The sequence below is a fragment of the Mesorhizobium comanense genome (genome assembly GCF_005503535.1).
GTDB classification, from domain to species: domain Bacteria; phylum Pseudomonadota; class Alphaproteobacteria; order Rhizobiales; family Rhizobiaceae; genus Mesorhizobium; species Mesorhizobium comanense.
Map to the genome: position 1 here is coordinate 57672 of NZ_SCNN01000005.1, position 56520 is coordinate 114191.

Sequence of the window (56520 nt, forward strand, 5' to 3'; positions counted from 1 at the left end):
AGTGTCTAGGAGACTTGCGCCCATGGCGTCGCCGATCATCGACTTCCTGCTGACCCGAAATTCAGCACCCATTCCGGACCTCAAGGAGCCGGCACCGAGCGACGCCGATATCGCAACGATGATCGCGGCCGCAACAAGGGTGCCCGATCATGGCCGGCTCGAACCCTGGCGCTTCATCATCTATCGCGGCGATGTCCGCGTCGAGATCGGCAGGAAGCTGGCGGAACTCGCGGAACTGCGGGAAGGGCCGCTGCCCGACGGCCGCCGCAACCAGGAACTGGCCCGGTTCTCGCGCGCGCCGCTGGTCATCGGGGTCGTGTCGGTGCCGAAAGAGAGCCCGAAGATTCCGCAATGGGAGATGTTCCTGTCGGGCGGCATGGCGGCAATGAACCTGATCATCGCGGCCAACGCGCTGGGCTATGGCACCAACATGATCAGCAACTGGTACTCCGATGTTGCCGAGGGCAGGGCAATCCTGGGGCTGGCGCCGCAGGAACGTGTCGTCGGGTTCATTCACATCGGCTCCCACGCCGGGCCGGCGCCGGAGCGTCCGAGACCAGATCCGGCCAAGCTCTACGCGGACTATGCCGGGCCCTGGGCCGGCTGAATGTTCTACGAGCCATCCAAGGGGCATGGGCTGCCGCACGACCCGTCGAAAGCGATCGTCGCGCCGCGTCCGATCGGCTGGATATCGACGCTGAACAAGGCGGGTGAGATCAACATCGCGCCATACTCGTTCTTCAATGCCGTTTCGACGCGCCCCTTCATCGTCTGGTTCTCCTCGGAAGGCGAGAAGGACAGCGCGTCCTTCGCGCTGGAAACCGGCGAGTTCGTCGCCAATCTGGTCAGCCGCGATCTCGCGGAAAAGATGAACTACACCTCGGTCAACGCGCCGCGTGGCGTCAACGAGTTCACCTACGCCGATCTCGCCATGGCGCCTTCGCGCCTTGTCCGCCCGCCCCGCGTGGCGGCTGCGCCTGCGGCGCTGGAATGTCGGGTGACGGAAGTGTTCCGCCCGAAGGGGCTGGACGGAACACCGACGAGCGCCGTCGTCGTCGCCGGCGAGGTGGTCGGCGTGCATATTGACGATGCTTTCCTGAAAGACGGACTTTTCGACATCACCAAGGCCGGCAATGTCGCTCGTCTCGGCTACATGGATTATGCCAGCGTCGGCGAGGTCTTTTCGATGCGCCGGCCTCGCTGGGGCAAGGACTGAGGCCGGGCCTGGTCACGACGGTTTGCCAGCGCCCGATTTCCGGCGGGCCGTCATGACGGCCCTGATGTAGCCGGGTTCGCCGATCTGGATGCTGCCATCGGGTAGGCCCAGTATGCGGTCGAGGGCGATCTCGTAGAGCCTGACACGCCTTTCCAGCGCCTCGATTGCCATCTCCATGTCGGCATCGCCGCCGGCGATCGCCTTGGCCACGACATCGTGCGTGGCCATGCCGAACTGCATGACGATATCGGCGACGCCCTCCGGATCGAAGGTCCGGAAAGTGCCGTCTTCGACTCCTTGCTGGATGATCCTGACCAGCAAGGGCGAAAACGATGCGCTCGCCGCCAGGTTGATGCGGTGGAAAAGCACCAGATTCTCCGGCCGGAATATCGTCTCGAAAAGAGCCCAGGCCTCCGGCGCGGTGTCGATCTTGGCTCTCCGCGATTGTGCGAGCAGGCCGTTCAGACGGCCAAGCGGATCGAGGCCGGGGTCGTCCGATATGTGCTGGACGCCAGCCAGTGCCTGCTTCGCGAAACGGTCGGCCAGCGCCTCCAGCAGAGCCTCCTTGGAGGCAAAATAGTGATAAAAGGCGCCCTTGGAGATGCCCGCGGACGCAATGACATCATTCAGGCTCGCCCGGTCGTAGCCCTGCGTCAGGAACAGCGCCTGGGCATGGTCCAGAAGTTCTTCTCGCCGCAATTCCGGATGCTTGATCACACGAGGCATGACGAAACCTTCTGCACGCGATGGCGGCTTTCGTCCAGTCTGGCCGAGAGCTCGCTTGAGTTATAGACCGTTGGTCGGTATGATAGACCGGTGGTCTATTTCAGCCAATATCGGGAGCGGCATACCCATGGAAGGTCGATCATGATCGCGAAATTGATCCTTCAGACATTCATCTGGTTTGGCCTCATGGGCGTCCTGCTCTTTCTGCCGGCGGGGACGCTGCACTGGCCGGCCGCGTGGGCCTATCTGGTCCTGATGGTGGCGCTCAGCCTGAGCTTGGGCGTGGCGCTGTCGCGTCGCGATCCCGGTCTGATGCAGGAGCGATTGAGCCCTCCCATCCAGAAGAATCAGCCGGCGGCCGACAAAGTCCTGCTGTCGATACTGCTGCTCGCCATCCTCGGCTGGCAGGTCGTCATGGGGTTCGACTTCCGTTTCGGCTGGTCGGCGGTTCCCATCTGGGTGCAAGTCATTGGTGGGCTGGTGCTGCTGGTCGGAATCTGGATCTGCTATCTGACGATGCTGGAGAACAGTTTTGCCGCTCCGGTCGTGAAGATACAGGACGATCGCGGACAGCGCGTGATCACCAGCGGCCCTTATGGCTATGTCCGCCATCCCATGTATGCGGGCGCCATCCTCTTCTTCGTAGGCACGGCGCTCGTGCTTGGTTCCTGGTGGGGGCTGGTCCTGGTGGTTGTGTTCGTCGTTCTGTTGGCCATGCGCACATTCATCGAGGAAAAAGCGCTGCGCGCCGGTCTGCGGGGCTACGGTGACTATGCGGAGCGGGTGCGTTACCGCCTGATTCCGCTGGTCTGGTAGTTAGGCGGAAACTCCTGCCGCCCTTGCACGCGCGAGCAGCCGTTCGGCCAGCCGCAAATGCGGGCGGTCGTACATCTTGCCGTCGATGCCGACGACGCCGGGATTCCCCGCGGCCTGGAATGCCGAGACGATGGCCGCCGACTGGCTCACCGCATCGGGTGAGGGCGTGAAGGCCGCGTTGATGACGGGCACCTGGTCGGGATGGATCGCCATCTTGCCGGTGAATCCGTCCCGCTCGGCCTCGGCGCATTCGGTGGAAAAGGCCGCAATGTCGCGAAAATTCGGAAACACCGTATCGATCGCCGCGACCTCGGCGGCACCGGCCGCAAGTATGGTCGTCAGGCGGGCATGGCGGAACACGTCGGTGTAACGGCCTTGCCCGTCGCGGGCAGAGCGTGCGCCGATCGCCGCGGACAGGTCTTCCGCGCCCCAGGTAAGGCCGATGAGCCGTGCGCTCGCGCCTGCATAGGTCGCCGCGGCCAGCACTCCCGCCGGCGTTTCGGTGATGATCGGCAGGATTCTTATCGCGCCGTCGGTCAGGCCGTTCTCGGCCTCCCGGACCCTGAGCTTGGCCGCGAGCTGCTGCACGTCCTGTCCGCTGTTGGACTTCGGCAGCATGATGCCGTCTGGCCTCGCTGCAACAAGGGCCGCGAGATCATCGTCCGTCAGCCCGGTCGAAAGGTCGTTGACCCTGACATAGATCGACGAGCTGGTCTGGCCCCGGTGTTCAAGGATGAAACTCGCGGCGGTGTCGCGCGCCGTTGCCTTGTTCTGCGGGGCCACGGAATCCTCGAGATCGACGATCACCACGTCGGCACCGGCGGCAAAGCCTTTCTCCAGCTTGCGCTCGGAATCGCCGGGTACAAACAGCAGCGAACGCATCAGGCCGCCTTCTTCAGCATCATCGCCTGCCTCGTGCATTTGGCGACCAGGACGTCGTTCTGGTTATAGGCACGGTGCTCGAACTCGACGATGCCGCGATCCGGCTTCGATTTGGACTCACGCACCGAGACAACCGTTGTTTCGACCCGGACCGTGTCGCCGTGGAAGAGCGGGTGCGGGAATACGGTTTCCTTCATGCCGAGATTGGCCACCGTCGTGCCGACCGTGATGTCGTTGACCGAGATGCCGATCATCAGCCCGAGCGTGAAAAGCGAGTTGACCAGCGGCTTGCCCCACTCGCTCCTGGCGGCGAAGTCGAAGTCGATGTGCAACGGCTGCGGGTTCAGCGTCATCACCGAGAACAGCATGTTGTCGCTCTCGGTCACGGTCTTGCGCAGCGTGTGCTGGAAGACATGACCAACGACGAATTCCTCGAGATATAGGCCGGCCATTTCGTCTCTCCTCCACTGCTGGACAGGTTGATAGGCGGTACATCCGGCGCTCGCAAGCCAGTTAATAAACATGGTTGACTGTTCGTAAACCAATTGTGCCTACCGTCATCACCGGGGCCGGAAACCTTCCGGCAAGGGGCGTAAGCAGACGGGCATGGTTGTTGTTTCGCATTTTCTGAAATGGATCTACACGGCCAGGGTGTCGGAGCGCGCCGCCGCGGCCAATGCGCTGGCCCGGGCCTATGTCAATTCCGAATTGCCGTTCGAGGATCGCTGTGCCGCCGAAGCGGCGTTGACGCTGCTTCTCGACGACGCCTCTTCGAAAGTGCGCCTCGCGATGGCTGAGGCGCTCTCGATGAGCCACCACGCGCCATTGCAGATCATCAGTGCGCTTGCCGCCGATCAGCCTGAGGTCGCCGGTGTCGTGCTGGCGCGCTCGCCGCTGCTCACCGACGCCGACCTGATCAACCGCGTCGCGGCGAGCCAGAAGGCGACGCAGAAGCTGATCGCCGACCGTCCCCTTGTCTCGATGGCGCTGTCGGCCGCGATTGCCGAGATCGGGGAGGCCGAAGCCTGCGCCGTATTGCTGGCCAACAGCGGCGCCGAGATCGCTTCCTTGAGTTTTCGCCGCATGGCTGAACGCCATGGGCACCTTCCGCTCGTTCGAGAGGCGTTGATATCGGATGTCAGGCTGCCTGCCGACTGCCGTCATATGCTGTTGGTCAAGCTCGGCGAGACATTGAAGACCTCGCCACTGGTCATGGCGCTGATGGGCGCCGCGCGCGCCGAACGCGTCATGCGCGATGCCTGTGTGAAAGCCTCGGTGACGTTGATCGAGGGCACGCGCCAGGAAGAGCACAGCGCTCTGATCGAACATCTCAGGCTGCGCGGCGATCTCACCGCGAGTTTCCTCATTCGCACCATCGCGCACGGCAAGGTGGATTTCTTCGGTTCCACGCTGGTCGTGCTCGGCCAGCAATCGGAGCAGCGGGTGAGGGCGCTGCTGGCCGGCGGGCACGACGTGGCCCTGCAGGCGCTGTTTCGCAATGCGGGCCTGGCTGCCGCCACGCATCCGGTGATCCTGCGGGCGCTGAAAATCTGGCGCGAGGTGGCCAATGGCAAGCGTGTCGCCGGTGTCCAGGAAGTGAGCTGGCTGATGCTGAAGGAATTGGGTGGGCAAGCCGCCGAGGGCGACCTCGCCACGCTGGTCAAGTCGATCCATCTCGATGCGCTGCGCGAGAATGCGCGCGGCCATGCGCTGGCGATCGCCGCCGCTTAGAGCAATTCCAGGAAAAGTGTGAAACGGTTTTCCGTCCGGAATTGCGTAAAAACAAAGGCCTAGCCTTTATCCCTGGCAAAGAAGTCCGGAAAATCCTCCATCGCGGCGGCGATGATGCGCAGCGATGCCGCGATCTGCAGCATGTCGCCGGTGGCGTCTCGCTCGGCGATACCAGCCGCGTACTGCCGGGCGACCGCGATCGTCGATGTCTGCGGATCGCCAGGCGCACGGAAGAGCAGTTCGCGCGCCAGCCCTCTCAGGAAGTTGGCGATCGAAAGCGCGGTTTCGCTCGGGATGGCATGGTTCTGGCTGGCACCGCGCAATCGCAGGATCTCCAGGCCCACCGTGGCGGCGGCGACGCCGCCGCCCAGAACGGCTTCGCCCGTCCGGCCCGAATTCTGCACCAGCGGCATCAACTGGTTGATGCGGTCATAGGCAAGGCTCTCGAAGGCCGAACGCCGAGGCACCCGCTCGTGCAGGCAAAGCCGCGCGAGGTCCTCGCGCATGGCGCGAACGATGCGGTTGGCCGCAAGCCAGGGGTCGGCCGGCAACACGACGATGAACACGCCGATCGCCAGCAATATCCCGACCAGGATGGATGCGGAGCCGGCGAGGAACGGCCCGGGATCATACGTCATCGCCTGATGCGGGCTGAGGAAGGCGAGGAAATTGATGGCGAAGGCCGTTGCCACGCCGACGTAACGCGGATTGGCCATGGCGAGGGCCGCCGGCACCATGATGGGCACGACGAAGAGCGTGAACCAGCCAAAGCCGGGCAGGGCAGGAAGCGCGACCTGGCCGACGAGAAAGGCAAAGGGCAGGGCGAGCAAAGTTCCCTTGAAGAACCCCCAGGAGACCTGCACGGGGTCGGGGCGCGCGGCGAACAGACTCGACACGACGGCAACGAGAATGACGGTGCCGGCCGCTTCCGACCATTTGGTGGTCAACCAGAAGGCGGCGACCAGCAGCGTGGCAAGCGCGGCGCGAATGGCGTTGCGCGCGGCGCCGGGATAATCGCGGTGCACCACCAGCGCCGGCTGCCGGCTCCCGGGGCCGGGGCGGCTTGTGACCGGCGCACGCAAGGCATCGAGCCCGCGCAGCACCTGTTTCAGCGCCTCCGCGAAGTCGGCGGCGATGGTCAGGCGGGTGATGGTGCCGACCCTGTCGTCGCCCTGGTCGACCTCGGCATCGGGCAATTGCCTGGCCTTGGCCGAAATCGCATCGAGTCGCGCCACCCAGGGCGCGGTGTCGTCCAATGCGCCCGGTTTGGTCGCCAGTTCACCGACAAGTGTGTGCAATTCGCTGCGCACCGGAATGAGCGCGGCGTTCTTTGGGGCGGCATGCGAATACAGCGCGCGCGCCGCCGACAGGGCGGAAAGAAGCTGTCCGATGGTGCGCCTCACCGGATGGGAACGCGGTGCGAAGCTTGGCGCCTCTAGCCGGGCATAGGCGCGCATCTCGCCAAGCGTCTGGGTGTCGGCGACAAGCTTCCGGTGCAGGCCGATGAGCGTTGCCCGATCGCCGCCGGAGAACGCACCGCCCGCATAGGTGGCGAGATCCATGATGCAGCGTTTCAGCCGTGAGATGATGGCGTCGCTGGCGAGCTTGGGCAGGATCAGCCGGCTGGTCAGCCCGGCGCAGACTATGCCGAGCACGATCTCGGCGCAGCGCGCGACCGCGAGGTCGACGACCAGATGGGGTTGCCCGAAGGCAGGCAGGCCGATGATCATCGCGGTATAGCCGGCAAGGGCGGCGCCATAGGCTTCCGGATTGCGCAACAGGGAGGAGACGAAGGTGCAGATGCCGATCCATACGGCAAGCACTGTTACTAGGACCCAGGGGTTAGTGCCGAACGCCGTGGTGATTGCGATCGCGGCGACACCGCCGGCAAGCGTGCCGAGCAGCCGGTAGAAGCCTTTCGCCAGCACCATGCCGGCAACGGGCTGGGCGACGATGAACACCGTCATCATCGCCCATTGCGGATGGTCGAGCTTCAGCGCGTAGGCAACCAGCAGTGCGATCAGGCCTGCCGAAACGGTGCGCAGGGCAAAAACCCAGTCCGAGCGCGTCGGTTGCGTCAGTCCGGCCAGGCTGGTGTCGAAATGGGCTTTCAGCCGCGCCCAGGTCACATGCTGGTCTCCATATCAGAAGCGCAAGCTATACTGGCCGGCGGCTAAAGCAATTCCAGGAAAAGTGTGAAACGGTTTTCCTGGGAGAAGCGCGTAGTGCTTCCCCTTGGGAATTGCGTAAAAACAAAGAATTAGAGCCGTTCAGCGCTGAACGGCTCTAGATATCCAACACTTCGGCCGCGGCGAATTCAGCGCGTTCCTGGATGAAGCGGAAGCGGGCTTCCGGCTTGGTGCCCATCAGTGCGTCGACCGCGTCCTTGGTCGCGGCTTCGGCGTCGATCACATCGACCCTGAGCAATGTGCGCTTCCTCGGATCCATGGTGGTCTCCTTGAGCTGCGAGGCCATCATTTCGCCCAGGCCCTTGAAGCGGCCGATCTCGACCTTGCCGCGCCCGGTGAACTCGGTGCGCAGCAGTTCGTCCTTATGCGCATCGTCGCGGGCATAGCCGACCTTGCCGCCCTGCCGGAGGGAATAGAGCGGCGGCACCGCCATGTAGAGATGACCGCCACGGACGAGCCCCGGCATCTCCTGGTAGAAGAAGGTTATCAGCAGCGAGGCGATGTGGGCGCCGTCTACGTCGGCGTCGGTCATGATGATCACGCGGTCGTAGCGAAGGTCCTCGTCGCGGTACTTGGAGCGCGTGCCGCAGCCCAGCGCCTGGATCAGGTCCGAAATCTGCTGGTTGGCGGCCAGCTTGTCGTTGCCGGCGCTGGCGACGTTGAGGATCTTGCCGCGCAGCGGCAGCACCGCCTGGCTTGCCCGGTCGCGTGCCTGCTTGGCCGAGCCACCGGCCGAGTCGCCCTCGACGATGAAGAGTTCGGCGCCGGCCGCGGCATTCTGCGTGCAGTCGGCCAGCTTCCCTGGCAGGCGCAGCTTGCGCACCGCGCTCTTGCGCGACACTTCCTTTTCCTGGCGTCGGCGCACGCGCTCGTCGGCGCGGGCAATAACCCATTCGAGCAGCTTCGAAGCCTCTTGCGGATTATCGGCCAGCCAGTGGTCGAACGGATCGCGAATCGCGGTCTCGACGATGCGCATCGCCTCGATGGTCGCCAGCCTGTCCTTGGTCTGGCCGACGAATTCCGGTTCACGGATGAACACCGACAGCATGCCGGCGGCCGAGATCATCACGTCTTCCGAAGTGACGATCGAGGCGCGCTTGTTGCCCACCAGTTCGGCATAGGCGCGCAGGCCGCGCGTCAGCACGTTGCGGAACCCGGCCTCATGCGTGCCGCCTTCGCCGGTCGGAATGGTGTTGCAGTAGGAATTGATGAAGCCGTCGCCGCCGAACCAGGTCACCGCCCATTCGAGCGAGCCATGGCCGCCCTGCTTGTCGCTTTTGCCGGCGAAGACCTCGCGCGTCACCTGGAACTCGTCGCCCAGCGTGGCTTTCAGATAATCCTTGAGGCCGCCCGGGAAATGGAATTCGGCCTTGGCTGGCGTCGGGTCCTTGTCCTTGATCAGCAAGGGATCGCAGGTCCAGCGGATTTCGACGCCACCGAACAGATAGGCCTTCGAACGCGTCATGCGGTAGAGTCGTGCCGGCTCGAAGGCCGCACCCTTGCCGAAAATCTGCTCATCGGGATGGAATCGGGTCCTAGTGCCGCGGCGGTTGTGGACCTCGCCGAGATGCTCCAGGCCGCTCACCGGGATGCCACGCGAAAAACGCTGGCGGTAGAGCTGGCGGCCACGCGCCACTTCGACTTCGAGATGGTCGGACAACGCGTTGACCACGGAGACGCCGACACCGTGCAGGCCGCCCGACGTCTCATAGACCTTGGAATCGAATTTGCCGCCCGAATGCAGCGTCGTCATGATCACTTCGAGCGCTGGCTTCTTGAATTTCGGATGCGGATCGACCGGAATGCCTCGGCCATTGTCGGTGACGGTCAGGAAACCGTCGGCCGACAGCTCGACATCGATGAAGGTGGCGTGGCCGGCGACAGCCTCGTCCATCGAATTGTCGATGACCTCGGCGAACAGATGGTGCATCGCCTTGTCGTCGGTGCCGCCAATATACATGCCCGGCCGCCGGCGCACCGGCTCCAGGCCTTCCAGCACCTCGATATCGGCGGCGCTGTAGCCTTCCGAGCCGTCGCGGCTCGCGGCGGGGCGCTTGGCCGCCGCCTGGACAAGCGGATCGGCAGGACGTGCGGGTGGACGAACAGGCTGCGGCTGCTTGTCCATGTTGCCGAAGAGATCGTTGTTGTCGTCCATGCCTGCCATAGGGTCCGGTGCTGCGAATCACCCACCGATACTGCCACGCTTTTCAGCGCCAAGCGACGGAGGTTCCTGTTACGTTCGGGGATTTGGCCCCTCTTATCCTAAAACCATTCGATAACCAAGCGGGCGGAAATAGGTCGGTGGCCGCTGCCTGGGATTCCTGTTTCTTTAACAAAGCAGCCTAGCGTGAGCCTCACATAACAAGAAACTGCGGGCATCAGGGGTTTCGGCGTGAGGGGCAAGGCCATAACGATGATCGGCATCGCCGCCGTTTTCGGCGCGATCTCGATCTTTGCCGCGGACTTCTGGGTTAAGAGCCAGGCAAGGGCCGACGGCGAGGAGAAGACGGCGTCGATAGCCGCTCCGGCGCCACCCAAGGTCGAGTTCAAGACCATTGTCGTGGCGAGCGCACCGTTGCGTTACGGCATGGAGCTCGACCGCGCCAAGCTCAGCGAAATTCCCTGGCCGCAGGATTCCCTGCCGCAGGGCGCCTTTGCCACTGTCGACGCCTTGCTTGGCGAAGGCAGCCGCGTGGTGCTGTCGCCGATCGATGTCAACGAACCGGTGTTGCTGACCAAGCTGTCGGGCCCGAACGGTCGCGCGACGCTTTCCAACATGCTTTCTCCCGGAATGCGGGCGGTCACCATCCGCACCGACGAGATCGCCGGTGTCGGCGGCTTCGTCACGCCGGGTGACCGGGTCGATGTCATGCTGACGCGCGATGCCGGCGACATCCAGGAAGTGGCGAAGAACGCCCAAGGGGCCGCCGGGTCGACCATCACCTCCGAGATCGTCGTCGCCGACGCGAGGGTCCTGACCGTCGGGCAAGGCGCCGATGTGCGTCAGACCACGCCGCAGATCGCTAATTCCGTGACCATCGAGGTGACCACCGAAGGCGCGCAGAAAGTGGCGCTGGCCCGGACCGTCGGCACCTTGTCGCTGTCGCTTCGTTCGGCTGGCGAAGGCGGCGACGGCAAGGACGGCGTTACCACCATCTCCTCCTTCGGCGGATCGGTGGCGTCCAAGGCCCAGGCCGCGGCCGGCTCGCTGTTCGATGCGATCGCCAAGGGACCGGAGAAGCCGAAATTGAAGACGGTCATCGTGACGCGCGGCACGCAGGCCGAGGAATACCAGGTTCCAGCACGGGACCAGAAGTAATGCCGGTGGGGACCGGGCGGGACGGGACAATGCTGATGCGTACCCAATATCGGACTACGGGCTGGCTGCGCTCTTTGGGCGCTCTGGCGATGGCGGCTTCACTGGCTCTAGGCGGCGTATTCGCCTTGCCCGGCACGGCCAGGGCGGACAACGAGGTCGTCTATGTGTCGGCGACCAAGAACGCGTCGATCAAGGTCGCCAAAGGCAAGCCCAAGACGATCGTGACCAGCGCGGCCTTCTACCAGATCGTCATCGGCGATCCGGAGATCGCCAACGTCAATCCGCTGACCGACAAATCCTTCTACGTGCTCGGCAACAATCTCGGCACGACCGGCATCGCGCTGTTCGACGAAAACAAGCAGCTTGTCGGCACTGTCGATATCGAGGTGACGCTCGACACCGACCAACTGGCGAGCACCATCCGCGCCAGCGTGCCGGATGCCAAGATCAAGGTCGGTTCGGCCAATGGCCGTGTCGTGCTGTCGGGCGAGGCGGATGACGCGGTAGCCGCCGAAAAGGCGAACCAGATCGCCACGCGCTTTTCCGGCAAAGAGGACGTGATCAACTCGGTCAACATCTCGTCGTCGCAGCAGGTCCAGCTCAATGTCCGATTCGTCGAGATCAACCGCCAGGCGGGTCAGGACCTCGGCGCCAAATACAGCGCCAATTTCGCCTACGGCTTCGGTGGGCGCAACGTCACCATCGACCCAGGCACAGTGCCGGCCGCAGGGACAGGCGAGATCATCGGCAGCTTGCTGTCGAACGGCGTTTCAATCGATATCGCGGTCAAGGCGCTGGAGGAGCGCGGTCTTGCCCGTATGCTGGCCGAGCCCAATCTGATCGCTCGCTCCGGAGAGACGGCGAGCTTCCTCGCCGGCGGCGAATTTCCTATCCCGGTTTCGGAGGATAACGGCAAGATTTCTGTCACCTACAAGAAATATGGCGTCAGCCTGGACTTCACGCCGACCGTGCTCAAGGACGGCCTGGTCAGCCTCGACATCGCGCCGGAAGTCTCTTCGATCGATGCGTCGGCGTCCTACAACATCGGCAACATTTCGGTACCGGGCTTCATTGTCCGCCGCGCCAAGACCTCGGTTGACCTGAAGAACGGCCAGAGCTTCATGATCGCGGGGCTGCTGCAGACACAAAACGACGTCACCACGTCGCGCATCCCCGGACTCGGCAAGATGCCTGTGCTCGGATCGCTGTTCTCGTCGAAATCCTACCAGCGGCGCGAGACCGACCTGGTCATCCTCGTCACACCCTATCTGGTAAAGCCGGTCGACCCGTCGAAGAAGATGGCCGAGCCGACTGACGGCACACGGCCGGCCAGCAATGTCGACTATTTCCTCAACAACACCGAGGAAGTGAAGGCATCGGAAGCCGGCCGGACACTGGCGCTGGCCGACGGCAGCACGGCGCGCGCCGCTCCCGCCACCACGGTCGGGCATTTCCTCGACCTGCCGAAGGACTGAAAACCATGCGTCTGGTCCTCAGATCGAGCATTGCACTGCTTCTCGCCGGCCTCGCGGCCGGCTGCACCAGCGATGATTATGTCCGCAGCGAAGGTGTGACATCCGGCGCCGGCAACGCGCAGGCCGCCAACACCGTCATGCAGATGGTCGATCCCTGGAAATACGGCGTCCAGAACACCAGGCTTCTCGTGCCCGCCAAGCGCGCCGCCGCGACGACTGTTACGCCGGATCAGGCCGCCGCGGCGAAGACATCGCAGTCGACCACGACCAACTGACCAGACGGGCGACCGCGCAGACAGGCTGACAAAAATGGCAAACGGCATCAAGACCCGCAAAATCCTGCTCGTTTCGACGGACAGAACCTTCGCGCAGGATACCCGGACGGCCTTTGCCGCTTCCGAGATCATCCAGCTCTTGACGGTGGAAAAGAATGTCACCGAATTGCGCGGCGAGATCCAGGAAGCCGAGTTCGGCGCCATCATCGTCGACATGGACGCGGCAAGGCTGGAGGAGATCGAGTCGCTGCAGCGCATCATGCGCCGGCTGGAAGGCAAGGCGCCGGTGGTCGTGGTCACCCAGGAGTTCAATGCCGCCGCCGTGCGCATCCTCGTGCAGCTCAAGGTCGCCGACTTCCTGGTCAAGCCGATCACCACCGCCGATCTGGTGCGTTCCGTCGTGCGCGCCTTGCAAGGGCCGGGGCGCGAGGAAAACACGGAATCGCAGATCTACACCTTCATGCCGGCCGCCGGCGGTGTCGGCACCACGACGCTGGCATTGCAGACCGCGTTCCAGCTGCATCATTCGGTGACGCGCGGCGCTTCGACCTGCGTGGTCGATCTCAATTTCCAGCAGGGCGCCTGCGCCGAATATCTCGACCTGGAGCCGCGTTTCGACATCACCGAGATCGAGAACCAGCCCGAACGCCTCGACCGGCAATTGCTGGACGTGATGCTGTCCAAGCATGCCAGCGGCCTGTGCGTGCTGGCGGCGCCGACGCACCCGGCCGAGATGCGTTCGTTCAAGACCGATGTCGTGGTGCGCATGCTGGATCTCGTCTCGGCCTATTTCGACAACGTCATCATCGACATGCCACGCACCTGGTTTCCGTGGACGGAGACGGTGCTGCTCGGATCCAACAAGCTCTACATCGTCGCCGAAATGACGGTGCCGTGCCTGCGCCATACGCAAAGGCTGATCCAGGCGGTCTATGAGACCGCCGGCAAGGAAGTGAAGCCGAACGTCATCGTCAACCGGTTCGAGCAGAAGATGTTCGATAACGGCATCAAGCAGGCGGACGTCCAGGAAATCCTCGGCGAGCATTTTGTCGGCGGCATCGCCAACAATTACAGACTGGTGCGCGAGGCGGTCGACCGCGGCGTACCGCTGCACGAGATCGACGCCAACGCCAATGTCGTCAACGATCTGAAGAAAATCATCCTGCCGGAAGAGGCGGTCGCCACTGGCGGCAAGTCGAAATCCCTGTTCAGCCTGGGCAGGGGCCTGCTCAAGAGGAAAGCAGGATGAGCAGCCGCTTCTCCACCCTGCAGAACCGGGACACCCGCCCGCCACGTCCGGTCGAGTCGATGCCGGTCGCGCATCATGCCGTCATTATTCCGACCAGCCGAAAGACCGCGCCGGCCAAGGCCGAGGTCGCGCCGGGCAAGAATGCCAACAAGGTGCTCGATGCCCGCGTGCGCATCCACCGCATGCTGCTCGAGGAGATCAACCTCGTCGCGCTGGAGCGCTTGCCCAGGGATGAGATGCGCCGCCAGGTGCATGAATTCGTGTCGGAAAAGACCCGCCAGGAGCGGATGGCGATCAACACCGTCGAACTCGACGCGCTGGTGGACGATATCGTCGACGAGATGGTCGGCCTCGGTCCGCTCGAGCCGTTGCTCAAGGATCCCGACATCAACGACATCCTGATCAACGGCCACCAGAACTGTTTCATCGAAAAGAAGGGCAAGCTGCAGCAGGTCCATATCCCCTTCAAGGATGAGGCGCATCTGCTGCGGATCATCAACAAGATCGTCGCCGCCGTGGGCCGCCGCGTCGATGAATCCCAGCCCATGGTCGACGCGCGCATGCTGGACGGCTCGCGCTTCAACGCGGCGATCCGCCCGGTTGCGGTCGACGGGCCGTTGGTGTCGATCCGCAAATTCTCCAAGAACAAGCTCGGCCTGCACCGGCTGGTGGAGTTCGGCGCCATCACCCAGAATATGGCCGAAGTGCTGGCCGCTGCCGTCCATGCCCGCAAGACGACGATCATCTCGGGCGGCACCGGCACCGGCAAGACGACGATGCTCAACGCGCTGTCGGCCTTCATTCCCGAGGACGAGCGGCTGATCACCATCGAGGACGCCGCCGAACTTCAGCTCCAGCAGCCGCATGTGGCGCGCATGGAAACGCGTCCCGCCAACATCGAGGGCCACGGCGAGTTGAAGCAGCGCGATCTGGTCAAGAACGCGCTCCGCATGCGTCCCGACCGCGTCATCCTCGGCGAGTGCCGCGGCGAGGAAGCCTTCGACATGCTGCAGGCCATGAACACCGGCCATGAAGGGTCGATGGCGACCATCCACGCCAACACGCCACGCGACGCGATTTCGCGTCTCGAACAGATGCTGGGCATGACCGGCATGCCGATGACGGTGCAGTCGATCCGCAGCCAGATCTCCAGCGCCATCGACATCATCGTCCAGCTGACACGCCTTTCCGACGGCAAGCGCAAGGTGACCAGCGTTGCCGAAGTGACGGGCATGGAAGGCGACGTCATCCAGATGCAGGAGATATTCCGCTTCGTGCGCACTGGCATGGACGCCGATGGCGGGATTCTCGGCTATTTCGAGGCCACCGGCATTCGGCCGCGGTTCCTCGAGGACCTGCGCGCCATGGGCATCGAGTTTCCCGGGCGGTATTTCGAACCCGGCCGGCCGCAGGAGTAGCCGCGTGTTCGACGGGTTCAGCGCGATCTATGTCGTCTATGCCGGGGCAGCGCTGACCGGTATCATGATCGCCGAGGCCTGTTACCTGCTTTATGCCGGCCGCAGCGACAAGCGCACCGCCATCAACCGGCGCATGAAGCTGCAGGAAAACAAGATCAGCCAGGAACAGGTGCTGATCCAACTGCGCAAGGAACGTGGTCTCGAATCCGGCGCATCGCTGTTCTCGCCGGATCGGTTTCGGGCGTTGCGCACGCAGTCCGGCATGATCATGCCGCTGTCGCGATTCCTGACGATCACCACCGGCGTGGCGATGGCCATGGCGATCATTGCCCTGTGGTATGGTCTGCCTCTGCTGATGGGCCTGATCCTGTTCGTCGGCCTCGTGCCGCTGCTGCCGGTGATGGCGATGCGTTTCATGCGCAAGCGCCGGCACAAGCGTTTCGGCACGCAACTGCCGGAAGCGCTGGAGTTGATCACGCGCGGCCTCAAGGCCGGCCACCCGGTGCCGGTGGCCATCGCCATGGTTTCGCGCGAAATGCCGGATCCGATCGGTACCGAATTCGGCGTTGTCGCCGACGAGGTGACTTACGGCTCCGATCTGGTTTCGGCGCTGAATTCACTGTTCGACAGGGTCGGCCATGAGGATTTGCCACTGTTCGTCACGGCCGTCTCGATCCAGTCGAGTTCCGGCGGCAATCTGCGCGAAATCCTTGACGGCCTGGCGCTGACCATCCGCGAGCGTGGCAAGCTGCGCCGCAAGGTGCGCGCCATCTCCACCGAGGGCCGCATGTCGGCCTATATCCTGACGGCGATACCGGCGCTGCTTTTTGCCGGCATCATGGCGCTGATGCCGGGCTTCTACCGCGACGTCTGGGGCGAGCCGAAAACGTGGTACCTGATCGGCGGTTCGGTCACCTGGTTGATGCTTGGCAATCTGATGATGTTCAAGATGTCGAATTTCAGGTTCTGAGATGCAGGGCTTCATCGAATTCCTTGCCTCGCTCGCGCCGACCTCGCTGATGCCGGTGGCCATCCTGCTGCTGGCCCTGGGCGCCGGCGCGGTGGCCTGGCCGATGGTGGCGGCCAAGGGCGACCGCAACGAAGTCAAACGCCGGCTCAAGGTGGAAGCCGGCCCCGTGGCCGCCAGGCCCGAGCCGACGCAGAAGAAGAATGCCGATGTCGTGCGCGAGAAGGCGGTAAAGCGGGCACAGGAATTCTATGCCAAGAGCGATCCCGAAAACGTCGCCCGTTTGCGGATGAAACTCATCCAGGCCGGCTACATGGAGCCGCGCGCCGTCGGCATGTTCTTCATCATACGCTTCTCGATGCTGGTCGGTGCCGCGGTCGGCGCCTTCATCCTCAACCATTGGCTGGCCAGCGCCGACGCCACCATGACCAGCCGATGGGCGTTCGTGATCCTTTCAGGCGTGGCGGGCTACTTCCTGCCCAGCCTGGTGCTGACCCAGAAGACGCGCGAAAAGATGCGCGAATACCGCAACGGCTTCCCCGACTTCATGGATCTGATGATCGTCTGCTCCGATGCGGGCATGAGCATGGAGGCCGGCATCGAGCGCGTTTCGAAGGAACTTGCCAAGACCTATCCGTCACTTAGCCAGAACCTGCAACTGGTGTCGCTGGAGCTGAGGGCGGGGCGCAGCCTGGACGACGCCCTGAAGGCACTCGCGGAGCGGCTTAGTCTCGATGAGGTGCGCTCGTTCGCCACGCTGTTGCAGCAGTCGAAGGAGCTCGGCACCAGCCTTTCTGGCGCGCTGCGCGTCTTCTCCGACGAAATGCGCCACAAACGCATGTCGCTGGCCGAGGAGAAGGCGCACGCGCTGCCGGCGAAGATGTCCATACCGGTGACGGTGTGCATCCTGCCGGTGGTGCTGATGATCGCGATCATTCCCATCATCGTCAAAATGACCGGCGGCCACTAGGCCGGTATTCGCGCCCGCTACCGGCCGCTTCGGGCTTCCGGTGTCCGGTTGACTGGAATACATTTCGGTCATGGCATTCGCGATCAAGGCCGAAATCGCCGATATAAGGGCGAAGACATTCGCATTCTCCGCGCGGAAGACGATGTATGGCGGCAAGCATGTCGCCAAGGGCGATACGATTTTCCTGTTCGCCAGCGAGAATGAAGGCGGCAAGGGCCTTTTCGCGCGAGGCATCGTCACGTCGGCCGAAGCGGTTGCGCGCACGCCGGGCATCGCCCGGCAGACGCCCCGCGTCAGCCTCACGATCGAAAGCACGGCGCTGGCCAGGCGGCCGCTGGGCCGCAACGAACTGAAACGCCTGACGGACTGGCATGACGGCGGGCCGGGAACAGAGCTCAATTTCAAATTCTACCGCCAGGCCACAAACAAGGTTGTCGGCATCTCGGACGGCGTGGCGGCGTATCTCAACGACTTTTTCTAACCTGTGCGTCGGCCACTGCCCGAACTATCGGTTCCGACTTTCAAAGTGTTCGAGCCCGGCGCCCGGTGGTTAATGGGTCGTTCTGCGGAAACCAAATCTTAGGCGCATTTCGGCACCGAAGCTTAATTGCTGTGCTGTAGTGTCTTTCCCGAAGAACGACCCGACAAATCGGGCGACGGGGCAGGGCATGCGTCAGACAAGATTCGCGGCGGCGGCCATGGTGGCGGCCGTCCTGATGGTTACCGGGTGCACGACGAACGACAATGTCGACACCACCAAGACCACGGCGATCCCGCCGAGGGCCAAGGACGTCAGCGCTTCCGACCTGGCGCAAGGCAAGGCGCAGTTTCGCGACGCCAATTACGGCCTGGCCGAACAGCATTTTCGCAAGGCGGTCGAATTGAAGGCGGACAATGCCGAGGCATGGATGGGGCTCGCCGCCTCCTATGATGAACTCGGCCGTTTCGATTTTGCCGACCGCGCCTATGACCAATTGCTGAAGGTCGCCGGCCGCAAGCCGCAGATCGTCAACAATATGGGCTATTCGCAGCTGCTGCGCGGCAACAAGAAAAAGGCCAAGGTACTGCTGCTGGAAGCCAAGGCCGGCATGGCCGACCCAACGGTGGTCAATGCCAATCTCGCGCTCCTGAACAAGGGTTGACCGCGCCGGATGCCGGCATGCACCATCGCGCTTTCGGCATCCATATCGACACTTTGTAAACCCTGTCGCGAAGTTGCCTCGACCGATCGGCTGAAAACCATATCCGGGGGCCGCCTCTGACCTAGAATGCGGCGGATTGCCGACGCTCAAGAGGCCCCCATCCGATATGCTGGACTTCAGTTCGCTCCTGCTCGCAGCCGCGCTGTCGGGCATCTGCCTGAGCGTCACCATGTTTGCGATCTGGTGCACCGCGCCCCGGGCGGGTTTCGTGCTGACCGTGGCGTGCGGGATACTCGTATTGGTCGGGCATGTGGTCCTCTTTTGGCGATACACCAGGGAGCCTGATCCGCTGCTCTGCCAGATCGTGCTCGCGCTGCTCAGCCTGGGCTTCATGATCATCTGCCTGTCGGCGATGCAGTATCTCGGCGTGCCGGGCTACAGGCGCGCCGTTCTGCCGACGCTCACCGCCATGACCGTCTGTGCCGCCGTCACTTCGCTCGGCCTCGACGGCATCGGTTTCATCGTCACCTATGCGACCGTGACCGCGCTGCTTTCGGCGATCGGCATCATGTTCTGGATCAACGGCAGTCACGATCGCAGGATCCTGCTGGTTGTTTCGTTCCTGAGCGGGACCTGCGCGCTTTCCTTCGCCCTTTGCAGCGTGGTCCTGCTGGTCCAGGGGCAGTGGACACTGTCGGCCGCGCCCGACAATTGGGCCGAACGTCTGAATTCCGTCGTCGCCGTGGCCTGCATGACGGGTCTGGGCGCGCTGACGCTCTCACTCCATCACCTGCAGGCGCAGATCGAACTGAAGGCCGAAACCCTGACCGATCCGTTGACCGGTCTGATGAACCGTCGGGGTCTGACGTCGCTCTATGGTGAGCGCACCTTTGGTCCGTTCATGGCGATCGCCATGTTCGACCTCGATCACTTCAAGAAGACGAACGACATTTACGGTCACCCGGTCGGCGACCGGGTGCTGTGCCGTTTCGCCTCGGTGATCAGGAAATATGCCCGGACCGGCGTCGACGCCTTCCGCCTGGGCGGCGAGGAGTTCGCGATTGTCATGTCACGCATGACGGAAGAGCGGGCCCATGACCTCGCCAGCAAGATCGGCGTTGCCTTCGGCACCGAGATCGTTGCCACCCAGCATGGTCCATTGCGCAGCACGGTCAGCGGCGGCATCGGCTTTGGCGGCGGCGACGGCGCCAGCCTCGACGAAGTCCTGGCCGAGGCCGACGCCGCGCTCTACGCAGCCAAGCGGGCGGGCCGCAATTGCGTCATCGGCCGGAACAGGAAGGGCAAGGCCGACCCGGTCGGGCCGGCCTTGCGCTCGGCGTAGCTATTCGGCGGCCCCCAGATAGTCCGACAGCGGCGGGCAGGAGCAGACGAGGTTGCGGTCGCCGGCAACATTGTCGATGCGCGACACCGGCGGCCAGTATTTTGCCGCTGTGTCGACGTTGCCGGCGGGATAGGCTGCTTCCAGGCGCGAGTAGGGGTGGGTCCATTGGCCGGCCAGCGCCTCGGCTGATGTGTGCGGTGCGTTGACCAGGGGATTGTCGGCCAGCGGCCACTCACCGCGGGCCACTTTTGCCGCCTCGCCCGCAATGGCGATCATCGCCTCGCAGAAACGGTCGAGCTCGCGCTTGGGCTCGGATTCCGTCGGCTCGACCATCAGCGTTCCGGCGACCGGGAACGACATGGTCGGCGCGTGAAAACCGTAGTCGATCAGGCGCTTGGCGATGTCGTCGACACTGATGCCGGCGCTCTCCTTGAGCACGCGGGTGTCGAGGATGCATTCATGCGCGATGCGATCGTGCCGGCCCTTGTAAAGCAGCGGGAAGTGCGGCGCGAGCCGCGTCGCCACGTAGTTGGCGGAGATGATGGCGGTCTCCGTCGCCTGCTTCAGCCCGGCGGCGCCCATCATGCGGATATACATCCAGGTGATCGGCAGGATGGAAGCGCTGCCGAACGGTGCGGCCGACACGGCATGCGCCGATCCTTCGGTGACATGACCCGGCAGATAGGGCTTCAGATGTGCCCGGACGCCGATCGGGCCGATGCCCGGACCGCCGCCGCCATGCGGGATGCAGAAGGTCTTGTGCAGGTTCATGTGGCAGACATCGGCGCCGATATCGGCGGGGCGGGCAAGCGCGACCAGCGCGTTGAGGTTGGCGCCGTCGAAATAGACCTGGCCGCCATGCTCATGGATGAGCGCGCAAAGGTGGCGCGCGCCTTCTTCATAGACGCCATGCGTCGAAGGATAGGTGAACATCAGCGCGGCGAGATTCTTCGAATGCTCGTTGGCCTTGGCCCGCATATCGTCCATGTCGATGTTGCCGTCGTCCAGGCAGCGCACGACGACAACGCTCATGCCGGCCATTGCGGCACTTGCCGGATTGGTGCCATGCGCGGAGGAGGGGATCAGGCAGACGGTGCGATGGCCTTCGCCGCGCGCACGGTGATAGGCGCGGATGGCGAGCAGGCCGGCATATTCACCCTGGCTGCCGGCGTTGGGCTGCAGGCTGACCGCGTCGAAGCCGGTGATCTCCGACAGCCAGCCCTCCAGGTCGCCGATCATGGCGCGATAGCCGGCGGAATGGCTGGCGGGCGCGAAGGGATGCAGATTGGCGATGCTTGGCCAGCTGACCGGCATCATTTCGGCCGCCGCATTGAGCTTCATGGTGCAGGAGCCCAGCGGGATCATGGCGCGGTCCAGCGCCAGATCCTTGTCGGCCAGCCGGCGCAGGAAGCGCATCATCTCGGTTTCCGACTTGTTTTCGTGGAACACGGGCTGGGTCAGAAACTCCTTGCCACGCGGCTTGCCGGGCACCGTGCTCTCGGCGGAAGCCGCGGCCGTGGCGCCGAACAGAGCCGCGATCGCGTCGAGGTCAGCCTCGGTCGAGGTCTCGTCGAAGCTGATGCCGACATGATCGGCATCGATGACGCGCAGCAAGCGGCCGATGCCTTCGGCGGCGGCGGCGAGCTGCGCGGCCTTGCCCTTGGCTTCCACGGTCACCGTGTCGAAACGGCTCGCGCCCGGCACCGCCACCCCGGCGGCCTTCAGGCCGCTGGCCAGCCGGTTTGCAAGATCATGGATGCGGCCGGCGATCGCCTGCAATCCTGCCGGACCGTGCCAGATGGCATAGGCGGTCGCCATGTTGGCCAGCAGCGCCTGCGCGGTGCAGATGTTGGATGTGGCCTTGTCGCGGCGGATGTGCTGCTCGCGCGTCTGCAACGCCAGCCGGTAGCCCGGGCGGCCCTTGCTGTCGGTCGACTGGCCGACGAGGCGGCCGGGCATCAGGCGGGTGAGCTTGTCGGACACGGCGCAATAAGCGGCGTGCGGGCCGCCAAAGCCCATCGGCACGCCAAAGCGCTGCATCGGGCCGACGGCGATGTCGGCGCCCAGTTTCGCCGGAGCATCGGTCAGCGTCAGGCCAAGCGGGTCGGCGATGAAGACGATGATCGCGCCAGTGGCGCGGGCCTTGTCGATCGCGCCCTTGTGGTCGCCATAGACGCCAAAAGTGTCGGGCCAGGAGACGAGCAAGGCGGCGGTGTTGTCGTCGATCGTCTCGCCGTCGATCTCGACGCCGAGCGGTTCGGCGCGGGTGCGCACGACATCCAGCGTCTGCGGGTGCGGCGTGCCTGCGAACGCCACCTTGGTGCGTTTGTCGCGGTGGTGGCGCAGCGCAATGCCGACCGCTTCGGCGACAGCGGTCGCCTCGTCGAGCAGCGAGGCGGACGCCACCGGCAGGCCGGTCAATTCGGTGACCAGGGTCTGGAAATTGAACAGCATTTCCAGACGGCCCTGGCTGATCTCGGCCTGATAAGGCGTATAGGCCGTGTACCAGGCTGGATTCTCGAACAGATTGCGCTGGATGACCGGCGGCACATGGACCCCATGATAGCCGGCGCCGATGAAGCTCTTCAGCACGGTATTCCCAGCCATTTTCGCTGACAATTCGGCCAGCGCTTCTGCTTCGCTGGCCGGCGCTGGCAAGGTCAGCGGCAGGTCGAGGCGAATCGACTGCGGCACGGCCTGGCTGATCAATGTCTCGACGGAGGGAACGCCAATCACGGCAAGCATGGCTCTGACATCGTTGACGCCAGGACCGATATGGCGGGCCGAGAAGGGGGTAAGTGCTGCGCTCATCGTTTCAGATCCTGTTATCAGGCGATATGGGCTTTGTAGGCGGCCTCATCCATGAGGCCGGCGAGCTGGCTTTCGTCGGCAAGCTTCATCTTCCACAACCAGCCGGCGCCGGTCGCCGCCGAGTTGACCAGCGATGGGTCCGAGGACAGCGTGCCGTTGGCTTCGGTGATCTCGCCGTCGACCGGCGCGTAGACATCCGAGGCCGCCTTGACGGATTCGACCACGACGGCGGTATCGCCCTTGGTCAGCTTCTTTCCGGTTTCCGGCAGTTCGACGAAGACGAGGTCGCCCAGCTGTTCCTGCGCGTAGTCGGTGATGCCGACCGTGGCGATGCCGCCTTCGACGCGAAGCCATTCGTGATCTGATGTGAAATAGGTCGTTGCCATGGAATTCATCCTTTGCGGTAGCGATGAGGGGTGAAGGGCAGGGAACTGATATCGACAGGGATTTTCGTGCCGCGCACATCGGCGAAAACCCGTGTGCCGGGCTTTGCCAGCGATGCGGAGACATAGCCCATGGCGACAGGATGGCCCGCCGAGGGGCCAAAGCCACCCGATGTGACATGGCCGGCCGGATTGCCGTCGGCGTCGAACAGGGCAGCGCCGGCGCGCACCGGCTGGCGGCCTTCCGGCTTCAGCCCGACGCGCTTTTGCGCCGGGCCGCGTTCCACTGCGGCGCGCAAGGCATCCGCGCCGATGAAGGCGCCGGTGGCGCGAATCTCCTTGGGGATCGCCCACATCAGCGCCGCGGCGGCAGGGTCGGTCTCCGGCGTGATGTCCTGGCCATGCAGGCAGAGCCCGGCCTCGAGCCGCAGACTGTCGCGCGCCGCAAGGCCGATCCACATCACGCGTTCATCTTCGAGCAGTTTCGCCACAAGCTCCCGCGCTTCGGCCACCGGCAATCCGACCTCGAAACCGTCCTCGCCGGTGTAGCCCGACCGGCTCATGAACCAGTTCTTGCGCGGCTCGACCCCGTGCATGAACAGCAGCGAGCCGGTCTCGATGCCGGCACGAGACAGCACGGCCCAGGCCTCGGGTCCCTGGATAGCCAGGAAAACGCGGTCGAGGGGCTCGACCTTCACGTCGAAACCGGCGGCCAGCGCGCGCAGATGCTTTTCGTCGGCCTCAGCGTTGCCGGCATTCGCCACCACCATGAACCTGGTGTCGCCGAGCCTGGTCACGATCAGGTCGTCCAGGATGCCACCCGCTTCGTTGAGGAAGAAGGTCAGCTTGGATTGCGAGATTTCGAGGGCGCTCGCATCCAGCGGGCAGGCGCGGTCGAGCAGCGCAACCGCTTCCAGTCCGCTGACGTCGAACAGCTTCATATGCGAGATGTCGAAAAGACCCGCATGCTCGCGGGTATGCAGGTGCTCTTTCATGACGCCGGCCGGATAGGTCAGCGGCATCGACCAGCCGGCAAAGGCGCCGAAGCGCGCACCGGCGGCCTTGTGGATATCTTCGAGAGGAAGGTGTTTGTCGTCGCCCGTCATGTCGTCTCCAGAGTCGCACGCAATCGGCCGCTGATGGCGACCAGTCCGTGCCCCTCTGTCTGAAGCCTGAGAGACTCGCGCAGCCGGAACCCTGTCAGCGGCGCTTACACCTTCGGCGCGGGGGCAAGCCCCGACTTTCCAGAGTGTCTTTCCCGTCTACGGTTCTTTTGCCTGAGAGATTTCGGGCGATTTCCCCTTCGGCGACAGCTCTCGCTGCTCTCTCCCGCAAACAGGTAGGACTCGGAACCCCGAGCCCTCGACGCGCCATCCATAGCCCGTGCGCGACGGCTTGTCACCTGTCAGCGACATCGAAAGCGCATCTGGCTGGAACGGATCGTTCCAGGTGGCATGAATGTTTCGACAAGTCTTCGCTAACCACGCCGTTTGCCGGTTTTTCAAGACACTCCTGATATACCGAAGAAAAGGCACCGGCCTCTTTTCTGGCCGACGGGGATCAAAGATGGGCGAACTGATCATGAGCGCGCCGGTGGCGGGGCTGACTTCGAAGAACCGGATCGCGGCGGAAGACGTGGTGATGCTGCGCCGCGAAGTGTTCGCCGACGGCGTGGTGACCCGCGGCGAGGCCGAGGCGCTGTTCGCGCTCGACCAGACGGCGCGCGACAAATGCGATGAATGGGCCCCGTTCTTCGTCAAGGCGGTGACCGACTACATCGTCCATCAGGAAAAGCCCGCGGGCTATATCTCGCAGGACAATGCCGACTGGCTGGTCCGCACGATCTCGCGTGACGGCATGGTCGACAGCCGCACCGAGCTCGAATTGCTGGTCCACGTGCTGGAGGAGGCGAAATCCTCGCCGAGCCGGCTTTGCGTCTACGCGCTGGAGCAGGTCGCCCACGCCGTCATCGACGGCAAGGGGCCGCTGATGCTGGGTGGTGCGCTGGTGCCGGGCCTGATTGCCAGGGCGGAGGTCGAGTTGCTGCGTCGCATTCTTCATGCCCATGGCGGCGAAGCCAACATCGCCATCAGCCGGGGCGAGGCCGAGGTGCTGTTCAAGATCAACGAGCGCACCGCCCACGCCAAGAACGATCCGGCGTGGAACGAACTGTTCGTCAAGGCGATTGCCAATTTCGTCATGTGCTCGGCCGGCTATGAGGCGCCCACCCGCGAGGTGGCGCTGCGTCAGGAAAATTTCCTCGATCACGCCGAACCGGAAGTCGGCGGCTTCTTCCGCCGCATGGTTTCCGGCGGGCTCGCCGGCATCGTCGAAGCCTATCGCTCACCGGGAGACATCGAGGCCGAGTGGGAGGCCAGAAACCGGGCCGCCGAAGCACTCGCCCGTCGCGCCGAGACGATCGATGCCGGCGAAGCCGGATGGCTTGTCGAGCATATCGCCGTGAACCGGCCTCTCCATGAAAACGAACGCGCGCTGCTGACCCTGATCAAGCATGCTTCACCGGAAATCCATCCGGCATTGAAGCCGCTGCTCGACAAGGTCGCCTAGGGGGTCGCCTAGGGACAAGGTGGCCTAGGAAAGACCATCAAGTCTTCGGCTCGGCATCCGATTCTCAGGATCAGATGCCGCCATACCAGTCGTAGCCATTGTCTTCCCAATAGCCGCCACGGCCGCCGCCGACGTCGGCGAAACCGTCGACCAGTTCTATCTTCGACAGGTATTTCGGCATCTTGTAGCCGAGCTGGCGCTCGACGCGCACCCGTAGCGGCGCGCCATTCTCGACCGGCAGCGGCTTGCCGTTCAGCCCGTAAGCCAGAATCGTCTGCGGATGGCGGGCATCGATCAGGTCGATGGTGCCATAATACTTGATGTCGCCCGACAGGCTGCGGTCGATCGTATCCAGGCAATGAAACATGACGTAGCGTGCCTGCGGCTTGACAACGGCCTGATCGAGTATGAGCGACAGCGGCGTGCCAGTCCATTTGGCGATGCAGCTCCAGCCCTCGACGCAGTCGTGGCGGGTGATCTGGGTCCGGCTCGGCATGTTCGTCAGCTGCTCGTGGCTGAGCGACAGCGGCTTCTCGACCAGGCCTGACACTTCAAGCCGCCAGTCGGCGAAATTGTTGGCGAGCAGCGCCTTGTAGTCATCGTCGTCGGGCGAGGTGACGCCGTTCGGCCGCTGTGGCTGACGGATATCGGCCTCGCTGAATTCCGGGGCCAGCCTATCGCGGCCGGCAAGAAAACGTTGCGCCCGATATGTCAGGCCGTTGGCGTTCTCCAGGAAACTGCGCAGGCCGCTGCCGATGCTGAGGTGGCTGTCAAAGGCATCGCAGCCCGACAGCATGATGCCGGAGGCGCCGACGCTGGCGCCGGTCAGGAATTTCCTTCGACTGATCTGAAAATTGGAGTTGATCTCGAGTTTTGCCATCTCACGCACTCCTCTCAGCCGTCTTGTCGTCATGCGCGGGAGGGTCGGTTCGATACCAGCCGGTGATGATCGAGCGCAGTTCGTTGATCGGACCGGCGGCAAGGATCATCAGGATGTGGATGATGAAGAAGCCGACCAGCAGCACCATGACGGTGAAATGGATGGTGCGCGCCGTCTGCCGGCCGCCGAGCAGGTCGTTGAGGAACGGCAGCACCGAATTCATGCTGGGCGACATTGCAAGGCCGGTGATGATCATCAGCGGCAACAGCACGAACAGCACGCCGCCATAGGCCAATTTCTGCAGCGTGTTGTATTCGCGCGTGTGGTGGAACTTCAGCCTGATGTGGTTGGCGACATCCTGCGGCAGGCGCTTGATGTCGTCGATCCGCGGGGCGAGGTCACGACGGATATGACCGTTGATCAGGCTGGCGATCAGCCAGACGATCAAGGTCGTGGTCAGGATCCACGCGAAGAAGAAATGGATCACGCGCGCCGTGCCGAGATCGTAATAGGACGGGATCGTCGCCCAGGACGGGAAGCCGCGCGCCGTCTCGTTGCCGGGAGGGCCTGACCAGCCAAGCACACCCGTCGTGTCGAAGCGGTGGCCGAAGATCGCGGTGTAGCCGCGCGGGCCCGCACTCGTGTTCTCGGCGCCGATCTCGAAGATCGTGTTGTCGTAGCCGAAACCGGATTGCTTGCCGATATAGAGTTGCGGCCGCGCGTTGAAGATCTGAAGGCCGGAAAGCAGCATGAAAAACAACGAGATGGCCCAGAGCCAGTGTGTCAGCCGCGTCCAGCGCGACTGCCGGTAGATCAGCGGCCTCTCCGTCGATGCGGGAACGCCCGGGCCGGTGTCGGATTGGCTTCTGGCAACCGATTCCATCTTGTCTCGTCTCCCGGCCTCGCGACGTGGCCTGCGCCTTCATTGTCCTCCTGATACGTCGCGATCCAAACCGATGTTTCATCCGATCACGGATTTATTATGGACCGCCCAGGCTGACGGCGAGATTGACCGCGGCGGCGACGATGACGGTGTTGAAGAAGAACGACAGGATCGAATGGACAAGCACGACGCAGCGCATATGCGTCGTCGATATGTTGGTGTCCGCGGTCTGCGCCGTCATGCCGATGACCGCCGAGAAATACAGGAAGTCCCAGCCTTCCGGGCGCTTGTCGCCCGGGAACAACAGGCCGCCCACCGGAACCTTCTTCTTCGTCTTGGCGTCGACCTCGTCGCCGTCCATCCAGTAGACATGGGCATAATGAAGTGCCGCCATCGCATGAATGGTGAACCAGCCGAGCGGGATCGACATGAGCGCGAATACGAGTTCGAACGGATGGCCCTTGTCCTTCTGATTGATCAGCAGGAACAAGGAGATAACGGCAACGATAACGACAATGAGCGTGACCGCGAAGATGACCAGAACCGGCTGGTCGGCGGCACGCGCATTCTTGCTCAGATATTTGCCGGTGAACTTCGGCATCTGGGAGACGACGAGGATGACGTAGGCCGCAAAGAATGCGTTGGCGCCGATCGAATAAGCCAGCGGGGCATGCAGCAGCAACGCCACAAGGAGCGCAAGGACACCCAGACACGCAGACGCGGCAAACAGCATGTGGCGCTGCATGGGCTTGTCGATCGGGGTTTCTGCGGCCATGGCGGTCTCCACCCTGGATGGCTCTCGGTCTCTAGTCCGGTGTGGCGGATTTCAGGGCGCGCCGCAAGATACGGTCGAGTTCGCCCAGGAAGCGCGAGCGGTCCTGCGGCGCGAAGCTGGCATTGTAGCCCTTGCTCTCGCCGGTCTCGCGCAAATGCTGCTTGAGGTCGCGCATCGCCACGGCCATGCCGATCGTCTCGGGCGTGAACGGGCGGCCGGTCGGCCCGAGCACATGCGCGCCGAGCGCCACGGCGCGGGCGGCAAGGGGAATGTCCGCGGTGATCACGATGTCGTTGGATTTGGCGTTCTCGACGATCCAGTCGTCAGCGGCGTCGGCGCCCTTGGAGACGACCACGTTGCGGATCATCGGGTCGCGCGATGGCCGCAAGCCGCCATTGGAGACGTAGATGACAACGACGCCAAGGCGCTCGGCGACCTTCTCGACCTCCGCCTTGACCGGACAGGCGTCGGCATCGACGTAGATTGCGGGTGCTGGCATTGTCTCTCCCAAACGGGCAGGGGCCGGAACATGTCCGGCCCCCATAGCGGTAAATCCCGTAACTGTCAGGCCGGCAGCGCGCCGGACTTCTTTGCCGTCCACGTCGCGATATAGTCCATCAGGCCGGGGCTCAGGCAGTCATAGGGTTCGAGCCCGGTCTTCTTCAACTGGCCGCGAATGCCGTCCATGCGCTTGGGATCGACGCCGGATTCGATGATCGAGGACACGAAAGCGGCAAAGCCCGGAGGCGACCAGCCGTTCTCCTGGAAGCGTTCCGGGTGGATGAAGGTCAGGCCCTTGAACGGATGGTCGCGCTCGACCGGTCCATGCATGTGGACGCCGCAGCCGGTGCAGGCATGGCGCTGGATCAGCGCCGCGGGATCTACCACTTTCAGCTTGTCGCCATTCTCGGCGACGGTGACGTCGCCCGTGCCTGCCACGGCAACCACCGAGAACACCGCGCCGTCCGGCTTCCAGCACTTGGTGCAGCCGCAGGCGTGGTTGTGGGCGATCTGACCCTTGACCTTCACCTTCACCGGCTTGCTGGTGCACGCGCAGACCAGCGTGCCGCCGGCAAAGCCCGCGCTTTCCTTTGGCAGGCCGTTGTCGATCGAGTGATGCAGTTTTTCCGCCATTCCATTTCCTCCCAGTTTGAGAACCACAGCGGTCGCTGGCCGGTCGGTCGGCGGCTTGTGGCCTTGCTTCAGTAAACCACCACGCTGCGGATCGACTTGCCCTCGTGCATGAGGTCGAACCCCTTGTTGATGTCTTCGAGCTTCAGAGTGTGCGTGATCATCGGGTCGATCTGGATCTTGCCGTCCATGTACCAGTCGACGATGCGCGGCACGTCGGTGCGGCCGCGTGCGCCGCCGAAGGCGGTGCCCATCCAGCTCCGCCCGGTGACCAGCTGGAACGGCCGGGTCGAAATCTCCTGGCCGGCGCCGGCAACGCCGATGACGACCGACTTGCCCCAGCCGCGATGCGAGGCCTCCAGCGCCTGGCGCATGACCTTGGTGTTGCCGGTGCAGTCGAACGTGTAATCGGCGCCGCCGATCTGGTCTGCGCCGCGCTTGGTCATGTTGACGAGGTGAGGGACGATATCGCCCTCGATTTCCTTCGGGTTGACGAAATGCGTCATGCCGAATCGCTCGCCCCATGCCTTCTTGTCGTTGTTGAGGTCGACGCCGATGATCATGTCGGCGCCGGCAAGCTTCAGGCCCTGGATGACGTTGAGGCCGATGCCGCCGAGGCCGAAGACGACCGCGGTGGCGCCTTGCTCGACCTTGGCTGTGTTGATGACCGCGCCGATGCCGGTGGTGACGCCGCAACCGATGTAGCAGATCTTGTCGAAAGGAGCGTCGGGATTGACCTTCGCCACCGCGATCTCGGGCAAGACGGTGAAGTTGGAGAAGGTCGAGCAGCCCATATAATGGAAGATCTTGTCCTTGCCGATCGAGAAGCGCGAGGAGCCGTCGGGCATCAGGCCCTGGCCCTGCGTGGCGCGGATGGCGGTGCAGAGGTTGGTTTTCCTGGACAGGCAGGACGGGCACTGCCGGCATTCCGGCGTATAGAGCGGAATGACATGGTCGCCTTTCTTGACCGAGGTGACCCCCTTGCCGACATCGACGACGACGCCCGCGCCTTCATGTCCCAGAATCGCCGGGAACAGGCCTTCGGGGTCGGCGCCTGACAGCGTGAACTCGTCGGTATGGCAGATCCCGGTCGCCTTGATCTCGACCAGCACCTCGCCGTCGCGCGGGCCGTCGAGGTCGACCTCCATGATCTCCAGCGGTTTTCCGGCGGCGACGGCGACTGCGGCGCGGGTTTTCATCAGGCGTCCTCCAATGCGAATTTTTTTGCCAAGGTTTCAGGTTTTATCGACACGATCAACTGGAAGCTGGTGGCACGATTGTGCCACGGCGGCGAATTGGAATCGCAAATCGATTGAAAGGCTGTGATTTGCACGGTCGGCTTGACCCTGCAAGCACAGGTCATAAAAGGAACAGCCGACCGGAGGGATGACGCCAGCATGTTCACGAAAATCCTGATCGCCAACCGTGGCGAGATCGCTTGCCGCGTCATCAAGACCGCACGCAAGATGGGCATTGCCACGGTCGCCGTCTATTCCGATGCTGACCGCGATGCCGTGCATGTCGAGATGGCCGACGAGGCGGTGCATATCGGGCCGGCGCCCGCCGCACAGAGCTATCTGGTCCCTGAAAAGATCATCGCCGCCTGCAAGGCGACCGGCGCCCAGGCCGTGCACCCGGGGTATGGCTTCCTGTCCGAACGGGCAGCCTTCTGCGAGGCGCTGGAGAAGGAGGGAATCGTTTTCATCGGCCCGAAGCCGAAGGCGATCAAGGCGATGGGCGACAAGATCGAATCGAAGAAGTTCGCCAACGCCGCCAAGGTTTCGACGGTTCCCGGTTGGCTTGGCGTCATCGAGAATGCCGATCATGCCGAGAAGATCGCCGGCGAGATCGGATACCCCGTGATGATCAAGGCATCGGCCGGCGGCGGCGGCAAGGGCATGCGCATCGCCTGGAATCAGTCGGAAGTGCGCGACGGCTTCGACCGCGCCCGCTCCGAGGCGAAGAGCTCGTTCGGCGACGACCGCGTGTTCATCGAGAAATTCGTCGTCGATCCGCGCCATATCGAGATTCAGGTGTTGGCCGACGCGTATGGCAACGCGCTTTATCTCGGCGAGCGCGAATGCTCGATCCAGCGCCGCAACCAGAAGGTCGCAGAGGAGGCGCCATCGCCATTCCTCGATGCCAAGACGCGCAAGGCCATGGGCGAACAGTCCGTGGCCTTGGCAAGGGCAGTCGACTATCAGAGCGCCGGCACGGTCGAGTTCATCGTCGACAAGGACAAGAACTTCTACTTCCTTGAAATGAATACACGATTGCAGGTTGAGCATCCGGTCACGGAGCTTGTCACCGGCATCGATCTGGTCGAGCAGATGATCCGCGTTGCGGCCGGCGAGAAGCTCGCCATCGAGCAGAGCGATGTGAAGCTGAACGGCTGGGCGGTGGAAAGCCGGCTCTATGCGGAGGATCCCTACCGCAATTTCCTCCCGTCGATCGGCCGGCTGACCCGTTATAGGCCGCCGGAGGAAGGGATCTTCGGCGACGTCGTCATTCGCAACGACACCGGCGTCACCGAAGGCTCCGAGATTTCTATGTTCTACGATCCGATGATCGCCAAGCTGTGCACCTGGGCGCCGACCCGGATCGAGGCCATCGATGCGATGTCGGAGGCGCTCGACAGTTTTGTCGTCGACGGCATCGAACACAACATCCCGTTTCTCGCCGCCCTGATGCAGCATCCACGCTGGCGGGAGGGGCGGCTGTCGACCGGTTTCATCGCCGAGGAATATCCGGAAGGCTTTGCGCCCGTCGTGCCCGATCCCGAGGAAAAGGCCGTGCTGGCCTCGATCGCGACCGCGGTGGAATTGCTGCGCCGCGACCGTCTTGACCGGCTCGGCGGGCGGCTGGCGCCGCATTCGGGCGCGCTCAAACGCGACTGGGTGGTGAAGATCGGGGAAGATTACCTCGGCGCATCCATCCTCGAAGGCATGATTTCGATCCCGATGGAAATCGACCTGTCGATCGACGGCGGCAAGCCGCTGACCGTCGCTTCCGACTGGCGGCCGGGCGATCTCATCTGGCGCGGCACGGTCGGCAGGCACGCAGTGGTGGCCCAGATTCGGCCTGTCGCCAATGGTCTGCGCATCGCCTGGAAAGGCATGTCAGTGACCGCGCGCGCCATGCTGCCGCGCACGGCCGAACTCGAAAAGCTGATGCCGGAGAAAGTGGCGCCCGACACGTCCAAACTGCTGCTTTGCCCCATGCCAGGCCTCGTCGTGTCGATCGCCGTCGCCGAGGGGCAGGAGGTCAAGGCCGGCGAGACCCTGGCCGTGGTCGAGGCGATGAAGATGGAGAACGTGCTGCGCGCCGAGCGGGATCTTGTCGTCTCGAAGCTCAACGCCAAGCCGGGCGACAGCCTGGCCGTGGATGCGGTGATCATGGAATTCGCCTGATATACCCGGAAACTCCACGCAGGCTGCCATCCGGAGGCTTTTTCAGCAAGACGGTGGAACGCTGTGGTCAGTAGTCGTTTGTGCTGGACTGGTATCGCCCGGTCCCGGACAATACATCTCCATCGACTCAAAGTTTGCGGGCGGCGCGAGAAACCATGGCGGATGAGAGACTTCCACGCGACCCCTTGAAGCGCGAAGCCGCGATCGCCGCGATGCCGCCGAAGGCAGCGGTGCGGCCTTTCGTGCATCTGCGCGTGCATTCGGCTTATTCCTTGCTCGAAGGCGCGCTGCAGCTTGGCAAGATCGTCGGCCACGCGGTGAAGGACGAGGCGCCGGCCATTGCCGTCACCGACACCAACAATCTGTTTGGCGCGCTCGAATTCGCACAGAAGGCGGTGAAGGACGGCATCCAGCCGATCATCGGCTGCCAGATCGCGCTCGCCTTTTCCGGCGAGAGCAGCGACGGCCAGCGCGACCGCCGCCGGCAAGGGCCGGAGATGCGGCCGGTCGTCCTGATCGCGGCGACCGAAGCCGGCTATTCCAATCTGGTCAGGCTGGTCAGCCGGGTCTATCTGGAAACCCCGCCGGGCGAAGCCGTGCATCTGTCCACCGACATGCTGGCCGGACAGGCCGATGGGCTGATCTGCCTCACCGGCGGGCCGCGCGGGCCGATCGGCAACGCGCTGAAGGAGGATCGCCGCGATCTGGTCGAGGCCCGGCTTTCGACACTCAAGGCCCTGTTCGGCGACCGGCTCTATGTCGAACTGGAACGCGTCGCGGGTTACGACCGGATCATCGAGCATCAGACGATCGAGCTCGCCTATGCGCACGAACTTCCCCTGGTTGCGACCAATGAGGCGTTCTTCTCATCGCGCGACGACTATGAGGCTCACGATGCGCTGATCGCCATTGCCGAGGGTTCGGTCGTGGCGGTCGATACACGACGCCGGCTGTCGCCGGACAATTTCCTGCGCAGCCAGGCCGACATGTCGCAGCTTTTCGCCGACCTGCCGGAAGCGATCGACAACACGGTCGAGATCGCGCTGCGCTGTTCCTACTATCCGAAAAACCGCAGCCCGATCCTGCCGCGCTTCACCGGCGGCGATGCAGCCGACAAGGATGCTGCAGAGAAGGCCGAAGCCGCCGAGCTCGCGCGCCAGGCGCGCGAAGGGCTCGACGCGCGGCTTGCCTTGCACGGGCCGACGCCTGGCTACACGATAGAGCAATATCGCGAGCGGCTCGAATTCGAGCTCGGCATCATCGAGAGGATGAAGTTTCCCGGCTACTTCCTGATCGTCGCCGACTTCATTAAATGGGCCAAGGCGCAGGGCATCCCGGTCGGGCCGGGCCGCGGCTCGGGCGCCGGATCGCTGGTCGCCTATTCCACGACCATCACCGACATCGATCCGCTGCGTTTTTCCCTGCTGTTCGAGCGCTTCCTCAATCCGGACCGCGTGTCGATGCCCGACTTCGATATCGATTTCTGCCAGGACCGGCGCGAAGAGGTGATCCGCTACGTCCAGCAGAAATACGGCCGCGACCAGGTCGGCCAGATCATCACCTTCGGTACGCTGCAGGCGCGCGCGGTGCTGCGTGACGTCGGCCGCGTGCTGCAGATGCCTTATGGCCAGGTCGACAAATTGTCCAAGATGGTGCCGCAGAACCCGGCCAATCCGGTGAAGCTGGCGGACGCCATCGCCAACGAGCCGCGCTTTGCCGAGGAGGCCGAGAAGGAGCCGATCGTCCAGACACTGCTCGACATGGCGCAGAAGCTGGAGGGGCTCTACCGCCACGCCTCCACGCACGCCGCGGGCATCGTCATCGGTGACCGGCCGCTGTCGCAACTGGTGCCGATGTATCGCGATCCGCGTTCGGACATGCCGGTCACCCAGTTCAACATGAAGTATGTCGAGCAGGCCGGGCTGGTGAAGTTCGACTTCCTCGGCCTGAAGACGCTGACGGTGCTGGAGACGGCGGTCAAGCTGATCCGCCGGCGCGGCGTGGACATCGACCTCGCGACGATCCCGCTCGACGATGCCGAGACGTATTCCATGCTGTCGCGCGGCGAGGTCGTCGGCGTGTTCCAGGTGGAAAGCGCCGGCATGCGCAAGGCGCTGATCGGCATGCGGCCGGACTGCATCGAGGACATCATCGCGCTGGTCGCGCTCTATCGTCCCGGCCCGATGGAGAACATCCCGACCTACAACGCCAGAAAGCATGGCGAGGAGGAGATGGCCTCGATCCACCCCAAGATCGACCATCTGGTGAAGGAGACCCAGGGGGTCATCGTTTACCAGGAACAGGTCATGCAGATCGCGCAGGAGCTGTCCGGCTATTCGCTCGGCGAAGCCGACCTTCTGCGCCGCGCCATGGGCAAGAAGATTCGCGCCGAAATGGACAAGCAGCGGGAGCGCTTCGTTACCGGCGCGGTCGAGCGCGGTGTCAGCAAGCCTCAGGCCGACTTCATTTTCGACCTGCTGGCCAAGTTCGCCGACTATGGTTTCAACAAGTCGCATGCCGCGGCCTATGCCGTCGTGTCGTATCAGACCGCCTATCTCAAGGCGCATTATCCGGTCGAGTTCCTGGCGGCCTCGATGACGCTGGACATGGGCAACACCGACAAGCTCGCCGACTTCCGCCAGGATGCCTTGCGCCTTGGCATCGAGGTTCTGGCACCGTCGGTGATGACAAGCTTTCGCCCCTTCGAGGTCGGCGAGAACCGCATCTATTATTCGATGGCCGCGCTCAAGGGCGTGGGCGACGCCGCGGTCGAGCACATCGTGGCGGTGCGTGGCGAAAAGCCGTTCAAGAGCCTTGCCGATTTTTGCGAGCGGGTCGATCCCAAGATTGTCGGCAAACGCGTCTTCGAAAGCCTGATCATGGCCGGCGCGCTCGACTGTTTCGGCCACGACCGCGCCCAGATGATGGCCGGCGTCGAACGGATGATGGGGCTGGCCTCGCTTGCGCAGCAGAATGCCGTCTCCGGCCAGGCCGACATTTTCGGCGCTTCGCTCGGCGCGCAGTCGCAGGCACTTAATCTGCCGCCGACGGATCCGTGGCTTGCCGCCGACCGGCTGCACCGGGAATTCCAGGTCGTCGGCTTCTATCTCTCGGCCCATCCGCTCGATGAATACAAGGCGGCGCTGCAGAAGATGCGGGTGCAGAACTGGGCGGAGTTCTCCGCCGCAGTCAAGCGCGGCGCAGCCGCCGGCCGCCTGGCCGGCACCGTCACCAGCAAGCAGGAGCGCAAGACACGCACCGGAAACAAGATGGGCGTGGTGGCCTTTTCGGACACCTCCGGCCAATATGAGGCGGTGCTGTTTTCGGAAGCCTTGGCTCAGTATCGCGATCTTCTGGAGGCCGGCCGCTCCGTCGTCATCACGGTGGCGGCCGAAGACCGTCCAGAGGGCGTCAATCTGCGCATCAACTCCGTGCAATCCCTGGAGGACGAGGCCAGCCGCATCCAGAAGGCGCTGCGCATTTTCGTCAGAAACGACGGGCCGGCCTCGATGATCCAATCGCAGCTCACCCAACGCGGCGAAAGCCAGGTCAGCATTATCGTGATCAAGGAAGAAGCCCAGGGCGAGATCGAGATCGCCTTGCAGGGCGGCTTCCGCGTGTCGCCGCAGATCGCGTCTGCGATGCGCGCCGTGCCCGGTGTCGTCGAAGTGGAATTGGTGTGACTGCTGCTCCCGGCAGGTTGCGGTCCGGCCGTCGGCATTCGCCGCTCGCCCTTCCGCGGTCCGCATGAAGACCGCCGGCAAGGGGCTATCTCAGGATCGTTCGGCCGTGGCGCGGCTGCGCCATGGTCTGCGCAAGCTCTATCACGGTCGCTCGCCGGCCGCCTTCCGTTTCCAGCTGATGGCGGTCATCATCGACCTCGCCATCATCGCGTTCTTCATAGCAACGCCCATCATCCAGCAATCGGCTTCGTTCCTGTGGCTGGACTATGCCGTGGCGGCGCTGGTCGCTGCTGATCTGTTCGCCAGGTTGCTCGCCTCCAGGGACATGCTGCGGCTTATGAAGCAGCCAACCTCCTGGGTGGATGTCTTCATCCTTCTGACGCTGCTGATGCCGACGGCGCTCGCCAATCTCGGTTTTCTGCGCATCCTTCGGCTATGGTCGCTGTCGCGCAGCGGTTCGATCTGGCGGCATCTCCAGATGCGCGGCCTGAGGCCGTGGCGCGAGACAAGTCACGCGGTGATCAACCTTCTGACGTTTCTGTTCGTCGTCACCGGCTTCGTCTACACGTTTTTCTTCCGCAACGGAGCGGGGCTGGAAAACTATGTCGACGCGCTTTATTTCACCGTCGCCACGGTGACGACAACCGGCTTCGGCGACATCGTGCTGCCCGGTATCGCCGGCAAGCTGACGGCCATCGTCACCATGATCATCGGCATATCGCTGTTCGTCAGGCTGGCGCAGGCGATATTCCGGCCGGCCAAGGTCTACTTTCCCTGTCCGCAATGTGGCCTGCGAAGGCATGAACCCGACGCCGTCCACTGCAAGGCCTGCGGACATATCCTCAATATCCCCGACGACGGAAATTGAGCGACTTACGATGCCGCCACTTCGGCAGGCTTTATCGGTTTGCGTTGCAGATTGAGCAGGTTGCCCATCAGGATCAGCAATGCGCCGCCGGCGGTGAAAGCATCGATCTGCTCGCTGTAAAGCAGCCAGCCGACCAGCGCCGACAGCGGTACGCGCAGGAAGTCCATCGGGGAGATCACGGTGGCGTCGGCATAGCCGAGCGCGCGTGCCATGCAGAAATGTGACGACATGCCGGTAAAGGCGATCAGCAGGATCCAGGGCCACAATCCGAGCGACGGGTTGCGCCACTCATAGAGCGCCGGCGCCAGGCCGACCACCGACTGGATGATCAGCATCCAGAAGATGATGCGCACGACACTGTCGGTGCGCGTCAACGACTTCACCATGACCAGCGAGATGCCGAAACAGACCGCCGCGCCCAGCACCACCAGATGTCCGGCATCGACCGCGCCGACGCCGGGGCGCACGATGATCACCACGCCGATCAGGCCCAGCACCACCGCGGCAAGCTTGGCGCGGCTCAGCCTTTCGCCCAGGAAGGTCACCGCCAGGATAGCAGTCCAGATCGGCGTGGTGAATTCGATCGAGATCAGCACTGCCAGCGGGATCAGCGTCAGCGCATAGAGCCATGCAGCCTGGCCGCTGTAATGGACGACATTGCGCGCGATGTGGGCAAGCGGACGCTGCGTGCGCATCGCCGCGAAGCCGCCGCTCGCCATCACCAGCGGCAGCAGGATGAGAAAGCCGATCACCGAGCGCAGTTCGAGCACCTGGAAGACGTTGAGCTCAGCCGTGGTCGCGCGGCCGGCGACCGACATCCCCAGGAACGAGGCGATCGAGAGCGCCATCCAGAATGCGGCCTTTGGGATCGAAGGGGTGGGTGCCATCCGAGCTATGTCGCAGGCGATCGCCCGCCGAGCAATCGCTAGCGGGCCCATTCTTCTGGGCCAGTTGAAACGGGATCGGCCACCGATGGTCGCGTCGCTGGGCGGAACTTGACACGGCAAGGGGCGTTGAGACGTGGTATGCAACCGGCCTGACGATTGCCGTTTCAATCCGACGAGGAGAGCTTCGATGATATCACCAGCGCGGTTTGTGCTTGCCGGTTGCCTGCTGTTCGCGGCCAGCGCGGCGCATGCGGATGAGAGCAAATTCCTCCAGTCGTTCAACGGGAATTTCGCCGGCAAGGGAACTGTCCAGGTGACGACGCAGGCGCCTACCGTAAGTGTTTCCTGCACGTTCAAGTCGAGTGCGACGTCGTCCTCGCTGTCGCTCGACGGCAACTGCAGGGGGCTCGTCCTGGTGACGCGTTCCATCAGCGCCCAGCTCAAGACCAGCGGCAACAAATACAGTGGCGTCTATATCGGCTCGCGCACCGGTCCGGCTCAGCTCAACGGCAGCCGTTCCGGCAACGCGATCAATCTGGCTATCCGTTGGGCCAAGCTGGTCAATGGCGACCGCAGCGCCCAGCTCACGGTGAAGAAAAAGGGGGCCAACGGCATCGTGCTGACGGTCACCGATCGCGATCCAAAAACCGGCAAGAACGTCGTGACGAGCCGCATCGACCTGAGGCGCACCTGATAAGCCTAGTCCTCCAGCGGTTCCGGGGGATGGGCGTCGCGGCCCCGGCCGAACGTATAGCCGGTTTCCACTGCCTTGCGGCCGAACTTGTCGCGCAGCGCGTCGATGGCGCCTTCGGCCATGGCGCGCTTGCGCGACTGCACGTCGACGAGATCGGGCGGATCGGCCTTGTCGTCGTCGGAGAGGTCGCTGACGCCGATGCCGAGCAGACGGTATTTGGTTCCGTCCACTTCCTTGCGCAGAAGCTCCACACCGGTCGAGAAGATGCGGTCCGCCAGCCGGGTCGGGTCGCCAAGTTGCCGGTTACGCGTGCGCAGCTTGAAATCCTGGGTTTTCAGCTTCAGCACCACCGTGCGCCCGGCAATGCCTGACTTTTTCAACCGCGCCGAAACCTTCTCCGACAGGCCCCGCAATACCGAGACGAGTTCATCCAGCGACGCGATGTCGGTGTCGAAGGTGGTCTCGGCCGATACGCTCTTGGCGTCCTGATCGGGATCGACCCGGCGCACGTCCTCGCCGCGTGAAAGCCGGTAGAGCCGGTCGCCCATCACACCATAGCGGCGCATCAGGTCACCGCGCTCCATCTTCTGGAGCTGCCCGATGCTGCGGATGCCGTCGCGCTCCAACGCTGCGCTGAATGCCTTGCCGACGCCCCAGATCATGGTCACCGGCTGCGGCGCCAGAAAGTCGATCGCCTCGGCCTCGCCGATGACCGAAAAGCCGCGCGGCTTGCGAAAGTCCGATGCGATCTTGGCGAGGAACTTGCAGTAGGAGAGGCCGGCCGAAACGGTGATGCCGATCTCTTTCTCGACGGCCAGCGCGAAGCGCGCCAGCACCACCGCCGGCGGCAGTCCGTGCAACCGTTCGGTGCCCGCCAGGTCGAGAAACGCCTCGTCGATCGACAGCGGCTCGACCAGCGGTGTCAGCGCCTGCATCATGGCGCGCACCTCGCGGCCGACGCGCACATATTTTTCCATGTTGGGCGGTATCACGACCGCCTCGGGACAGGCTTCGAGCGCCTTGAACATCGGCATCGCCGAGCGCACGCCGCGAATGCGCGCGATGTAGCACGCGGTGGAGACGACGCCGCGCTTGCCCCCGCCGACGATCAGCGGCTTGTCCTTGAGCGCCGGGTTATCCCGCTTTTCGATGGCCGCGTAGAAGGCGTCGCAGTCGATGTGCGCCAGATGCAGCCGGTAAAGCTCGGGATGACGTGCAAGGCGAGGGCTGCCGCAGCGGTCGCAGCGGCGCGCCTCACCGCGCTGAAACGTCAGGCAGTCACGGCAAAAACCATGCTCGGGATTGTTGACAGGGGTCGCCATCGCTGCGAACATAAAGAGAACAAACGCAATGGTACGACAGCGCAGGGCCTGCGACAAGCTTGGCCTGGGGAGAATGCATGAGCACGAGCGTAGTACCGCTTACGCCTGATCTATGGCCGCAATTCGAAGACCTTTTCGGCAAGCAGGGTGCCTGCTACGGCTGCTGGTGTACGCATTTCCGGCTGGCGCCGGCGGCGCGGCGCGAGAGCAGCCGCGAACGCAACAAGGATCACATCAGGACCCGCATCGAAGCCGGTCCGCCGCCCGGCCTGCTGGCCATCGAGGATGAAAAGGCCGTGGGCTGGATGCAGATCGGGCCACGCGCCGACGTTCCCGAATGGAACAACAAGGGCAGGGGCTCGGCGCCGATCGATGCCGCCGATGCCGCCGATCCCGGTGTCTGGGCGATCTCCTGCTTTTTCGTGCGCACCAGGGCACGCGGCAGAGGCATCACGCATAGGCTCGTCGAGGGCGGCATCGATTTTGCCCGTGGCAATGGCGCGCGGCTTGTCGAGGCCTGTCCGATCGATGTGTCCCGTGATTCCCGGTCGATCGGCCTGTTTGTCGGTTCCTCACAGGTTTTCGAGAAGGCCGGGTTCGAGCGGATCGTCGAGCGCAAGGCGGGCCGCCCCCTGATGCGGCTGGTTCTGACGCCGGCCGGCTGAGCGTCATCGTCTTGCAGTCGTGATGGTATTTCACTACCAGAATCAGAAACGACCTTTGCCTTTTCGATCAAACGGAGAGTTCCCGTGAACCGTATGCTGCCAATAGCCTTCACCGCGTTGCTGTTCAGCGCCCCCGCTTTCGGCCAGTCCGTCGACAGCCAGGGCGCAAAGCAACTGTCCGACGACCTGTCGCGCTATGTCGGAAAGCAGGCGCTCGACAAGGGCATCCTGAAAGTGTCGGCCGAAGGCGATGCCTACAAGATCGTGTTCGATTTCAAGGCGCTGGCCGCAACCTTCCCCGACCAGAAGCTGGTGAAGTTCGACTTCGCGCCCTACGCGCTGCTGGTCAAGCCGCGCAGCGACGGGTCCTGGGATGTCTCGATGGATTTTTCGCAGAGCGCCTCGTTTGAATTCAACGGCCCCGAGGGGAAGCAGACCACGCAGTTCTCGATCAAGGACGGCAAGGGCAGCGGTGTTTATGACCCCGCGCTGGCCGCCTTCACCAGCGGCACGAGTTCGATGTCCGGGATGACGATGTCGTCCCAGGAAGCCAAGCAGCAGATGGACATGAGCGCCGGCGCCGGCACCGCGACCCTGTCCGCGACCAAGGCAGCCAATGGCGGCGTCGATTTCACCATGTCGCAAAAGGTCGCCAATTTCGTCGAAGCGATAAAGCTCAACGATCCAGAAAATGGATTGAATTTTCCCGTCACCGTGAAGTCGCCGGAATTGTCGGTGGAGGCCAGCGGCAAGGGCATGCAGACCAAGCCGCTGCTCGACCTCCTGGCGTTCGCCGTGGCGAACGAGGATGAGAAGACGCTGAAGGCGAACCAGAAGCAGCTCAAGTCGCTCCTGCTCGCCGCGCTTCCCGTGTGGGAGCGCATAGATGGCGTCTATGGCTTCAAGGACTTTTCGGTCGAGACCCCGCTCGGAGCTTTCGGCGCAACACAACTCAGCACCGCTTTCGGCTCCGATGGCGTCTCGCAGAGCGGAAAGGTCAACTATGGCATCAAGGCGTCGGGCCTGACCGTGCCGCATCAGCTTCTTCCGAGCTGGAGCGTGGCACTGTTGCCGACCGACATCGACCTGAATTTCGGCGGCGCCAACATCGACCTCGACAGCATGGCGAAAAAGGCGATCGAAGCCTTTGATCTCAATCAGGATCCGCCGCTCTCTCCAGAGTTCGGTGACCAGTTGAAGGCTGATTTCCTGGCCAAGACGCCGAAGCTCGTCATCGGTCACAGCACGGTAAAGAACAAGGACATGGAGATCACGCTGGAAGGCGAGATGACCAGCTTTGGCCAGAAGCCCGACGCAAATCTGACCGTCGATGTCGCCGGCTTCGACAAGATCGTGGCGGGCATGCAGGAGGCAGCGAAGTCCGAACCTGAACTGGCGCAGTACGTGCCCGTCGCTCTCGTCGTCAAAGGGTTTGCCAAGACGCTGCCTGACGGCCGGCTGGAATGGGCCGTCAACACCAAGGCCGACGGCTCGGTCACCGTCAATGGCGTCACGCTCAAGGCCGCCGATCCGGCAGGGGACGGCAGCATGGACGATGGTGACGGCGTGGAAAATGATAATGGCGGCGATAATGGCGGCAGCGCCAACGAAGGCACCAATAGTGGCGGCGCCAACGATGGCGACGGCGACAATGGCGGGGCAGGGGCGAAGCTCAATCCCTGAAGGTTCAGCCCTGCAGCAATTCGGGGAAAAGTGTGAAGCACTTTTCCCCGAATTTCGTCACCTCAGCTGAAGCCCCAGCGCGCTGGCGATCTTCGGCGCGGCTTCATGCCAATCCTGGACGACGATGACATCGTCCTGGACCGGCGGCAGGAATGCCCGTAGCGAATTGTCGGCCATCAGGTGGAAAAGACTTGCCTCGGCCACGGAGTCCCGCACCGAGGCCAGGTTGTGCGGCTGGTCGTCGACGAAGACCACAGGCCTGCCATTCTTGCCACGCAGCTTGGCTACCGCCGGTCCTTTGGCCATTTCCGTGGTCAGCAGCGGATAGCTCAACCCCAGCACATCCAGATGCGCCCGCCGCACGGCACGATGCCTGTGCGGCATGGCCGTCAGCAATATGATTTCGGCGCGATCGCCGATGCCGGCGAGGGCCTGCGCGGCCCCTTCGGTGATGCTTTGCCACTCGGCCTGCGCGTCGAAGAAATCTCCCAGCAGCGCGGTCACTTCCGCCTGCTCGATCAGCCTGCCGCTCGCCGTTTCGGCAATGTTTCCCGTCAACCGGAAGGATGCCAGTGTCAGGCCGTAACCGCGCGCCTTGAGGAAATGCGGAAAGGGCCGGATGAATTCGAGGACGACATCGTCGACGTCCAGCACCAGCAGGGGGCGGTCGTCGGCCGCCAGTTCCTCGATCTGGCGCGCGGTTTCCGGATCGTCGCTCATATGGAACGCTCATGGTCGTCGTCGCCCAGCGGCAAGGCGCGCAACGCCCGGCCGACCGCGGCCGGTGGCGTGCCGGTCTCTTCGGCAAATCTGATCAGGGTCGGTTCGTGGGCGAGAATGAACTGCAGCACGCCGGCCAGGAATCCTGGTTCGCCAGCGGCTTTGCGGATTGAATGCGCTTCTATTCCGGTGATTGCCAGGAAGCGCGGCAACAGCTCCGGATCGGAGGCGACGAAACCGAGTGCCTTGACGGCAATGGTTTCCGCTTCTTCGCGCATTGACGCCGCGTTTGCCATCACTACCTTCGGTATGTGGAATGAGTCTCTCCCGCAGTAATGGCAAGCGTTGCCTGCGGCAAGCCTTTACAGCGCGGCGCGCCCTTTGGACGCGCAAGAGGCGAGGTGGAAATCGCACTGCTTTGCGGCCGTGGGTTTCCGTTTCGTCAATCATATTGCCGTATAGTGAAGCAGGGTTTGGTGCGTTCACGGACGGGCGCATGACGGCCGTTTTCGAACGGAAGGTCGGCCGGGACGGGATGTCGATGCCAAAGAAGGTTATGATCGTCGAGGACAATGAGCTCAATATGAAGCTCTTTCGGGACCTCATCGAAGCCAGCGGCTACGAGACGGTGCGCACCCGCAATGGTCTGGAAGCGCTCGATCTGGCGCGCCAGCACCGCCCGGACCTCATCTTGATGGATATCCAGCTTCCCGAAGTGTCGGGGCTGGAGGTGACCAAATGGCTCAAGGAAGACGACGATCTGCATGTCATTCCGGTCATAGCGGTGACCGCTTTCGCCATGAAGGGCGACGAGGAGCGTATCCGCCAGGGCGGCTGCGAGGCCTATATTTCGAAGCCGATCTCGGTGCCTCGTTTCATCGAGACCATCAAATCCTATCTGGGCGATGCCTGATGCGCCCCTTTGCCAAAGCCGGAGCCTTGTGAAATGACCGCGCGGATCCTCGTCGTCGACGACATCCCTGCCAATGTCAGGCTGCTGGAGGTCCGGCTGCTGGCCGAGTATTTCGAGGTGCTGACCGCCAGCAATGGCCCGGACGCGATCGAGACCTGCGAGAACGGCAAGGTCGACGTCGTCCTGCTCGACGTCATGATGCCCGACATGGACGGGTTCGAGGTTTGCCGGCGTCTGAAGAGCGATCCGGCGACGTCGCACATTCCGGTGGTGATGATCACAGCGCTGGACCAGGTTTCCGACCGCGTGCGCGGGCTGCAGGCCGGTGCCGACGATTTCTTGACCAAGCCGGTCAATGACCTGCAGCTGATGACGCGCGTCAAGAGCCTCGTGAGGCTGAAGTCCCTGACCGACGAGTTGCGGCTGCGGGCCTCGACCACGCGCAACATCGGTATCGAAGAGCTTCTGAGCCGCAATTTCGCGTCAGCCGAAACGACGCCGAAAGTGCTCCTGATCGATGAGCGCAAGTCTTCGGTCGAGCGCATCCAGAAGATGCTGCGCGACAGCGCCGATCTCGATGTAACCAGCGATCCGCATGCCGGCTTCTTCCAGGCGGCGGAGACGCCCTATGAGTGCGTGATGATCTCGACGGCTTTCGCCGATTTCGATCCGCTCCGGCTCTGCTCGCAATTGCGCTCGCTCGATCGCACGCGTTTCCTGCCGATCATTCTCCTGGCGGAGGAGGGCGAGGAGGAGCGTATCATCCGCGGCCTCGAACTCGGCATCAACGACTATCTGATGCGGCCGATCGACCAGCAGGAACTGACGGCGCGGCTGCGCACCCAGGTGCGCCGCAAGCGCTACAACGACCAATTGCGCGCCAGCGTCACCCAGACGATCGAAATGGCCGTCACCGACGGCCTGACAGGCTTGCACAACCGCCGCTACCTCGACAGCCATCTGCAGACGCTGTTCGATCGCGCCGTGGCGCGGCGCCGGCCGCTGTCGGTCATGATCACCGACCTCGACCGCTTCAAGTCGATCAACGACGTTCATGGCCATGACGGTGGCGACGAAGTGCTGCGCGAATTTGCCCGGCGGCTGCGCAAGAATGTGCGCGGCATCGATCTCGCCTGCCGGTTCGGCGGCGAGGAGTTCGTCGTTGTCATGCCGGACACGGATGGCCTTGTGGCTGAGAAGGTGGCCGAGCGTATTCGCGCCGAAATCGCCCAGCAGCCGTTTGCCGTCGGTTCCGATGGCAAGACCATCGAGGTGACCGTCAGCGTCGGCGTGTCTTCGGTGTTGAAGGGAGTGGACACGGTGGCGGCGTTGATGAAGCGCGCCGACCTCGCGCTCTACGAAGCCAAAAGCGGCGGCCGCAACCGCGTCGTCGCCAAGGCCGCCTGACCGACTCGGCCGGGTAACCAGTCAAGCAACAGGGTTAGCCATTTACCTTAATCCAAGCGATTCGCGAGGCTTGGTTAAGAAACTGTTGATTTTCATAAGTTCTTGCGCAAATGTGCGGGCCATAGACCAAGACGACCTAGGCACGAGGGTAGACAGCCGGGTCGATCGCAGGAATACCCCATGATGCTCAGGTCCGCCGCATCTCCTGGGTCCGTGGGGTCGGCCGGCCGGCGCTGGCACATAGTGGCCTCCTCGTACCGCTGCCAAACGCCGACCGGCCCCCTTTGCCCCACGTGGCATCAGGAGCTGGTCAAGCCCCGGACAATCCGGGGCTTTTTTATGCGCGGAAAACCCCGACAACGCCGAGTGCAAAAGGCCGTTTGAATGCGGAAAGCCCAACCCTGCGGGCATGCGGTTGCTCGTTGCGGAGCTGCGCGGAAAGAAACCTAACCCTTCCGTAAAGTATATATGGCGCCCAGGGGGCTTGCTTCAAGCCCCCGCTTCTCCCGTAAAACCGCGCCCTTGCCAACGGAACGGGAGTATCAGAATGCCGGTATCCATGCCGACAAACCAACAGCCTCGGGACCATTCGGTATTGATAGTGGGGGGCGGCCCGACAGGGTTGATGTTGGCGGGCGAACTCGCGCTGGCGGACATCGATGTCGCCATTGTCGAGCGGCGACCAACCCAGCAGTTGACCGGTTCGCGTGCCGGCGGCCTGCATGCGCGCACCATCGAGGTGCTCGACCAGCGCGGAATTGCGGACAGGTTTCTGTCGCAGGGAAAACGATGGCCGGCCGTGAGCTTCCACATGGTGCGCCTGGACATCAGCGACTTTCCCAGCCGGCACAATTATCTTCTGGCGCTGCGGCAAAACCATATCGAGAAGATATTGGCCGACTGGATCGGCGAATTGGGTGTGCCGATCTATCGCGACCGGCAAGTCACCGGTTTTGCGCAGGACGAAGGCGGCGTCGACCTGGATCTGGCCGACGGCCAACGATTGCGGACGGAGTATCTCGTCGGCTGCGACGGTGGCCGCAGCGTCATCCGGAAGACGGTGGGTATCGAGTTCGCCGGCTCGGATGCGACGATGAGCTGGATCATTGCCGAGGTTGAGACGGCACATGAGCCGGCATGGGGCTTTCGCAGTGACGCCAGCGGCGTTCATGCGATAGGCAAGATCGAGGAGAGCGGCCGGGTCGGCATCGTGCTGACCGAGCGGCAACTGACGATCGGCGGCGAACCCACTTTGCATGACCTCCAGGAGGCGCTGGCCGGCGTCTACGGCACTGACTTCGGCGTTCACAGCCCAGCCTGGCTCTCTCGTTTCACCGACATGGTGCGCCAGGCAACCACTTACCGCGACAGGCGGGTCCTGCTCGCCGGCGACGCCGCGCACGTCCATCCGCCGATGGGCGGACAAGGGCTCAACATCGGTGTTCAGGATGCGGTCAATTTGGGATGGAAGCTGGCGCGGGTGGTGAAACGGGTATCCCCCGAGAGCCTGCTCGACAGCTACCAAAGCGAACGTCATTCGGTCGCTGCCCGCGTGTTGCGCAACGCGATGGCGCAGGTCGCGCTGCGTCGAATGGATGACCGAACCAAGGCGTTGGCCGATACTTTCGCCGAATTGCTCGCCATGGACGAGCCCCGCAGGAAAATGGCCGGGGAAATGTCCGGGCTTGGCGTTCATTACGATCTGGGCGAGGGGCATCCTCTGCTCGGACGTCGAATGCCTGATCTGGATCTGACAATAGCGGACGGACCTCGTCGGGTCTTCAGTCTATTGCACGATGCCCGCCCGGTGCTCCTCAATCTGGGGGAGGCCGGCAGCCTCGATGCGGGCGCCTGGGCGCATCAGCTGAAGCTGGTCGATGCGGCGTATGACGGCGCCTGGGATCTGCCGGTCCTCGGCGCGGTCGAGGCGCCCAGCGCCGTGCTGATCCGACCTGACGGGTATGTAGCCTGGGCCTCGGATGCGACGCACCAGGGACTGGCCGGCGCGCTGACCACCTGGCTTGGCCCGCCAGCCGCCTCGTTATAGCGCATCGGGTCGACGCCGGCGGCGCGAGTCATAAGGCGCGCACCGGACCTCAAATCTTCAACAGCTGGAAGACGGGGCTCCTGACAAGCAATTGACAGGGGTCCTGCCAGTGTGCAGATTGGTTGGACCATTGGACCACTTAGCGCCGCTTTCGGGGAGGAAGTGTGGACCAGAACAGCCTGCCACCCATTCAGACCACGGCGCGCGACGACGCCGTGCTGAAGGCGTTGGTGGGTTTTGTTCGCGCCGAATCCTTGCAGCCCGGCGAGCGGCTTCCGACCGAGCGCATCCTGGCCGAGCGGCTGAAAGTCAGCCGCAACACGGTGCGCGAGGCGCTGACACGGTGGGAAGGATTGGGTCTGGTCGAACGCCGGCAAGGCAGCGGCACCTACCTCAAGGCCGCTGTTTCACCTGACATGCTGCATTTGCCGCTGACGCTCGCCGGCGGCAACGACTTTACCAGCCTGATGCAGACGCTGGAGATCAGGCGTGCGCTGGAGGCGGAAGCGGCGGCATTGTGCGCGGAACGCGCCAGCGCGGCCGACATCGCCGAGATCGAACGCAAGCTCGACATCATGGAGCAGGCGTTCCGCACCCGCGACGGCATGTCCTCGGAGGAGGACTGGGAGTTTCACCAGGCGATCTACCGGGTTTCCGGCAATCCGCTGTTCGAGCAGATCATCGCCGCCATGCACGAACTGTTCCATCGCTTCTGGGAACACCCGCTTGGCGTGCGCGATTTCGGCCATGCCAGCTTTCCCTATCATCGCACCATCTACGAACGCATTGCCGCCCGCGATCCGCAAGGCGCGCGCAACGAGGCGCTCAAGCTGATCGCCACCGTCGAGGACGACCTCAAACGCGGCGCCGCCAAACTCAAACTTCCGAGCCGGACATGAACGAACACCCATCAGGTTTCGACTACGACTACCTCGCCGAGGCGGCGACGCTACTGGCGCATGACGAACCGTTTCCAGGCGGCGCGGTCGTGCCGCCGATCTACCAGACCTCGCTGTTTACCTTCGCCAATTATGCCGAAATGGCTGACACATTTGCCGGCAAACGAAAGCAGCCGATCTATTCGCGCGGCGACAATCCGACAGTGATGGAGTTCGAGGCGCGCGTGGCCGCCCTGGAAGGCGCCGAGGCCGCGCGCGGCTTCTCCAGCGGGATGGCGGCGATCAGCGCCACCGTCCTTGCCTTCGTTGGCGCGGGCGAGCGGATCGTCGCCGTGCGCAACTGCTATGGCGACGCCTATCGCCTGTTCGAGCGTTTTTTGCCGCGCATGAACATCAAGGTCGACTATGTCGATGGATCCGATCCCGATGCGGTTGCTGCGGCACTTCCAGGCGCCAAGCTGCTTTACCTGGAAAGCCCGACCTCGATGATGTTCGAGCTGCAGGATTTGCCGCATCTGACCCGTCTGGCCAAAGAGCAGGGCATCATCACCACCATCGACAATTCCTGGGCGACGCCGGTATTCCAGAAGCCTTTCACGCATGGCGTCGATCTCGTGCTGCATTCGGCCTCGAAGTATCTCGGCGGCCACAGCGACACGGTCGCCGGCGTGGTGGCGGGCTCGGCCGCGCACATCAAGCACATCAACGAGCAGACCTATTCCTATCTCGGCGGCAAGCTGTCGCCTTTCGAGGCCTGGCTGCTGCTGCGCGGCCTGCGCACCTTGCCGCTGCGCCTGCCGCACCACATGAAGAGCGGGCTCACCATTGCCGAGCGGCTGAAGGCGCATGCCAATGTCGAGCGCGTCAACCATCCCGCCTATTCGAACCATCCGGGCAAGGCGACGCTGGCTGGGTATGCCGGCCTGTTCTCCTTCGAGGTGACGGATGACATCGACATCCCCGTCTTCGTCGATGCGCTGAAATACTTCCGCATCGGCGTCAGCTGGGGCGGGCATGAGAGCCTGGTCGTGCCGGCCAAGGCGTCGCTGGAGCAGACGCCGGGACTGAATTCGATGGCGCGCTTCGGCGTCAGCCCCCGAACCATCCGCTTCAATGTCGGATTGGAAAGTGTCGAGGATCTGTGGGCCGACGTGGCACAGGCCTTCGAAAAAGCCAGAAAATAACAAGCCGCTTCAAAATGGGAGTCTTGAAGATGAAGAAACTGACCGTCATGCTTGCCACCGTTGCGGGGCTGGCGATTTCAGCCGGAAACGCCTTGGCCGACACGACCCTCAAGATGGTCGAGGTGATCACCAGCCCGCCGCGCACCGAATTTCTGAAGAAGCAGATCGCCGACTTCGAGGCGGCAAATCCGGGCGTCAAGGTGGAACTGGTTTCGCTGCCCTGGGGCCAGGCCTTCGAGAAATTCCTGACCATGGTGCAAGCCGGCGACACGCCTGACGTGGTCGAGATGCCGGAACGCTGGATGGGCCTCTACGCCAACAACGCCCAGTTGGAGGATCTTGGTCCCTACATGGCCAAATGGGACGACGCCAAGACGCTGGGCGACCGGGCCAAGCAGTTCGGCTCGACGGTCAACAACACTCAGTTCATGATCCCCTATGGCTACTATGTGAACGCGCTGTTCTGGAACAAGAAGCTGTTCAAGGAAGCCGGGCTCGACGGCCCGCCGGCGACGCTCGACGACTTCATCGCCGATTCCAAGAAGATCTCGGCTATTCCCGGCAAATATGGCTACTGCCTGCGCGGCGGGCCGGGCGCCTTCAACGGCATGCACATGTTCATGAACATCGCCGCCGGCAAGGGCGGCTACTTCAACGAGGACGGCACCTCGACCATCAACGACGAAGGCTCGGTCAAGGGCCTGCAGATGCTGGCCGACATGTACAAGGATGGCCTCGCGCCGAAGGACGCCGTGAGCTGGGGCTTCAACGAGACGGTGACCGGTTTCTATTCCGGCACGTGCGCGATGCTGAACCAGGATCCAGACGCTCTGCTCGGCATCGCCGACAAGATGAGCGCCGAGGATTTCGCCGTGGCGCCGTTGCCGGTCGGCCCGAGCGGCAAGTCCTACCCGACGCTCGGCTATGCCGGCTGGGCGATGTTCGCCAATTCGCAACACAAGGACGACGCCTGGAAGCTGATGGCGACATTGCTGTCGCCGAAGGACAATCTGGAATGGGCCAAGGAGGTCGGCGTCATTCCGATCCACAACGGCGCCGACCAGGACGCGCATTTCAAGACCGAGCAGTTCAAGGGTTGGTTCACGGAGCTGAGCGACAGTTCCAAATATGAAATGGTGACGCCGCCGACTCATCTCGAAAACCTCGGCAACTTCGTCGACCAGGTGGCGATCAAGAACTTCCAGGAAGTGCTGCTGGGCCAGAAGACGGCCAAGGACGTCGCCGACCAATGGGCCGCCTTCCTGACCAAGGAACAGCAGGACTGGCTGGCGAAGAACAAGAAGTGAGCGCAGCTTCTTCCTTCTCCCCGCTTCACGGGCAGAAGGTGTCACGAAGTGACGGATGAGGGGCGGCGCCATGCCTCGACAGTTTCGCGCTGCCCCTCATTTGCCTGCCGGCATCTTCTCCCCGTAAACGGGGAGAAGGACGCTGTTTTGCCTTCCGGCACCCATCCATCACCGTAGAGCCAAATCCATGACCTACGCAGCGTCCGAAATCCGATCCGTCGCAAGGCCGCGCAAGAAGCGGCTGTCGCACGCCGCCATCGAGCCATGGCTCTATCTCAGCCCGGCCATCGTCCTTCTGGTCGTGGTGCTGCTGGTGCCGCTGATCATCGGCATCAGCTATTCCTTCCGCAAATTTTCCGCCTTCAAATCGCAATATGTCGGCCTCGGCCAGTACCAGGCGATGCTCTCGGACCCCGTCCTCGGCCAGGCTCTGATCAACACGCTGTGGTGGACGGTCGCCAGCCTGTTCTTCCAGTTCTTCCTCGGACTGGGTCTGGCGCTGCTGCTCGACAAGCCGTTTTATGGCCGCAAGGTCGTACAGGCGGTGGTGTTCCTGCCCTGGGCGGTGCCGTCGTTTCTCTCCGGCCTCACCTGGGCGTGGCTGTTCAACCCCATCATCGGCCCGCTGCCGCATTGGCTTTACGCGCTTGGCCTCAAGGCTGAGCCTACAAACGTGCTCTCCGACCCGGCCACGGCCATGTGGGGGCCGATCGTGGCCAACATCTGGTTCGGCATCCCGTTCTTCGCCATCACCTTGCTGGCGGCGCTGAAATCGATCCCGTCGGAACTGCATGAGGCGGCGGCCATCGACGGCGCTTCGCCCTGGCAGCGCTTCACCAAGGTGACGCTGCCGTTCCTGGCGCCGACCATCGTCATCACCGTGATGCTGCGCACCATCTGGATCGCCACCTTCGCCGACCTGATCTTCGTCATGACCGAGGGCGGCCCGGCCGGTTCGACCAGCACCGTGCCCGTCTATATCTATGTCAGCGCCTTCAAGTCGCTGGACAAGGGTTACGCCTCGGCCGTCGCGGTGCTGCTTCTCGTGCTGCTGATCGCCTATGCGGTGGCGCTGATCGCCATCCGCCGCACGCTTGTGAGGCATGTCTGATGATCGCCGGACGCTCAGCAACCGCGCGCATAGTCGGCGGCATCGGCCTCTACGCGGCGATTGCAGTCTATGTGGTCTTCGCGCTGTTCCCGATCTTCTGGACGCTGAAGATTTCGGTGACGCCGGAGCGGCTGCTTTACTCGGAAGGCATCACTTTCTGGCCGTCGCAGACCACGCTCAAGAACTTCGTCACCGTGCTCGAAGCCTCCGACTTCCCGCGCTATTTCCTGAACAGCGTCATCGTCTCGGTGTCGACCGCCGCGCTGGTGACCGTGATCGCCACGCTCGCCGGCTATGCGATGTCGCGCTTCGCCTTCCGCGGCAAGGCAACGCTGGCAATCCTGTTGCTGCTGACCCAGACCTTTCCGCTGGTCATGGTCATTCCGCCGATCTACCGGATCATGGGTGATATCGGTCTGACCAACAGCCTCACCGGATTGATCATCATCTACACCGCCTTCAACACCGCCTTTGCCACCTTCCTGATGCAGTCCTTCTTCGACGGCATCCCGAAGGACCTCGAGGAGGCGGCCATGATCGACGGCTGCACGCGGGCGCAGGCCATGCGTCGTGTAATCGTGCCGCTGACGCTGCCCGGCATGGGTGCCACGCTCGGCTTCGTCTTCACGGCGGCCTGGAGCGAGCTGCTCTTCGCGCTGATGCTGATTTCCAGTGATGCCCAGAAGACCTTCGCCGTTGGTCTGCTCACCTTCATCGGCAAGTTCGCCGTCGACTGGGGGCAGATGATGGCGGCCTCGATCCTGGCGCTGATCCCCGTCTGCATCTTCTTCGCCTTCCTGCAACGCTACCTCGTCACCGGCCTGACGGCCGGCGCCGTCAAAGGATAGATCGATGGCCTCTGTCACGCTCGAAAAAGTCCGCAAGGATTACGGCGCCGTCCGCGTGCTCCATGCGGTCAATCTGGAGATCGCCGATGGCGAGTTCGTGGTGCTGGTCGGCCCGTCAGGCTGCGGAAAATCGACGTTGCTGCGCATGATCGCCGGGCTCGAGGAAGCATCCGGCGGCGAAATCCACATCGGCGAAAGGCTGGTAAACGACGTTGCGCCCAAGGACCGCGACATCGCCATGGTGTTCCAGTCCTACGCGCTCTATCCGCACATGGACGTGGCGCAGAACATGGGCTTCAGCCTGATGCTGCGCAAGGCCGAGAAGCCGGCGATCGACGCGCGGGTGGATGGCGCGGCCAGGCGGCTCGGCCTGGACGCCTATCTGCAACGTCTGCCCAGGCAATTGTCGGGCGGCCAGCGCCAGCGCGTCGCCATGGGCCGCGCCATCGTGCGCGATCCCAAGGTCTTTCTCTTCGACGAGCCGCTGTCCAATCTCGACGCCAAGCTGCGGGTGCACATGCGGGCCGAAATCAAGGCGCTGCATCAGCAGTTGAAGACCACCTCCGTCTATGTCACCCACGACCAGATCGAGGCGATGACCATGGCCGACCGGATCGTCGTCATGCATGACGGGCGGATCCAGCAGGTCGGCGCGCCGCTCGATCTCTATGACCGCCCGGCCAACATGTTCGTCGCCGGCTTCATCGGCTCGCCGGGCATGAACTTCCTGCCGGCCACGGTGGAGAAGGGCGGCAAGGCCGACGCGGTGCTCGCCGACGGCCAGAAGCTGCGGCTCCCGGACGGTCTGCCGCTCAACAATGGCGATGCCATCACTGTCGGTTTGCGGCCCGAGCATATCCGGCTGTCCGACGATGGGGCGCTGGGAGGCGAGGTGGGGGTGGTCGAGCCGCTTGGCCTGTCGACGCAATTCTATGTCAAACTGGCCGGCCAGCCGCTTTGCGTTTTCGCGATGGGCCGTGCGGGCGTGAAGCCCGGCGATATCGTCCGGCTGGCGGCCGATCCGGCGTCCCTGCATCTGTTCGATACCAAAGGCGGCGATCGCATCGGGTGAGGGGCCATCCCGAAGCGCAAACGAAAAACGCCGCCCAATGGGCGGCGTTTCGGCATTCCAGAGAAAACCCGGATTACTTGATCTTGGTTTCCTTGAATTCGACGTGCTTCTTGGCAACCGGATCGTACTTGCGGAACGACAGCTTGTCGGTCTTGGTACGGCTGTTCTTGCTGGTCACGTAGAAGAAACCGGTGTCGGCGGTCGACAGAAGCTTGATTTTGATGTTTGCGGCTTTGGCCATGATATCAGTCCGTTCGTTCGTGGAGTTTTGGCCGCTGGGACACGGGGAAAACACCCGGACGCGGGAAACTTGGCGCGACACATAAAGAACGTGCCCGGAAAGTCAAGCCCGGCGGCTCAGTCTCTTCCTTCTCCCCTTGTGGGAGAAGGTGGATCGGCGCGCAGCGCTGAGACGGTTGAGGGGTGGGTGACGGAGTGCCGTCGGTGCCAAGCTTGAGCACCCCTCATCCGACCTCGCTTCGCGAGGCCACCTTCTCCCACAAGGGGAGAAGGCAAGTCCGGCCTATGCTTCCTCCTTAACGGCCGCCAGCTTTTTCCAGTCTCCCGTCGTGTTCCACCAGCGATTCGGATTGTCGCGGTCGTTCAGGCCCTTGGAGCGGCTCGCGAGGATCGGCTGGATGCGGATCACCGGCTCCTGATAGGAATGGGCCTGGAAAATCGCCTCGACGACTCGGGCAGCCAGCGCCTGGTCGTCGGGCAGTTCGAAGGAAACCTCGACCGTGCCCGGGCGACGGCGCAACTCGGTCTCGGCGCCGGCAGCCGCCCCTTCGAGGGGTCTGTAGCGCTCGATGCCGTGCGCCGACTGATAGGCGTTGCGGTCATATTTGCCCATCGCCAGGGGAGCGATCGCGACCACCGCGTCCATGATGCGGTCGACATCCGCGGCAGGTGCCTGGAACGTCACCAGGAGCAGAAGTGTCATTCGCAGCGAGGTGGTTTCAAAGCCGCTGTCGATCATGGGAGTGTCCTCAATATCGGGTGTTTTTGGGACACTCTTTTACCGCGTGGCTGCTGACACGGTTCTGTCAGCAGGCTGTCGCGTTACAACACGATCTTGCGGACCAGCCTGAAGCAGACCAGCATGATATAGGCGGCGAAGAACAGGCCGAGCGACCAGCCGAAGCCTGAAGGCCCGAAACTGTCCATGCCAATGCCGATCGCCTGCGGGCCGAGCACCATGCCGACACCGTAACACAAGACGAAGGCGGCATTGGCGGACGCCAGTTCATGGCCGGAAAGCTGGGAGCCGAGATGGGCGAGGCCGATCGTGTACATGGCCGCCACCACGCCGCCCCAGATGAAAAGCAGCGCGGCCATCAGGTGCCAGTTGGCGGCAAAGAACGGCATGAATATCGTGCCGATCAGGCCGACCGTGGCGCAGGCGAGCAGCAGATAGCGCCTGTCGGAGACGCGGTCGCTGATCATGCCGATCGGGATCTGCAACAAGACATTGCCGAGGCCGATCATTGTCAGCAGCAGCGCCGCGTCGGCTTCGGAATAGCCGATCCGGTTGCCATAGACCGGAAACAGCGCGAACCCGCCGGTTTCGACCGCGCCGAACACCAGCACGGCGAAAGTGGCGGTCGGCACCAGCCAGATATAGCGCAGGAAATGGCTGGTTTCGCTCTCGGCCACGATGTTGGGACTTTCGTTGCGCGCGGCCACCACTGGTATGGCCGCCAGGGTTACCAGAGCGATTATGACGCCGAATGGCCTGAAGCCGGAACTGCCGAGGTGCGCGAACAGCCAAGGTCCCGCGGCGAAACCGAGGGAAAGCACGGTGGCGTAGATGCCAAGCACAAGGCCCCGGCGCTGCGGTGGCGCCGAAGTGCTGATCCAGAATTCCGAGAGGATGAACAACACCGTCAACGCGATGTGCAGCACGATACGCAGCGGAAACCACATCCAGAAATCCGGCGCGAAATGGAACCCGACGAAGGCAAGCGCTCCTACCGCGATCATTGCGATCATCGTCCAGGCGACGCCGAAGCGCATGGCAAGCGGGGTGGCGAGCGGCGCGCCGGCAATGGAAGCCAAACCGGCAACAGCGGTGTTGAGCCCGATCATCGAGGCGGAATGTCCGCGCGTCTGGAGGATCACGCTGAGCAGCGGGATGCCTAGCCCGATGGCAATGCCGACGACGCTGATTGACGAGATCGCCGCGATCATCGGCAGCCAGTGTACGCGCTCGTCGCCCTGTGGTTGGGTATCGACCGTCATGGGATGCTGAATACTCTAGAGAAGTTCGCGGGTGAAGCGGTTACGGACGAGGCGATAAAACGGAACCGGTCCACCGGGGCGCAAGTCAGGATCCTGGGTGAGGCGGCTTTGCAACTCGTCCAGGATCATTCGGGTGATGTCGGGAATGTCGGCTTCTCGGGCTTTGGCAAGCGGCAGCCAGACCAATTCCTCAAGTTCATTGGTCGGGCCACCGCCTGGCAGTTCGACGGCGACATCGTGGCGCCAGGCGCTGAAGAAACGTGTGTCGAAGCGGCGCACCCGGTTGGGCGGCGTGATGGCGCGCGCGATGAAGCGCAGCGTTTCGAGCGAAGGGCTCACGCCGTGTTCGACAAAACCCTGCCAGTCACGCTTGTCGGTCGCAAAGGCGGACTTCCGGCCGATCAGCAGGCC

The 56520-nt window shown here is 63.4% G+C and carries 52 protein-coding genes and 1 riboswitch (1 of these 53 cut by a window edge); of the genes, 30 read left to right on the forward strand and 22 right to left on the reverse strand.

Translation table 11 applies throughout. The features are described from left to right. Positions 1 to 22: 22 nt before the first annotated feature. Positions 23 to 607, forward strand: a complete 585-nt coding sequence (locus FFS37_RS10885) for a nitroreductase family protein (RefSeq protein WP_137930952.1) — start codon at positions 23 to 25, stop codon at positions 605 to 607. Further along, complete coding sequence (locus tag FFS37_RS10890; protein WP_137930953.1) at positions 608 to 1216, forward strand: flavin reductase family protein; 609 nt, start codon at positions 608 to 610, stop codon at positions 1214 to 1216. Positions 1217 to 1228: 12 nt separating this feature from the next. Here FFS37_RS10890 and FFS37_RS10895 read toward each other — a convergent pair whose 3' ends face one another. Beyond that, a complete protein-coding gene (locus FFS37_RS10895; protein ID WP_137930954.1) occupies positions 1229 to 1942 on the reverse strand; it encodes a TetR/AcrR family transcriptional regulator in 714 nt (237 codons plus the stop codon). Between the two features lie 141 nt (positions 1943 to 2083). Here FFS37_RS10895 and FFS37_RS10900 point away from each other — a divergent pair, with 141 nt between their 5' ends. Beyond that, the gene (locus tag FFS37_RS10900) at positions 2084 to 2758 is read left to right on the forward strand and encodes a methyltransferase family protein (RefSeq protein WP_137930955.1); all 675 of its coding nucleotides are present in this window, start codon (positions 2084 to 2086) and stop codon (positions 2756 to 2758) included. Here FFS37_RS10900 and FFS37_RS10905 read toward each other — a convergent pair whose 3' ends face one another. Further along, positions 2759 to 3640 carry an HpcH/HpaI aldolase/citrate lyase family protein gene (locus FFS37_RS10905; RefSeq protein WP_137930956.1) on the reverse strand — a complete coding sequence of 294 codons (882 nt, stop codon included), beginning with the start codon at positions 3638 to 3640 and terminating at the stop codon, positions 2759 to 2761. Further along, a complete protein-coding gene (locus FFS37_RS10910) occupies positions 3640 to 4092 on the reverse strand; it encodes a MaoC family dehydratase (RefSeq protein ID WP_137930957.1) in 453 nt (150 codons plus the stop codon). Before FFS37_RS10910 ends, FFS37_RS10905 begins: the two co-directional genes overlap by 1 nt. A gap of 154 nt (positions 4093 to 4246) precedes the next feature. Between FFS37_RS10910 and FFS37_RS10915 the strand changes: the two genes are divergently transcribed. Continuing rightward, positions 4247 to 5371, forward strand: a complete 1125-nt coding sequence (locus FFS37_RS10915; protein WP_137930958.1) for a DUF2336 domain-containing protein — start codon at positions 4247 to 4249, stop codon at positions 5369 to 5371. A gap of 59 nt (positions 5372 to 5430) precedes the next feature. On the opposite strand, the gene FFS37_RS10920 is transcribed toward FFS37_RS10915, so the two are convergent. Continuing rightward, positions 5431 to 7500 carry an FUSC family protein gene (locus tag FFS37_RS10920; protein ID WP_137930959.1) on the reverse strand — a complete coding sequence of 690 codons (2070 nt, stop codon included), beginning with the start codon at positions 7498 to 7500 and terminating at the stop codon, positions 5431 to 5433. Between the two features lie 157 nt (positions 7501 to 7657). Then, positions 7658 to 9715, reverse strand: a complete 2058-nt coding sequence (gene parE, locus FFS37_RS10925) for a DNA topoisomerase IV subunit B (protein WP_137930960.1) — start codon at positions 9713 to 9715, stop codon at positions 7658 to 7660. A 237-nt stretch (positions 9716 to 9952) separates the two neighbouring features. On the opposite strand from parE, the gene cpaB reads away from it, so the two are divergent. The 10 genes from cpaB (at position 9953) to FFS37_RS10975 (ending at position 19717) form a co-directional block, all read left to right on the forward strand. After that, complete coding sequence (gene cpaB, locus FFS37_RS10930) at positions 9953 to 10879, forward strand: Flp pilus assembly protein CpaB (protein WP_232375624.1); 927 nt, start codon at positions 9953 to 9955, stop codon at positions 10877 to 10879. Positions 10880 to 10908: 29 nt separating this feature from the next. Continuing rightward, complete coding sequence (locus FFS37_RS10935; protein ID WP_137930961.1) at positions 10909 to 12354, forward strand: type II and III secretion system protein family protein; 1446 nt, start codon at positions 10909 to 10911, stop codon at positions 12352 to 12354. Positions 12355 to 12359: 5 nt separating this feature from the next. Then, positions 12360 to 12629: a hypothetical protein gene (locus tag FFS37_RS10940; protein WP_137930962.1), complete on the forward strand. Its 270-nt coding sequence runs from the start codon at positions 12360 to 12362 to the stop codon at positions 12627 to 12629. A 34-nt stretch (positions 12630 to 12663) separates the two neighbouring features. Next, positions 12664 to 13878: an AAA family ATPase gene (locus FFS37_RS10945; RefSeq protein ID WP_137930963.1), complete on the forward strand. Its 1215-nt coding sequence runs from the start codon at positions 12664 to 12666 to the stop codon at positions 13876 to 13878. Further along, entirely contained in the window at positions 13875 to 15296 is a 1422-nt protein-coding gene (locus tag FFS37_RS10950; RefSeq protein WP_137930964.1) for a CpaF family protein, read from the forward strand. The genes FFS37_RS10945 and FFS37_RS10950 overlap by 4 nt, the downstream gene beginning before the upstream one ends. A 4-nt stretch (positions 15297 to 15300) precedes the next feature. After that, entirely contained in the window at positions 15301 to 16266 is a 966-nt protein-coding gene (locus FFS37_RS10955; protein WP_137930965.1) for a type II secretion system F family protein, read from the forward strand. 1 nt (position 16267) lies between these two features. Further along, a complete protein-coding gene (locus FFS37_RS10960) occupies positions 16268 to 17233 on the forward strand; it encodes a type II secretion system F family protein (RefSeq protein ID WP_137930966.1) in 966 nt (321 codons plus the stop codon). Positions 17234 to 17303: 70 nt separating this feature from the next. Next, positions 17304 to 17714, forward strand: a complete 411-nt coding sequence (locus FFS37_RS10965; protein WP_137930967.1) for a hypothetical protein — start codon at positions 17304 to 17306, stop codon at positions 17712 to 17714. 187 nt (positions 17715 to 17901) lie between these two features. Next, positions 17902 to 18375 carry a tetratricopeptide repeat protein gene (locus tag FFS37_RS10970; protein WP_137930968.1) on the forward strand — a complete coding sequence of 158 codons (474 nt, stop codon included), beginning with the start codon at positions 17902 to 17904 and terminating at the stop codon, positions 18373 to 18375. Between the two features lie 166 nt (positions 18376 to 18541). Further along, positions 18542 to 19717 (forward strand): GGDEF domain-containing protein, encoded by a 1176-nt coding sequence (locus FFS37_RS10975; protein WP_137930969.1) that lies wholly within the window; start codon positions 18542 to 18544, stop codon positions 19715 to 19717. On the opposite strand, the gene gcvP is transcribed toward FFS37_RS10975, so the two are convergent. From gcvP to gcvT, 3 genes are read right to left on the reverse strand one after another with little or no spacing between them, the layout of a single operon-like run. Further along, the gene (gene gcvP, locus FFS37_RS10980; RefSeq protein ID WP_137930970.1) at positions 19718 to 22528 is read right to left on the reverse strand and encodes an aminomethyl-transferring glycine dehydrogenase; all 2811 of its coding nucleotides are present in this window, start codon (positions 22526 to 22528) and stop codon (positions 19718 to 19720) included. It abuts the gene before it with no gap. Positions 22529 to 22545: 17 nt separating this feature from the next. Beyond that, on the reverse strand, positions 22546 to 22914 hold the full coding sequence (gene gcvH / locus FFS37_RS10985) for a glycine cleavage system protein GcvH (protein WP_137930971.1): 369 nt from the start codon (positions 22912 to 22914) through the stop codon (positions 22546 to 22548). Between the two features lie 5 nt (positions 22915 to 22919). Continuing rightward, on the reverse strand, positions 22920 to 24017 hold the full coding sequence (gene gcvT / locus FFS37_RS10990) for a glycine cleavage system aminomethyltransferase GcvT (protein ID WP_137930972.1): 1098 nt from the start codon (positions 24015 to 24017) through the stop codon (positions 22920 to 22922). A gap of 149 nt (positions 24018 to 24166) precedes the next feature. Further along, positions 24167 to 24253, reverse strand: a riboswitch (glycine riboswitch). A gap of 224 nt (positions 24254 to 24477) precedes the next feature. On the opposite strand from gcvT, the gene FFS37_RS10995 reads away from it, so the two are divergent. After that, positions 24478 to 25479: a hypothetical protein gene (locus FFS37_RS10995; protein WP_137930973.1), complete on the forward strand. Its 1002-nt coding sequence runs from the start codon at positions 24478 to 24480 to the stop codon at positions 25477 to 25479. Positions 25480 to 25549: 70 nt separating this feature from the next. Here the strand turns inward: FFS37_RS10995 and FFS37_RS11000 are convergent, their stop codons facing one another. The 6 genes from FFS37_RS11000 to FFS37_RS11025 form a co-directional block, all read right to left on the reverse strand. Next, positions 25550 to 26359, reverse strand: a complete 810-nt coding sequence (locus tag FFS37_RS11000; protein WP_210240450.1) for a molybdopterin-binding protein — start codon at positions 26357 to 26359, stop codon at positions 25550 to 25552. A 1-nt stretch (position 26360) separates the two neighbouring features. After that, positions 26361 to 27242 (reverse strand): cytochrome b/b6 domain-containing protein, encoded by an 882-nt coding sequence (locus tag FFS37_RS11005; protein WP_137930975.1) that lies wholly within the window; start codon positions 27240 to 27242, stop codon positions 26361 to 26363. A 97-nt stretch (positions 27243 to 27339) separates the two neighbouring features. Further along, positions 27340 to 28017 (reverse strand): DUF1345 domain-containing protein, encoded by a 678-nt coding sequence (locus FFS37_RS11010; protein ID WP_137930976.1) that lies wholly within the window; start codon positions 28015 to 28017, stop codon positions 27340 to 27342. 31 nt (positions 28018 to 28048) lie between these two features. Beyond that, a complete protein-coding gene (locus tag FFS37_RS11015) occupies positions 28049 to 28516 on the reverse strand; it encodes a YaiI/YqxD family protein (protein WP_137930977.1) in 468 nt (155 codons plus the stop codon). A gap of 65 nt (positions 28517 to 28581) precedes the next feature. After that, the gene (gene gfa, locus FFS37_RS11020) at positions 28582 to 29151 is read right to left on the reverse strand and encodes an S-(hydroxymethyl)glutathione synthase (RefSeq protein ID WP_137930978.1); all 570 of its coding nucleotides are present in this window, start codon (positions 29149 to 29151) and stop codon (positions 28582 to 28584) included. A 68-nt stretch (positions 29152 to 29219) separates the two neighbouring features. Next, positions 29220 to 30347: an S-(hydroxymethyl)glutathione dehydrogenase/class III alcohol dehydrogenase gene (locus FFS37_RS11025; protein ID WP_137930979.1), complete on the reverse strand. Its 1128-nt coding sequence runs from the start codon at positions 30345 to 30347 to the stop codon at positions 29220 to 29222. Between the two features lie 198 nt (positions 30348 to 30545). Between FFS37_RS11025 and FFS37_RS11030 the strand changes: the two genes are divergently transcribed. The 3 genes from FFS37_RS11030 to FFS37_RS11040 all read left to right on the forward strand — a co-directional run bounded on the left by FFS37_RS11030 (position 30546) and on the right by FFS37_RS11040 (position 37109). Further along, the gene (locus FFS37_RS11030) at positions 30546 to 32558 is read left to right on the forward strand and encodes an acetyl-CoA carboxylase biotin carboxylase subunit (protein ID WP_137930980.1); all 2013 of its coding nucleotides are present in this window, start codon (positions 30546 to 30548) and stop codon (positions 32556 to 32558) included. 212 nt (positions 32559 to 32770) lie between these two features. Beyond that, entirely contained in the window at positions 32771 to 36241 is a 3471-nt protein-coding gene (gene dnaE / locus FFS37_RS11035; protein WP_171026251.1) for a DNA polymerase III subunit alpha, read from the forward strand. Between the two features lie 64 nt (positions 36242 to 36305). Further along, positions 36306 to 37109 carry a potassium channel family protein gene (locus FFS37_RS11040; protein WP_137930982.1) on the forward strand — a complete coding sequence of 268 codons (804 nt, stop codon included), beginning with the start codon at positions 36306 to 36308 and terminating at the stop codon, positions 37107 to 37109. A 5-nt stretch (positions 37110 to 37114) separates the two neighbouring features. Here FFS37_RS11040 and FFS37_RS11045 read toward each other — a convergent pair whose 3' ends face one another. After that, positions 37115 to 37996 (reverse strand): DMT family transporter, encoded by an 882-nt coding sequence (locus FFS37_RS11045; RefSeq protein WP_137930983.1) that lies wholly within the window; start codon positions 37994 to 37996, stop codon positions 37115 to 37117. A 187-nt stretch (positions 37997 to 38183) separates the two neighbouring features. Here FFS37_RS11045 and FFS37_RS11050 point away from each other — a divergent pair, with 187 nt between their 5' ends. After that, on the forward strand, positions 38184 to 38690 hold the full coding sequence (locus FFS37_RS11050; RefSeq protein WP_137930984.1) for a hypothetical protein: 507 nt from the start codon (positions 38184 to 38186) through the stop codon (positions 38688 to 38690). A 5-nt stretch (positions 38691 to 38695) separates the two neighbouring features. Here FFS37_RS11050 and FFS37_RS11055 read toward each other — a convergent pair whose 3' ends face one another. Then, a complete protein-coding gene (locus tag FFS37_RS11055; protein WP_137930985.1) occupies positions 38696 to 40024 on the reverse strand; it encodes a DNA polymerase IV in 1329 nt (442 codons plus the stop codon). Between the two features lie 65 nt (positions 40025 to 40089). Here FFS37_RS11055 and FFS37_RS11060 point away from each other — a divergent pair, with 65 nt between their 5' ends. Further along, positions 40090 to 40677 carry a GNAT family N-acetyltransferase gene (locus FFS37_RS11060; RefSeq protein WP_137930986.1) on the forward strand — a complete coding sequence of 196 codons (588 nt, stop codon included), beginning with the start codon at positions 40090 to 40092 and terminating at the stop codon, positions 40675 to 40677. 93 nt (positions 40678 to 40770) lie between these two features. Further along, positions 40771 to 42360 carry a hypothetical protein gene (locus FFS37_RS11065; protein WP_137931229.1) on the forward strand — a complete coding sequence of 530 codons (1590 nt, stop codon included), beginning with the start codon at positions 40771 to 40773 and terminating at the stop codon, positions 42358 to 42360. Between the two features lie 57 nt (positions 42361 to 42417). Here the strand turns inward: FFS37_RS11065 and FFS37_RS11070 are convergent, their stop codons facing one another. Beyond that, positions 42418 to 43080 carry a hypothetical protein gene (locus tag FFS37_RS11070; protein ID WP_137930987.1) on the reverse strand — a complete coding sequence of 221 codons (663 nt, stop codon included), beginning with the start codon at positions 43078 to 43080 and terminating at the stop codon, positions 42418 to 42420. Next, positions 43077 to 43376: a DUF3572 domain-containing protein gene (locus tag FFS37_RS11075; protein ID WP_137930988.1), complete on the reverse strand. Its 300-nt coding sequence runs from the start codon at positions 43374 to 43376 to the stop codon at positions 43077 to 43079. The genes FFS37_RS11070 and FFS37_RS11075 overlap by 4 nt, the downstream gene beginning before the upstream one ends. A gap of 245 nt (positions 43377 to 43621) precedes the next feature. Here FFS37_RS11075 and FFS37_RS11080 point away from each other — a divergent pair, with 245 nt between their 5' ends. From FFS37_RS11080 to FFS37_RS11125, 9 genes are all read left to right on the forward strand, one after another. Continuing rightward, on the forward strand, positions 43622 to 43993 hold the full coding sequence (locus FFS37_RS11080; protein WP_006334976.1) for a response regulator: 372 nt from the start codon (positions 43622 to 43624) through the stop codon (positions 43991 to 43993). Between the two features lie 33 nt (positions 43994 to 44026). After that, positions 44027 to 45400, forward strand: coding sequence for a PleD family two-component system response regulator (locus FFS37_RS11085; protein WP_137930989.1), 1374 nt, complete (start codon positions 44027 to 44029; stop codon positions 45398 to 45400). Between the two features lie 547 nt (positions 45401 to 45947). Then, positions 45948 to 47447, forward strand: coding sequence for an FAD-dependent monooxygenase (locus FFS37_RS11095; RefSeq protein ID WP_171026243.1), 1500 nt, complete (start codon positions 45948 to 45950; stop codon positions 47445 to 47447). Between the two features lie 164 nt (positions 47448 to 47611). Further along, positions 47612 to 48346, forward strand: a complete 735-nt coding sequence (locus FFS37_RS11100) for a FadR/GntR family transcriptional regulator (RefSeq protein ID WP_137930990.1) — start codon at positions 47612 to 47614, stop codon at positions 48344 to 48346. After that, positions 48343 to 49530 (forward strand): PLP-dependent transferase, encoded by a 1188-nt coding sequence (locus tag FFS37_RS11105; protein ID WP_137930991.1) that lies wholly within the window; start codon positions 48343 to 48345, stop codon positions 49528 to 49530. Before FFS37_RS11100 ends, FFS37_RS11105 begins: the two co-directional genes overlap by 4 nt. Before the next feature lie 29 nt (positions 49531 to 49559). Beyond that, positions 49560 to 50837 carry an ABC transporter substrate-binding protein gene (locus FFS37_RS11110; RefSeq protein ID WP_137930992.1) on the forward strand — a complete coding sequence of 426 codons (1278 nt, stop codon included), beginning with the start codon at positions 49560 to 49562 and terminating at the stop codon, positions 50835 to 50837. Positions 50838 to 51024: 187 nt separating this feature from the next. After that, positions 51025 to 51948 carry a carbohydrate ABC transporter permease gene (locus tag FFS37_RS11115; RefSeq protein WP_137930993.1) on the forward strand — a complete coding sequence of 308 codons (924 nt, stop codon included), beginning with the start codon at positions 51025 to 51027 and terminating at the stop codon, positions 51946 to 51948. Further along, positions 51948 to 52796 (forward strand): carbohydrate ABC transporter permease, encoded by an 849-nt coding sequence (locus FFS37_RS11120; RefSeq protein ID WP_137930994.1) that lies wholly within the window; start codon positions 51948 to 51950, stop codon positions 52794 to 52796. The genes FFS37_RS11115 and FFS37_RS11120 overlap by 1 nt, the downstream gene beginning before the upstream one ends. A 4-nt stretch (positions 52797 to 52800) precedes the next feature. Beyond that, the gene (locus FFS37_RS11125; protein ID WP_137930995.1) at positions 52801 to 53868 is read left to right on the forward strand and encodes an ABC transporter ATP-binding protein; all 1068 of its coding nucleotides are present in this window, start codon (positions 52801 to 52803) and stop codon (positions 53866 to 53868) included. A gap of 73 nt (positions 53869 to 53941) precedes the next feature. Here the strand turns inward: FFS37_RS11125 and rpmG are convergent, their stop codons facing one another. The 4 genes from rpmG to FFS37_RS11145 form a co-directional block, all read right to left on the reverse strand. Then, a complete protein-coding gene (gene rpmG, locus FFS37_RS11130; protein ID WP_006201775.1) occupies positions 53942 to 54109 on the reverse strand; it encodes a 50S ribosomal protein L33 in 168 nt (55 codons plus the stop codon). Positions 54110 to 54391: 282 nt separating this feature from the next. Beyond that, on the reverse strand, positions 54392 to 54847 hold the full coding sequence (locus FFS37_RS11135; RefSeq protein WP_137930996.1) for a hypothetical protein: 456 nt from the start codon (positions 54845 to 54847) through the stop codon (positions 54392 to 54394). Positions 54848 to 54930: 83 nt separating this feature from the next. Further along, positions 54931 to 56109 carry an MFS transporter gene (locus tag FFS37_RS11140; protein ID WP_137930997.1) on the reverse strand — a complete coding sequence of 393 codons (1179 nt, stop codon included), beginning with the start codon at positions 56107 to 56109 and terminating at the stop codon, positions 54931 to 54933. A 15-nt stretch (positions 56110 to 56124) separates the two neighbouring features. Further along, positions 56125 to 56520: the 3' portion of an NUDIX hydrolase gene (locus FFS37_RS11145; protein ID WP_137930998.1), read on the reverse strand. 345 nt of this gene lie beyond the right edge of the window; the window shows 396 of its 741 coding nt (coding positions 346–741); its start codon lies beyond the right edge, outside the window — the gene reads right to left on this strand; its stop codon occupies positions 56125 to 56127.

Excerpts from the sequence above, each read along its gene's own strand:
- rpmG (WP_006201775.1), bottom strand. The coding sequence starts at position 54,109 with ATGGCCAAAGCCGCAAACATCAAAATCAAGCTTCTGTCGACCGCCGAC.
- FFS37_RS11030 (WP_137930980.1), top strand. The coding sequence starts at position 30,546 with ATGTTCACGAAAATCCTGATCGCCAACCGTGGCGAGATCGCTTGCCGC.
- FFS37_RS10950 (WP_137930964.1), top strand. The coding sequence starts at position 13,875 with ATGAGCAGCCGCTTCTCCACCCTGCAGAACCGGGACACCCGCCCGCCA.
- FFS37_RS10905 (WP_137930956.1), bottom strand. The coding sequence starts at position 3,640 with ATGCGTTCGCTGCTGTTTGTACCCGGCGATTCCGAGCGCAAGCTGGAG.
- FFS37_RS10975 (WP_137930969.1), top strand. The coding sequence starts at position 18,542 with ATGCTGGACTTCAGTTCGCTCCTGCTCGCAGCCGCGCTGTCGGGCATC.
- FFS37_RS11010 (WP_137930976.1), bottom strand. The coding sequence starts at position 28,017 with ATGGCCGCAGAAACCCCGATCGACAAGCCCATGCAGCGCCACATGCTG.
- FFS37_RS10940 (WP_137930962.1), top strand. The coding sequence starts at position 12,360 with ATGCGTCTGGTCCTCAGATCGAGCATTGCACTGCTTCTCGCCGGCCTC.
- FFS37_RS10885 (WP_137930952.1), top strand. The coding sequence starts at position 23 with ATGGCGTCGCCGATCATCGACTTCCTGCTGACCCGAAATTCAGCACCC.
- FFS37_RS10900 (WP_137930955.1), top strand. The coding sequence starts at position 2,084 with ATGATCGCGAAATTGATCCTTCAGACATTCATCTGGTTTGGCCTCATG.
- FFS37_RS11000 (WP_210240450.1), bottom strand. The coding sequence starts at position 26,359 with ATGGCAAAACTCGAGATCAACTCCAATTTTCAGATCAGTCGAAGGAAA.
- FFS37_RS11045 (WP_137930983.1), bottom strand. The coding sequence starts at position 37,996 with ATGGCACCCACCCCTTCGATCCCAAAGGCCGCATTCTGGATGGCGCTC.
- FFS37_RS11050 (WP_137930984.1), top strand. The coding sequence starts at position 38,184 with ATGATATCACCAGCGCGGTTTGTGCTTGCCGGTTGCCTGCTGTTCGCG.
- FFS37_RS11135 (WP_137930996.1), bottom strand. The coding sequence starts at position 54,847 with ATGATCGACAGCGGCTTTGAAACCACCTCGCTGCGAATGACACTTCTG.
- gcvP (WP_137930970.1), bottom strand. The coding sequence starts at position 22,528 with ATGAGCGCAGCACTTACCCCCTTCTCGGCCCGCCATATCGGTCCTGGC.
- FFS37_RS10915 (WP_137930958.1), top strand. The coding sequence starts at position 4,247 with ATGGTTGTTGTTTCGCATTTTCTGAAATGGATCTACACGGCCAGGGTG.
- FFS37_RS10965 (WP_137930967.1), top strand. The coding sequence starts at position 17,304 with ATGGCATTCGCGATCAAGGCCGAAATCGCCGATATAAGGGCGAAGACA.
- FFS37_RS11120 (WP_137930994.1), top strand. The coding sequence starts at position 51,948 with ATGATCGCCGGACGCTCAGCAACCGCGCGCATAGTCGGCGGCATCGGC.
- FFS37_RS11105 (WP_137930991.1), top strand. The coding sequence starts at position 48,343 with ATGAACGAACACCCATCAGGTTTCGACTACGACTACCTCGCCGAGGCG.
- FFS37_RS11125 (WP_137930995.1), top strand. The coding sequence starts at position 52,801 with ATGGCCTCTGTCACGCTCGAAAAAGTCCGCAAGGATTACGGCGCCGTC.
- FFS37_RS11070 (WP_137930987.1), bottom strand. The coding sequence starts at position 43,080 with ATGAGCGACGATCCGGAAACCGCGCGCCAGATCGAGGAACTGGCGGCC.
- FFS37_RS11060 (WP_137930986.1), top strand. The coding sequence starts at position 40,090 with ATGAGCACGAGCGTAGTACCGCTTACGCCTGATCTATGGCCGCAATTC.
- FFS37_RS11055 (WP_137930985.1), bottom strand. The coding sequence starts at position 40,024 with ATGTTCGCAGCGATGGCGACCCCTGTCAACAATCCCGAGCATGGTTTT.
- FFS37_RS11115 (WP_137930993.1), top strand. The coding sequence starts at position 51,025 with ATGACCTACGCAGCGTCCGAAATCCGATCCGTCGCAAGGCCGCGCAAG.
- FFS37_RS11085 (WP_137930989.1), top strand. The coding sequence starts at position 44,027 with ATGACCGCGCGGATCCTCGTCGTCGACGACATCCCTGCCAATGTCAGG.
- FFS37_RS11015 (WP_137930977.1), bottom strand. The coding sequence starts at position 28,516 with ATGCCAGCACCCGCAATCTACGTCGATGCCGACGCCTGTCCGGTCAAG.
- parE (WP_137930960.1), bottom strand. The coding sequence starts at position 9,715 with ATGGACGACAACAACGATCTCTTCGGCAACATGGACAAGCAGCCGCAG.
- dnaE (WP_171026251.1), top strand. The coding sequence starts at position 32,771 with ATGCCGCCGAAGGCAGCGGTGCGGCCTTTCGTGCATCTGCGCGTGCAT.
- FFS37_RS11040 (WP_137930982.1), top strand. The coding sequence starts at position 36,306 with ATGAAGACCGCCGGCAAGGGGCTATCTCAGGATCGTTCGGCCGTGGCG.
- FFS37_RS10935 (WP_137930961.1), top strand. The coding sequence starts at position 10,909 with ATGCTGATGCGTACCCAATATCGGACTACGGGCTGGCTGCGCTCTTTG.
- FFS37_RS11140 (WP_137930997.1), bottom strand. The coding sequence starts at position 56,109 with ATGACGGTCGATACCCAACCACAGGGCGACGAGCGCGTACACTGGCTG.
- FFS37_RS11110 (WP_137930992.1), top strand. The coding sequence starts at position 49,560 with ATGAAGAAACTGACCGTCATGCTTGCCACCGTTGCGGGGCTGGCGATT.
- gcvT (WP_137930972.1), bottom strand. The coding sequence starts at position 24,017 with ATGACGGGCGACGACAAACACCTTCCTCTCGAAGATATCCACAAGGCC.
- FFS37_RS11005 (WP_137930975.1), bottom strand. The coding sequence starts at position 27,242 with ATGGAATCGGTTGCCAGAAGCCAATCCGACACCGGCCCGGGCGTTCCC.
- FFS37_RS11095 (WP_171026243.1), top strand. The coding sequence starts at position 45,948 with ATGCCGGTATCCATGCCGACAAACCAACAGCCTCGGGACCATTCGGTA.
- gcvH (WP_137930971.1), bottom strand. The coding sequence starts at position 22,914 with ATGGCAACGACCTATTTCACATCAGATCACGAATGGCTTCGCGTCGAA.
- FFS37_RS10895 (WP_137930954.1), bottom strand. The coding sequence starts at position 1,942 with ATGCCTCGTGTGATCAAGCATCCGGAATTGCGGCGAGAAGAACTTCTG.
- FFS37_RS10890 (WP_137930953.1), top strand. The coding sequence starts at position 608 with ATGTTCTACGAGCCATCCAAGGGGCATGGGCTGCCGCACGACCCGTCG.
- FFS37_RS10910 (WP_137930957.1), bottom strand. The coding sequence starts at position 4,092 with ATGGCCGGCCTATATCTCGAGGAATTCGTCGTTGGTCATGTCTTCCAG.
- FFS37_RS10970 (WP_137930968.1), top strand. The coding sequence starts at position 17,902 with ATGCGTCAGACAAGATTCGCGGCGGCGGCCATGGTGGCGGCCGTCCTG.
- FFS37_RS11080 (WP_006334976.1), top strand. The coding sequence starts at position 43,622 with ATGCCAAAGAAGGTTATGATCGTCGAGGACAATGAGCTCAATATGAAG.
- FFS37_RS10995 (WP_137930973.1), top strand. The coding sequence starts at position 24,478 with ATGGGCGAACTGATCATGAGCGCGCCGGTGGCGGGGCTGACTTCGAAG.
- FFS37_RS11065 (WP_137931229.1), top strand. The coding sequence starts at position 40,771 with ATGCTGCCAATAGCCTTCACCGCGTTGCTGTTCAGCGCCCCCGCTTTC.
- FFS37_RS10945 (WP_137930963.1), top strand. The coding sequence starts at position 12,664 with ATGGCAAACGGCATCAAGACCCGCAAAATCCTGCTCGTTTCGACGGAC.
- gfa (WP_137930978.1), bottom strand. The coding sequence starts at position 29,151 with ATGGCGGAAAAACTGCATCACTCGATCGACAACGGCCTGCCAAAGGAA.
- FFS37_RS11075 (WP_137930988.1), bottom strand. The coding sequence starts at position 43,376 with ATGGCAAACGCGGCGTCAATGCGCGAAGAAGCGGAAACCATTGCCGTC.
- FFS37_RS10960 (WP_137930966.1), top strand. The coding sequence starts at position 16,268 with ATGCAGGGCTTCATCGAATTCCTTGCCTCGCTCGCGCCGACCTCGCTG.
- FFS37_RS11025 (WP_137930979.1), bottom strand. The coding sequence starts at position 30,347 with ATGAAAACCCGCGCCGCAGTCGCCGTCGCCGCCGGAAAACCGCTGGAG.